This is a genomic window from Curtobacterium guangdongense (genome assembly GCF_049341845.1).
In the GTDB taxonomy this organism is placed as follows: domain Bacteria; phylum Actinomycetota; class Actinomycetes; order Actinomycetales; family Microbacteriaceae; genus Curtobacterium; species Curtobacterium guangdongense.
This window is the reverse complement of sequence record NZ_JBMPIT010000006.1, coordinates 283,811-337,780: the sequence shown is the minus strand read 5'-3', so window position 1 is coordinate 337,780 and position 53,970 is coordinate 283,811. Positions and strand designations below refer to the sequence as shown.

Genomic DNA, 53,970 nt, shown 5'->3' with positions numbered 1-53,970 from the left:
GCGCCGATCGTCAGGAGCGCGAACGAGCGGTGGTCGCGGCCCTCGCCGAACCAGTGCTCGGCGTGCGTGAGTGCCCGGACGTCGTTCTCGACGGAGCACGGCAGGCCGGTCGCCGCGCCGAGCAGCGAGCTGAGCGGGACGTCCTCCCAGCCGAGGAACGGTGCGCGCCGGACCTCGCGCCGGTCGATCGTCGCGCCGCCCAGGGCGACACAGACCCCGCGGACACGGTCGTCCTCGGCGGTGATCGCGGCGACGACCTCGGCGATCCGGGCGACCACGGCAGGCACGGCCGTGTCGGTCAGTGCTTCCTCGCGCTCCGTCAGCACCCGGCCACGATGGTCTGTCGAGACAGCGAACAGGCTGTCCCCGGTGAGCTTCACACCGATGAAGTGGTGCGCGTCCGCGTCGATGTCGAGCGGGATCGACGGGCGCCCGGTCGTGGTCTGCTGCACCCCGTCGCGCTCGACGAGGATCCCCGCCTCGAGCAGCGGTCTCGTGATGCGCGACAGGCTCGGGCCGGACAGGCCGAGGCGTTCGGCGAGTTCGGTGCGTGGGCGTGGGCCGGCCCGGAGCACCTCGAGGACGACGGACTGCGCGCTGCCGACGAGCGGCTCCCAGCCGTGCTCCGCTGTGCCTCGGGTCTCGGTCACGTCGTCAGCCTAGGGCGCGGGCGACGGGTGTCGGACGGCGGACACTCCGGTGATCCACAGTGGTCCTCCAGCGCCTTGGCACCGGTGGCACACGCGGGGCCGACAGGATCGGACGCATGCAGTGTCCCAACGACCAGTCCACCCTCGTGATGTCGGAGCGGTCCGGCATCGAGATCGACTACTGCCCGGAATGCCGTGGCGTGTGGCTCGACCGCGGCGAGCTCGACAAGATCATCGACCGGGCCGCGCCTGGGTCGTCAGCAGCTCCTGGACCGCAGGCGGTCCCCGGCGTGCCGGCCGCCCCCGCGTACGGTTCCGTCCCCGGGTACGCGCCGGGGATGGCGGTGCCGCGGAACGGGTACGCGTCGCCGGGTTCGCCTGGGTCGCCCGGGTCGTGGGACAAGGGCCGCCGAGGTGGCTACGGCCAGTACGGGCAGCCCGGGTACGGGCAGCAGCCGGGCTACGGGCAGCAGTACGGCAAGAAGCGCCGCGGGAACTGGCTCAGCGAGCTCTTCGACTGAGCGGTCACGGCTCGTAGCGGAGCCAGATCAGCACGATCGGCTCGTCGTCGGGCACGACCACGCCCTCGGTCCGCAACCAGAAGCGACGGTGCTGCGCCCGCCAGTCGTCGATGTCGGTGAAGCCCTCGCCCTCGGCGTCCGCGAACGCCCACGGCACCTCGGTGAAGGGCACGATCTCGACCGCCGTGACGACGACCGTCCCCGCCGGGCGGTCGTCGTCGTCGAGCAGGACCAGCCGCTCGCCGACGTGCTCGAGCTCCTCGCCCTCGTCGTCGTACTCGGAGAGCCGTCCGGCAGTGGCGGTCTTGGAGCCGTCGGCGACCAGTGACGTCAGCCGCTGGCGGAGTGGCCCGGGGTCGCCGAGCTCGAGGCCGCGGAGCTCGCCGTGGCCGGGGACGTCGATGCGGGGGAACACCCGGTCACCGTAGCGTGGCCGAGGGCCGGTCCGGGTGGCCGATAGGGTTTCCGACATGTCGCACACCGCCCACACGACACCCGCGTGGGTGATCAAACTCGTCGTCGTCACCGGGCTCGTCGGCGTCGCGGGCGGGATCGCCGGCATCGCGGTCTGGCTCGCCCTGCAGCTCATCCAGTTCGTCGCGTTCGGGTACCCGTTCGGCGGGCACCTCGAGGCTGCCGACGCTCCGTCTGGTCTGAACCGCTTCCTGGCGCTCGTCGCCGCCGGTGTGCTGACGGGCGTCGCCTGGTGGGCGATCCGGCGCTGGGGTCGACCGATCGTGTCGGTCCCCGCCGCGATCGGGGGCAAGCGGATGCCGACCCTCGCCACGATCGGGAACGCCGGGATCCAGATCCTCGCCGTCGGACTGGGTGCCTCCATCGGCAAGGAGGTGGCACCGCGCGAGATCGGCGCGTGGCTGTCCCAGCTCATCACCGCCAGGGCCGGCCTGACGAAGCGCGAGACGAAGATCCTCGTCGCCTGCGGAGCTGCGGCCGGTCTCGCCGCCGTCTACGACGTCCCACTCGGCGGTGCGCTCTTCGCGGTGGAGGTCCTGCTCGGTGAGCTGACCTTCGCCACCGCGCTGCCGGCCTTCGCGACGAGTGCCATCGCCGCCCTCGTCGCGCGCGTCGTGATCCCCGACGAGGTCCTGTACCACGTACCCGCGACCCACCTCACGCCGTCGCTGCTCGTGTGGGCCGTGATCGTCGGACCCGTGCTCGGGTTCGCCGGTGTCGGGTTCGTGAAGCTCACGAACCGACTGCAGGGCATCGCGCCGAAGGGCTGGCACCTCCTCGTGGTGCTGCCGCTCGTGTTCACGATGGTCGGGCTCATCGCCGTCCCGTTCCCGGAGATCCTCGGCAACGGTCGTGCGCTCGGCATCGTCGCCATGAACACGTCCATGAACAGCGGGACGATGCTCGGGATGGCCCCGATCGTCGGGCTCCTCGTACTCGGGTTCATCCGCACGATCACCACGTCGGCGACGATCGGCGCCGGTGCGGTCGGCGGCACCCTGACGCCGTCCATCGCGATCGGCTCCGCGTTCGGTGGCTTCCTCGGCGGCGCGTGGATGCTGATGTGGCCGGCGGACGGCCCGAACCTGGTGTCGTTCGCGTTCATCGGAGCCGCGGCGTTCCTCGCCACGACCATGCGGGCGCCCTTCACCGCGCTCGTGCTCGTCGTCGAGTTCACCCAGCAGGGCACCGACATCCTCATCCCGTCCCTGCTCGCAGTGTCGGGGTCGGTCGCCGTCGGCTACGTGCTCGCCCGTCGGCGCAGCGCCCAGATGACCTGACCGGTACCTCCCCGCGGACATCGGCCTACCATCGGCGGCAACACGCGGGGCGCACGGCCCCGCGCCGAACGTCAGGAGCAGACGATGGCCGGGTTCGACGACATCACGAAGAAGGCGCAGGACTTCCTCAAGGACAACAAGGTCCAGGACGCCCTGAAGAGCGAGCAAGCCGAAGGGATCAGCGACAAGGTCCTCGACGGTGTCGCCGATGCCGTCAAGAAGGCCACCGGCGGCAAGTACGACGACAAGATCGACGGCGCGCGCGACACCGCCGACAAGCACATCGGCAACGAGTAGCGCGAACGACGGTCGGACGGCCCTGCGGCGAACGGCCCGGGGCCGTCCGGCTGGACTCCTGGTGGAACAACGAGGACGATGGAGCGGTTGTCCCCGACGACAGCAGGAGGAACAAGCGCAGTGACGATCGTGGCACCGAACCAGCCGCTCACCGACGACCAGGTCGAGCGGATCAAGGCCGACTTCCCGATCCTGCAGCAGCAGGTGAACGGGCAGCCGCTGGCGTACCTCGACTCCGGGGCCACCGCGGAGCGGCCACGACAGGTGCTCGACGCCGAACGCCGGTTCCTCGAACACGACAACGCCGCCGTGCACCGCGGGGCGCACACCCTCGCGGCGCTGAGCACCGACGCGTACGAGGACGCCCGCGCGACCGTTGCCGGTTTCGTGGGCGCCGCGAGCCCGACTGAGATCGTCTGGACGTCGAACGCCACCGACGCGCTCAACCTCGTCGCCTACGGCATCGCGAACGCCAGCCGCGGACGCGGGGGAGCGGACGCCGAGCGCTTCCGGATCGGTCCCGGCGACGAGATCCTCGTGACCGAGGCCGAGCACCACGCGAACCTCGTCCCCTGGCAGGAGACCGCACTCGCGACCGGAGCGACCCTCCGCTGGGTGCCCGTGGACGACCAGGGATGCTGGACCGCTGCCGACGCGCTCGCGCTGATCACCGAGCACACGAAGGTCGTCGCGTTCGCGCACGTGTCGAACGTCACCGGCATGATCGCCCCCGTCGCCGAGGTCGTCGAGGCGGCACACGCCAACGGCGCACTCGTCGTCCTGGACGCCTGCCAGTCCGCGCCGCACCGTCCCCTCGACGTGCAGGCGCTCGACGTCGACTTCGCGGCCTTCTCCGGCCACAAGATGCTCGGCCCGAACGGCATCGGCGTGCTCTGGGGACGCAGCGACCTGCTGAACGCGCTGCCCCCGTTCCGCACCGGGGGCTCGATGATCACCACGGTGACGATGGAGCACACCGACTTCATGCCGGCACCCGAGCGCTTCGAGGCCGGCACCCAACCCGTGTCGCAGGCCGTCGCGCTCGCCGAGGCCGTCCGCTACCTGCAGGCGATCGGGATGGAGCAGGTCCGCGCCCACGAGGAGCACCTCGCCCAGCGCATGCTCGACGGCCTCGCCACCGTCCCCGGCATCTCGGTCGTCGGTCCCGCTGCCGGTGTGCCGCGCTCCGGGCTCGTGTCGTTCGACGTCGACGGCGTGCACGCTCACGACGTCGCGCAGTACCTCGACGCGCAGGGCATCGCCGTCCGCTCCGGGCACCACTGCGCACAGCCCCTGCACCGTCGCCTCGGGCTCACCGCGACGAGCCGCGCGAGCACGTACGTGTACACGACCGACGAGGACGTGGACCGCTTCGTCCAGGCCGTCAGCGAGATCCGTGGGTACTTCGGAGCAACGGAGGCGGACGCGTGAACACCCTCGACTCCCTGTACCAGCAGGTCATCCTCGACCACGCGAAGGCCCGGCACGGCGACGGCGAGCTGCCGGACGCCGATGCGTCGCACTTCGAGCGCAACCCCACGTGCGGCGATGAGATCACCGTCAGCGTTCGGCTCGAACCGGGATCCGACCGGGTCGCTGGACTCGGCTGGCAGGGCGACGGCTGCTCGATCTCGATGGCTTCGGCTTCGGTGCTCACGGACATGGCCGTCGGCCGGACCGTGCCGGAGTTCCTCGCGCTCACCGAGGAGTTCCGCACGATGATGCGCTCTCGTGGCGCCGGCGAGCCCGACGAGGACGTCCTCGAGGACCTGATCGCCTTCCACGGCGTCTCGAAGTTCGTCATGCGCGTGAAGTGCGCGATGCTCGCGTGGGTCGCGGCGGAAGCCGCCGCGCGCGAGGCGAGCGCGGCCCGGTAGTCATCCAACAGGCGGACGGGAGGCTCGTGGCGGACACGGCCACGAGCCTCCCGTCCGCCGGTTGGTAGCGTCACGGCAGGACGATCACCTTGCCGGCGATCCGGCCGGCCGCACCCTCGGCGTGGAGCGCCGGCAGCTCGGCGAGCGGGATGCGCCGTGTGACCTCGACGGCCAGCGCACCCTGGTCGACGAGGGCCACCAGCTCGGCCAGGCGCTCCCGGTTCGGCAGGACGAAGACGGTCGCGGCACGCACACCCCGCGACTCGTCACCCGGAGTGGTGATGAACGCCGTCGTGCTCACGACGGTGCCACCGTCCCGGACGGCTGCAACGTCGGCCGCGAACTGTTCCGGGTCGAGCGGCGCGAGGTTCAGCAGGACGTCGACCTGCCCGTCGAGTGCACCGAGCACGTCGGCCTCGGTGTGGTCGATGACCTGGTCGGCTCCTGCTGCCCGGACGTCGTCGGCGCTGCGGGGGCTCGCGGTCGCGATGACGTGGACGCCGGCGCGCTTCGCGAGCTGGATCGCGTACTTGCCGACCACGCCGCCGGCGCCGACGATCAGCAGCCGCTGCCCGGCGCGGAGCCCGCCGTCGTCGAAGAGCGCCTGCCACGCGGTGAGTGCCACGGACGGCAGCGCGGCCGCGTCGGCCAGGGGGATGCTCGTCGGTGCTGGCACCCATGACTCCGCCGGAGCGACGACGTACTCCGCTGCTCCGCCGTCGGCCTCCATCGGGAGGAAGCCGATGACCGCGTCGCCGACGGCCAGTCCGGTCACACCGTCGCCGAGTGCATCGACGATTCCGGAGACGTCGTACCCGGGGATGTGCGGGAGCTGGATCGGGATGGGGAGGAACCCGGCCCGCATGCCGTTGTCGGCCGCGTTGTACGCCGATGCCGCGACCCGCGCGCGCACCTGCCCGGCGGCGGGCGCGGGCTGCTCGACCTCGCCGTACCGGAGGACCTCGGGTCCGCCGACCTCGGAGAACTGGACTGCCTGCATGGTCTTGCCCTTTCGTCATGTGCTTCGAATTCGAAGTTGTTGGAACCGTACCACTGCTTCGAATTCGAATCAACAGGTAGGATCGGAGCATGCCGGAAACGCCTGCCGCCCTCACGCCGACGCAGCTCGGTGCCTACCTCGCCTTCACCGAGGTCGGAGCGCTGCTGCGGCCCGCAGTGGAGCGGCAGTTGAAGGACGTCGGGCAGCTCAGCTACGTGCAGTTCCAGCTGCTCGCCCGGCTCGGGGACGCACCGGACGGGCACCTGCGCATGACGGACCTGGCGGACGGCGTGGTCTACAGCCGGAGCGGGCTGACCTACCAGGCGCAGTTGCTCGAGCAGCGCGGGCTCGTCACCCGCGGACCGTCCCCGGATGACGAGCGCAGCACGGTCGTGACGCTCACGGCGGCCGGCCGCGATGTCCTTGCCGCGGTCTTCCCGGGGCACATCGCCACGGTGCACGGGCTGCTCTTCGCGCACCTCACGGATGACGACGCCGCCGAACTCGCACGGATCCTCGGACGGGTCAGTGCGGAGCTCCGGGCGGCGCCGCCGCGGTCGGCGGTTCGTCGTCGAGGTCGTTGACGCGCGGTCTGCACCCCTCATCCGGGGGACATGACTGGTCCTCGATTCGTCCGACTGTCTGAGCGGACGAACAGGTCTAGCTTCTGTTGCGTGCGGCAACGTCGCCGCACATCGACGAATCGAGCATCATGCAACGACGGATGAAGCAACTCGTCGCGATCGCCCTGAGCGCCGGTGTCGTGGGAGCACTGGCCCCCGCGATCTCGGCTCAGGCGGTGACCACGAGCGACACCCCCGACTTCGGGAGCAGTGTCAAGATCTACGACCCCTCCGTGCCGGCATCGACCATCCAGGCCGACGTCGACGCCGCGTTCAACGCCCAACTCCGCAACCCGAGCGCGCAGTTCGGATCGCAGCGGTACGCGTTCCTCTTCAAGCCGGGCAGCTATGGGCGTGTCTGGGCGAACCTCGGGTTCTACACCTCGGTCGCCGGGCTCGGGAAGAACCCCGACGACGTCACCATCAACGGCGCGGTCAACGTCGACTCCGGTTGGAACGCCGGCGACGAGAAGAACGCGACGCAGAACTTCTGGCGATCGGTCGAGAACGTGAAGATCGCACCGGAAGGCGGCACCGACCGGTGGGCGGTGTCCCAGGCCGCGCCGATGCGTCGCGTCCACATCGCGGGCAACCTGACCATGGGGCCGTCGAACCAGGACGGCGGACAGGGGTACTCCTCCGGCGGCTACATCGCCGACTCGAAGGTCGACGGCACCGTCACGAGCGGGTCGCAGCAGCAGTGGTACACCCGGAACTCCACGATCGGGTCGTGGCAGGGCGGCAACTGGAACATGACGTTCTCGGGCGTGAACGGCGCCCCGGCGAACGACTTCTCGAAGAGCTACACGACCCTCGCGACGACGCCGACCACGCGTGAGAAGCCGTACCTGTACGTGGACTCCTCGAACAAGTACCACGTGTTCGTGCCGTCGCTCCGACAGAACTCGTCCGGGGTGACCTGGCCGAACACCGCCGGCACCGACATCCCGATGCGGAACTTCTACGTCGCGCACCCCGGTGACTCGGCGTCGACGATCAACAGCGCGCTGTCCCAGGGACTCAACCTGTTCTTCACGCCGGGCACCTACCAGCTCGACGCGCCGATCACCGTGACCCGGGCGGACACCGTCGTGACGGGCATCGGGTTCCCGACGCTCGTGCCGACGAAGGGCAACGCCGTCCTGACCTCGACGGACGTCGCGGGAGTAAACGTCTCGAACCTCGTCGTCGACGCCGGGACGCAGAACAGTGCCCAGCTCGTCCGCCTCGGGACGAGCGGCTCGCACGTCGACCACGCCGGCGACCCGCAGAGCATCCAGGACGTGTTCTTCCGCGTCGGCTCGAGCATCCAGGGGAAGGCCTCGACCACCCTGCAGGTGAACGCGGACGACACCCTCGTCGACCACATCTGGGCGTGGCGGGCCGACCACGGCGGAGCGGCGACCGGATGGACGGTCAACACCGGCGCCACGGGCGTCGAGGTGAACGGGGACGACGTCCTCGCCACCGGGCTCTTCGTCGAGCACTACCAGCGGTACGAGGTGCAGTGGAACGGCAACAACGGGAAGACCATCTTCTTCCAGAACGAGATGCCGTACGACGTGCCGGACAACGCGTCGTGGCAGAGCCCGACCGGAGCCGGGTACGCCGCGTACAAGGTGGCGTCGACCGTCACGACGCACGAGATCTGGGGTGGCGGCGTCTACTGCTTCTTCAACACGAACCCGGCCGTGCACGCCGATCGTGCGTTCGAGGTCCCGCAGACGTCCGGCGTCCGTGCGCACGGGTTGGTGACGGTCTCCCTCGGGGACACAGGCACCATCTCGAGCGTGATCAACGGCGTCGGGGGAGCGGTCCCGACACCGGCGGGCAACACGGCGCCGAACCGACTGGCGTCGTACAACTGAGGAGGTCCGAGGACATGACACGCAACAGGAAGCGCCGCACGGTCGCACTCGTGCTCGCCGGGACGGCCGCGGTCGCCCTCGGCGTCGCACCGGCCGTCACCGCGAACGGCCCGGCGAGCGCCGCGAACGGTGACGTCATCTGGTCGCAGGACTTCGACGGCCCCGCCGGGAGCGCACCGGACCGTTCGGTCTGGACGAACGAGACGGGAGGCGGTGGTTGGGGCAACAACGAGCTGGAGAACTACACGGACTCGCGCGACAACTCGGCGCTCGACGGACAGGGCAACCTCGTCATCACGGCGAAGCGCGAGGCCGACGGGTCCTACACGAGCGCGCGGCTGTCGACGCAGGGGAAGTACACACCCCGGTACGGCCGGATCGAGGCGCGCATCCAGATCCCGCGGGGGCAGGGCATCTGGCCGGCGTTCTGGATGCTGGGCTCCGACCTGCCCCAGGTCGGGTGGCCGAACTCCGGTGAGATCGACGTGATGGAGAACGTCGGCTACGAACCGGCGACCGTGCACGGCACGATCCACGGGCCCGGGTACTCCGGGGGTCAGGGGATCACGTCGAGCTACCAACACCCGCAGGGGTGGTCGTTCGCGGACACGTTCCACACGTTCGCGGTCGACTGGAGGCCCGGATCGATCACCTGGTCCGTCGACGGTGTCGCGTACAAGACGGTCACGACGGCGGACACCGGCGGCAACCCATGGGTGTTCGACAAGCCGTTCTTCATCGTGCTGAACCTGGCGGTCGGCGGGAACTGGCCGGGCTACCCGGACGGGTCCACGCAGTTCCCGCAGCAGATGCGGGTCGACTTCGTCCGCGTGATCGACAACTCCTGATCGGCAGTCCGGCGGCGACCACCGGCCGTCGCCGGACCCGCTCCGGTGTCGTCAGGCGGCGTGTCGGCCCAGGGTGACCCGCTCCTCCGGCAGATCGTGCAGGTCACGACCGCGGAACCACCGGAGGAGCCAGTCGGCAGGGGAGCCGGCCAATTCGGCCGGCAGCGGTGAACGGTCCGCGAGGAAGGTGCTGAAACCCGGTTCGTCCCGGACGTCCGAGTCGGACGGCGCGGCGAACGCCATGGCCCAGCCGTCGAAGCGGCGCGAGGTGACGGCCTCACGCGAGAGGGTCTTGACCTCGCGGTGCCGGGGGTCGCGCTCGATCGCACGGAACCGGTCCTCGACACTCCACACCGGGCCCTCCAGGACCTGCAGGAACCGACCACCCTTCGCGAGCAGCAGACCGGAGACGCCGAGCGCGTCGTTCCGCAGGCGTGCTTCCCGGAGCATCGCGACCAGGTCGGCATCGGTCATCTCGTCGGCGGCGACGGACATGTACACGAGTGAGGTCAGTGCAGTCATCACCACGAGTCTGTGTCCGGCAGCGCGCTGGTGCAACAATCGGCCGGATCGCGCGTTCGGGCGCGGACCCGGCGTTCCGACGCGGCGCGCCCGTCAGTGCAGCGCCGTGAAGGACGCGTCCCGGACCAGGACGGACTCGGCCCCTGCGTCGACCTGCTGGTCCGGGTCACTCGAGAGGCCGAGGGACCACGTCCCGCCGCCCGGCTTCTCGGGCAGCCTGAACTCGACGGTCGTCTCCGAGGCGTTCAACAGCACCGCCACCGCGTCGTCCCCGTGCTCGAGCACGAGCATCACGGCCCGGTTGCCGGTGTCGGCCCAGTCGGCGTCCTCGAAGCCGGCGTCGTCCGCGCGCAGGACCGAGACGGTCGAACCGGACTCGCCGGGTGCCGTGCGGTACCACTCCGGGCGGAGCGCGACGTGCTGCTTGCGGAACGCGATCGCCGACCGGGTGAACGCCAGCAGGTCCTGGTCCGCCGCGGCCCAGTCGAACCACGAGATCTCGTCGTCGTGGCAGTACGCGTTGTTGTTGCCGCCCTGCGACCGGGCGATCTCGTCGCCGCCCAGGATCATCGGGACCCCGGCCGACAGCAGGAGCGTGCCGAGGAAGTTCCGACGCTGCCGGTCGCGGTAGTCGTTCACCGCGCCGTCGTCGGTCGGACCCTCGATGCCGCCGTTGAACGACGTGTTGTTGCTCTCGCCGTCGTTGTTGTCCTCGCCGTTGGCCTCGTTGTGCTTCTCGGCGTACATCGTCAGGTCGGCGAGGGTGAAGCCGTCGTGCGCGGTGATGAAGTCCACCGAGCAGACCGGCGCACGGCGAGACCCCTCGTAGACGTCCGGGCTGCCGAGGAACCGCTGGACGGCGTCGCCCAGGACGCCCTCGTCGCCGCGCCAGAACGCGCGCATGTCGTCGCGGTACTTGCCGTTCCACTCGGACCACTCGGCCGGGAACCCGCCGACCTGGTACCCAGCGGTGTCCCAGGGCTCGGCGATCATCTTGACCGTCCGCAGCACCGGGTCCTGGTGGATGATGTCGAGGAACGCGGAGCGGCGGCTCGCCTCGTTGTCCTGGCGGGTCAGCGTCGTCGCGAGGTCGAAGCGGAAGCCGTCGACGTGCATCTCCTCGACCCAGTAGCGGAGCGAGTCCGCGATCAGGCCGAGCGCCGCGGGGTGGGCGACGTTGAGGGAGTTGCCGGTGCCGGTGGTGTCGAAGTAGCTCGAACCGTCGTCCTCGACCAGGCGGTAGTACGACGGGTTGTCGATGCCCTTGAACGACAGCGTCGGGCCCATGTGGTTGCCCTCGGCGGTGTGGTTGTAGACGACGTCCATGATGACCTCGAGACCAGCGGCGTGCATGGCCTTGACCATCTGCTTGAACTCCGCGACCTGCTGTCCGGCCGTTCCCGAGGACGCGTACTCGTCGTGCGGCGCGAAGAAGCCGATCGAGTTGTAGCCCCAGTAGTTGCGCAGCCCCTTGTCGGCGAGCGTCGAGTCCTGCACGAACTGCTGCGTCGGCAGGAGCTCGACGGCCGTCACGCCCAGGTAGACCAGGTGCTGGATCGCCGCCGGGTGCGCCATGCCGGCGTAGGTGCCGCGGATGTCCTCCGGGACGTCGGGGTGCTGCTGCGTGAACCCCTTCACGTGCACCTCGTACACCACGGTGTCGGACAGGTGCGTGTCGGGACGGACGTCGTCGCCCCAGTCGAACGTGCGGTCGGCGACCACGGACTTCGGCATCGCGCTCGCCGAGTCGGTCTCGTCGATCCGGTCCGGGTGCTCCATGTCGTGGCCGAACAGCGCCTGGCCCCATTCGTACGTGCCGTCGATCGCCGTCGCGTACGGGTCGAGCAGGAGCTTCGCAGGGTTGTGCCGCAGACCGTTCGCCGGGTCCCAGGGGCCGTGCACGCGGAAGCCGTAGCGGGTGCCGACGGCCACGTCCGGCACGATGTCGTGGAACGTGTACCCGGTACGGTGGGTGAGCTCGGTGCGGTGCTCGGTCCCGTCGTCGTCGAACCGGCAGAACTCGATGCGGTCGGCGGTGGTCGAGAACAGGGCGACGTTGGCGCCGCCGTCGACGAGCGTGACGCCGAGCGGTGAGCGCGAGGAACTGGTCATGGTGGAAGTTGTACCGGTACCCCGCTGTGCCCTGCGCGGATCCACGTACCCCGAGCCGGTCACCCGGATCGATCCTGCACACACCGGACGGGAGGCTCGTGGCGGACACGGCCACGAGCCTCCCGTCCGGTGTCGGGTTCCGTCACCACGCGGCGGACGGCAGATCGTCCAGGGTGTCGGAGCGGGACGACGGGACGCCGTCTGCCCCGGACGTGACGGTGACGTCGATGGCGGAGCGACCATCGGCGACGGTCTCGAAGACGGTCAGTGCCGTCTCGGTCTCACCGCCGACGGCGGTGGCTGCGGCCGCGCCGCCGAACACGGCGACGGCTGCGGTAGTCGCGACGATGGCGGCCGCGGCGAGCTTCTTGTGGACGAGCATGGTGCCTCCTGGATCCGGTGGACCGTCCCGGTGACGGTCGCGGTACCCAGTGCAGCGCGCGCGGGGTTTCGTGAGCGTTTCCACGGGCGGGAGGTGGAGGGATCACGCGGCCACCGTCAGGCCCGACGGCTCAGGAGGAGCGTGCGGAAGAACGCGACCACCGATGCGATGAGGGAGAGGCCGGCGATGACCACGGCGACCCGCGCGATCGAGCGTGCAGCCGTCGCCGTGTCCCACTGGGTCTTCGTGGCGACGTAGGAGAAGTCTCCGTGATGGAGCCACGGGAAGGCCGGGGCCATCGGCCAGGCGATGTGATCCGCGACCACGGCGACCAGCACCGCGACGCCGGCCGCGAGGAGGAGCACGAGTGCTGGGGCCTGGGGTCGGAGGCGCGCGAGCATGGGGAGACGCTACCGTTCCTGCTCGGTGAGTCGGCGGAGCAGTCGGAGGAGCGTCGCTCGTTCGTCGGTGTCGAGCGGCGCGAACAGCTCGTCGAGGACCCCGGCGGCACGATCTCGTCCGCCCTCGAGCGCTGTCCGTCCTGCCTCGGTGAGCGAGTGCTCGATCCGGCGGCCACGGCCGGCGGTGCGTTCGATCAGCCCGCGTTCCACCATGCGCGCGGCGAGGGTGCCGAACGCCTGGTCGCTCTGGAACGTCTCCGTGGCGAGGTCGTGTCCCGACGCTCCCGGCAGCCGGTCGATCGCGCGCAGGGCATCCCACTGCACGAGGCTCACGCCGACGTCCCGCAGTGCGGCGTCCATGGTGCGGTGGTTGCGGTACTGCGCCCGTTTGACCGCCTGACCGAGCGCTTCCAGATCCGTCGTCACGGTGCTACCGTATCAACATCCGTAGATAAACATGTTGAGATAGGCATCCGATGACCACTGGACGAACCGAATCCATCGCACTCGTGCTCCACGGCGGTGGTGGTCCGCAGACGGTCGTCCCGATCGTCGACCACCTCGCCGCGACCATGCAGGTCCTCGCCCCGACCCACCCCGGTTGGAACGGCACCGTGCTCCCGGACGACGTGACCTCCGTCGCCGACCTGGCCGGCGTGTACCTGGAGCAGCTCGTCACCAGCGGCGCCCGCGGGGTCGTGGTGGTGGGGTCGTCGATCGGCGGGTGGCTCGCGCTCGAGATGGCGATCGCGGCGGCGGGCAGCGAACGGTACGCGGGGGTGATCGGCGCCGCGGTGGACATCGACGGCGTCGGAGCCGTCGTCGACGGTGAGCCGATCGCGGACTTCTTCGCGCTGGACGCCCGTGGGCTCGCCGAGGCGGCGTGGCACGACCCGGAGCGGGGGTACGTCGACCCCGCCGGTCTGACAGCGGAGCAGCGGGCCGTGCAGCAGTCGAACGGACGGACGATCGCGGTCCTCGCGGGCCGCGGGATGAGTGACCCGACGCTCCTGGACCGCGCTGCGACGATCACCGTGCCGACGCTCGTCGTCTTCGGCGAGAGCGACCGCATCGTCACGCCGCCGTACGGTCGCGCCGTCGCTCGCGCGATCCCCGGTGCCGAGTTCGCGGAGGTCCGCGCGGCCGGCCACCTCCCGCACCTCGAAGCCCCGGATGCCACCTGGGCGGTCATCGACCCTTTCGTGGAACGGGTGCGCTGACCCTGCTCGCTCCGGCGACCCCTGTCCTGCCCTCGCTCCGACGGACCGCTGTTCTGCCAAGGTGATCGCATGGCAGACCCCATCGGCACACGCCCGGGTGCGGACCGGCACGCGGTTCCGATCCGCTGGTACCGCGCGGTGCCTGACGTCGGGACGACCGGAGGGCCGACGCTGCTCTGGCTGCACGGCGGTGGATTCTTCCGGGGCGGTCTCGACCAACCCGAGGCACACGACGTCGCGCGGTCCCTGGCCGCGCAGGGCGTGACCGTCGCCACCGGCGACTACCGTCTGGCGCCGGTGCCGGGTACCGGGTGGGCGACGTCGCGACGGCACCGCTACCCGGTGCCCCTCGACGACGTGCTCGCCGCGTACCACGAGGTGCACGCCGCATCACCCGGCGGCGTGGTCCTCGGCGGAGCGAGCGCCGGTGCGTGCCTCGCGGCGGCCGCGACACTCCGCGCGACGGACGAGGGTGCGCCCCCGGTGGGCGCCGTCTTCGCGTACGGCTTCTTCCACGCCACGCATCCCAGGAGCCGAGACCCCCGCCTCCGGTCTCGTCGACATCGCCGGATCACCCACGCGCCGTGGGCACTGGACGTGGTGAACCGCAACTACGCGGGGTCGAGAGACGCGCTCGCCGAGCGTCTCGCGTTCCCCGGCGGACACGAGCTCGGAGGGTTCCCGCGGACACTCGTGGTCAACGCCGAACACGACAACATGCGGGCGTCCGGTGACCTGTTCGCGGCGGAGCTCGCCGCCGCGGGGACCGACGTCGAGCACCACGTCCTCGCCGGGACGCGCCACGCGTTCCTGAACCGTCCAGCGCTCGAGGCGTTCGGCACGACGATCGCGGTGACCGCCGCCTGGTGTCGGCGGGGAGCAGGCGAGTGAACCGGGTCACAACGTCATCGTTCGTCACCTTGCGTGACCGTCGGAGGAACCGCACGTAGCGTCGCCACCGTGACGGACTCGACGAACCCGACCAGGCAGATCCGCTTCAACGCGTTCGACATGAACTGCGTCGCGCACCAGTCCTCCGGGCTGTGGCGCCACCCGCGCGACCGCTCCCGGAACTACCGCGACCTGTCGTACTGGACCGACCTCGCCAAGACGCTCGAGGGTGGCGCGTTCGACGGCATCTTCATCGCCGACGTCCTCGGCACGTACGACGTGTACGGCGGCTCGAACGAGGCAGCGCTCCGGACGGGGTCGCAGGTCCCGGTGAACGACCCGATCCTCCTCGTGTCCGCCATGGCGTCGGTGACCGAGCACCTCGGGTTCGGGATCACCGCGGGGACCGCCTACGAGCACCCGTACCCGTTCGCCCGCCGCGTCTCGACGCTCGACCACCTGACGAAGGGCCGCGTCGGCTGGAACGTCGTCACCGGGTACCTGCCGAGCGCCGCGCGGAACATGGGGCAGACCGACCAGCTCGGTCACGACGACCGGTACGACGTCGCCGACGAGTACCTCGAGGTCCTCTACAAGCTGTGGGAGGGGTCGTGGGAGGACGACGCAGTGGTGGAGGACCGGGAGACCGGGGTCTTCACCGACCCGGCGAAGGTGCACCCGATCGAGCACCACGGCAAGCACTTCGACGTCCCGGGCATCCACCTGTCGGAGCCGTCGGTGCAGCGCACGCCGGTGATCTACCAGGCGGGGGCGTCGCCGCGCGGGATCCGGTTCGCCGCCGAGAACGCCGAGGCGGTCTTCGTCGGTGCCCCGACGGTCCCGCAGCTCGCCGCGACGGTGACGAAGATCCGCGACGCACTCGAAGCGGCCGGCCGCGACCGGTACGCGGCGAAGATCTACACGCTGCTGACGATCATCACCGACGAGACCGACGAGCTGGCGCAGGCGAAGTACGAGGACTACCTGTCCTACGCGTCCGAACTCGGTGCGCTGGTGCTCAACTCCGGCTGGATGGGCGTCGACCTGTCGCAGTGGGATCTCGACGAGCCGCTCGGTGACGTCGAGTCGAACGCGATCCAGTCGGCGGCGGCGAACATCTCCGCGGCGACGGGGTCCGACGGGTCGAAGTGGACGATCCGTGACCTCGCCCGACACACGGCGATCGGTGGACTCGGGCCGGTCGCGGTCGGTGGGGGAGCGACGATCGCGACGCAGCTGCAGGAGATCCAGCAGCAGACCGACGTCGACGGGTTCAACCTGGCGTACGCGGTGACGCCCGGCACGTGGGAGGACGTCATCGAGTTCGTCATCCCGGAGTTGCGTGCCCGTGGGGCCTACCCGGACGCCTACGAGTCCGGTTCGCTGCGGCACAAGCTGCACGGGCGCGGGGACCGGCTGCCCGGGGAACACCGTGGCGCCGGCTACCGGATCGGGAGTGACGCGGTCGTAGGCTGATCGGGTGGTCGAGTCGTCGGTGGTCCCGCGTCCTGCGACCGCGGACCAGGGCGCCGACTGCATCGACCTGTGGTGCGCCGCCGTCGCCGCGCGCGACGGCGTCGCGGAGGACCCGGCCGTGCGGGCGCGTGCCGGCACCAAGTTCCTGGTGGATCGGGTCGCGCTGCTGGTCGCGGGGTCGGACGACGGCGGACTCGACGGCTTCGTCCTGGTCACCGCGCCGGGGACCGGCCTGGCCGGCGACCCCGACGATGCGGCGTACCTGTCCCTGCTGGCGGTCCGACCGGATCTGCAGGCACGAGGGGTCGGGCGGGCACTGCTCGTCGCCGGGATCGACGCGGCACGGGCAGCCGGACACCCGTCCGTCGCACTGCACGCCCTCACCGGGAACACCAGGGCAGTCCGGCTCTACGAGGCGGTCGGCTTCCGCCCCACGGGGACGGAGTTCGCGCACGCGCTCAGCGGTGCACCGACGCGCACCTACGTCACCGGCTGACGAGACCCGCGGTCAGACCCGCCACTTCCGGCGCGGCGCGGTGATCTCGGCCTCCTGCAGCGTCGGGTAGGAGATGAGCTCGAGGGTCGAGCCCCACGGTGTCCCCACGTACACGAAGCGGTTGCCGAACCCGCTCTCGTTCCCGCCCAGGTCGCGCGGGTCGGCGTACCGGTGCCCGCCGGCGGTCTCCACGCCCGCGAGTGCGCAGTCGAGGTCGTCCACGTAGAACGCGACGTGCTGCCACCCGATGTCGCTCGGCCGTGCCGCCGCTCGCTGCCCCCGCCCGTGGTACTCGAAGAGCTCCAGCCCCGGGCCGTTCGGCAGGGCGAGCATCCGGAGCGCTCCCTGCGCCATCGTGTGCGGGATGCCCAGACGCTGCTGGACGTCCGGGGTCCTGCGCACCGGATCGCTCCTGAGGAACCGGTCGTAGAGGACGACGGCGCCGAGTCCGCTGACGAAGAAGTCGGAGGCCGCGTCGATGTCCGGCACGGTCAGGCCGATGTGGTCGATCCCGCGGACGGCGGGTGCGGCGACGGCTGCACCAGCAGTCGCTGTTGCGCTCGGTGCAAAGGTCGTCATGGCCGTCTCCCCTGACGTCGGCTGGCGTGGACCCGTCCAGTGGACCGTCAGGTCTGTCGACCGGCAACCACGCACGGGGCGGCGTGCGGGGAACCGCTGCGATCCTGCGTGATCACCACTCCCTGAGCGGGCGTTCAGTGGTCCGGGGTCCGGCGCACGGGCGTCCACGTCGGGAACGTCGCGGAGCGACCGTCGCCCGACGAGCGGCGGGTGACCCGTCGGCCGACCCAGGGCAGCACGTGGTCGCGGTAGTACCGGAGTTCCTCCGGCAGCCGAGCCCTGGCTGCCCGGGCGTCGACGGGCTCGGGCGCGGCCGGGGCATCGGCGATCGCGTGCAGCGCCAGGTCGGCGACGCGCTGGTGCCCGGTGGCGTTCATGTGCAGGCGGTCGTCGGACCAGAACTCCGCACGGCCCAGGTGGCGATCGCGGGAGACGTCGACGAACGGCAGGTCGCGGCGCTGGGCGAGATCCCCGAGCGCGCCGGCCCAGGCGTTGCCGCGGTTGTTGATGAGCGATCCGAGGGGGAGTCGAGCGCTCGGATCGGCGGGGCTGAGGAGCGCGAACCGGATGCCGCGCGCCAGGACCCGTTCGACCGCGGTCTCCAGGGGAGCGATGAGCGCGTCGGGGTCGAACGACGGGCGGAGCAGGTCGTTGCCGCCGGCGCAGAACGTGATGAGCGTCGGTGCCGGGTCGAGGGCGAGTGCCGCGTCGAGCTGCCCGTCGAGGACCCCGGCGAGCAGGCGCCCCCGGACGGCGAGGTTCGCGTAGGACACCGGCGTATCCGGGTACGCGGCGGCCAGGCCGGTCGCCAGGCGTCCGGCCCATCCGGGGAGGGGCGGGGTGCCGGTCGCGTCGCCGACGTCGCCGATGCCCTCGGAGAAGCTGTCGCCGATGGCGACGTAGCGGATGGGGTCAGACATGGGCCCATCTTCGTGCACACACATGTGCAAGTTGAGCGAGCCGACGTGGAACGTCCGCGGGCGGGTCAGTCCCGCTCGGGGACGCTCACGATGTGGTTCTGGTACGCCCAGACGACCGCCTGCAGTCGCGACTGGACCCCGAGCTTCGGCAGCATCCGCGCCAGGTGCGACTTCACGGTCGACACCTCGACGACGAGGGCCGCGGCGATGTCCTCGTTCGACATGCCCTGCGCGAGGAGCAGCAGCACGTCCCATTCACGGGCGGTGAGGACCTCGTCGGCGCGGTCACCGGTGACCGGCTGCAGACGACGCCGTGACACGAACTCGCGGAGCACCCGGCGGGTGAGGGCCTGGTCGAGCGTCCCGTTGCCGGCGGCGACCTGCCGGACGGCGTCGACGATGACGTCCGGTTCGGCGTCCTTGAGCAGGAAGCCGCTCGCACCCGCCTCCAGCGCGCCGAAGACGTAGTCGTCGAGGTCGAAGGTGGTGAGGACGAGCACCGGGATCGCCGGATCGGCATCGGGGCCGCAGAGCGCGCGGGTCACGGTGATGCCGTCGTGCACGGGCATCCGGATGTCGAGGCAGGCGACGTCCGGCACCGTGCTCCGCGCGAGCTCCAGCGCCTCGGCGCCGTCGGAAGCCACCGCGACGACCTCGATGTCGGGTTCGGCGTCGAGGAGCGCGGACACCCCGGCCCGCACGAGCGGTTGGTCGTCGGCGACGAGCACGCGGATCGGGTCGCTCACGATGCCTCCCGGTCGAGCACGAGCACGACGCGCCAGCCGCCGTCGTCCGTCGGCCCGGTCTCGAGCCGAGCGCCGACGAGCTCCGCACGCTCCCGCATGCCGCGCAGCCCGTTGCCGCCCACCCGCGAGTCGTCCATCTGAGCGGTGTCGGCCGGAACGGTCGGCGTTCCGTTCCGGACGGAGATCGTGAGCCGATCCGAGGGGCGGTCGTCGATCGTGACGGTGCACCGTGCCCCCGGTGCGTGCATGGCGGCGTTGGCCAGTGCCTCCTGGACGGTGCGGTACGCGGCGAGCTGTGCGAGCGGTCCGATCCCGCTGCCGAGGGTGGCGGCGGAGCCGGTGCGGAGCTCCAGTTCGGCAGCACCGCGCTGCCGGGCCCGCTCCACCAGGTCGACGATGCCGGGGACGGTCTCGACGAGCCGTTCGGCCGGCGCGTCCTCGCGGAGGAGCCCCACGAGCCGGCGGAGGTCGTCGAGGACCGCGGTGCTCTGCGCCCGCACCTGCCGGACGCCGTCGTGGGCACGATCCGGGTCGGTGTCGATCTGCCGGTCGATCGCGGCGGACATGAGCGCGATGCCGGAGAGGTGGTGGGCCGCGATGTCGTGCAGCTCCCGCGCCATGGCCGCACGCTCGCGGGCGATGGCGGCATCGACCTGGGCGTCCTGTTGCCGGTCGAGGGCGGTGGCCTCCGCGGACCGTGCGGCGCGGACGTCACGTCGTGCGCGGATCACGAGCACGACGAGCGCCGGGAGCCCGACGGCGCCGACGGCCTGCAGGACCCCCGTGCCCAGTCCGGTCGCCAATCCCGTGGCGACACTCGCACGACCGGCCCCCAGCACGGCGAACGCCAACACCGTCTGCGTCGCGACGATCGGGACGGCAGCGAGGAGGAGCGTCGGCCAGAGCTGCGTGAGGGGCACGCGGAGACCGGCGAGGACGACGGCCACGACGACCGGCAGCATCGCGAGCCCGGACAGGGTGCTCGGCGCGAGCACCACGGCGACGACGGGGACCAGCGCGGTGAGCAGCAGGGTGGTCCGGGGTCGGCGTCGCGCGCCGAGCAACAGCGCCGACTGCACGAGCATCGCGACCGCGAGGACGATCCACGGGACGCTCACGACGTCCGGGTAGCTGGACCCGGTGCCGTCCGGATCGGCGCGGTCGAGCGGCGGCAGTGCGAGCTGCAGACCGATCGCGAAGACGGCGGTCCCCAGGGCGACGAGGACGTCGGTCCGCCGCGCGCGGGGCTCAGCGGGTGCCATCGTTCGATCCTACGAGGGCGGCGGCCGGGGCGTCGGGAACGATCGGGGCGGCGAGGGGTCCACGGCGGTCGAACCCGAGTCGGCCCCTGGTGACGACGAGGAGCACCGCGGCGGCGATCGTCGACAGGATCGTCAACCCGAGCATCATCGTGCCGGCGGTCATGCCCGGGTACATGTCGGCCCACAGCGTCGAGATGGTGTTGTTCACGCCGACGTGGAGCAGCATGGCGAGCGGCAGGCTCTCCCCGGTGCGGTTGAAGACCCAGATCATCACGACGTTGAACGTGATCGTGAAGGCCGTGAACACGAGCGGCTCGGTCCAGTGCGCGTTCGGCCACCCGCCCCAGTCGCTCAGGTAGAGCGGCATGTGCCAGAGCGCCCAGATCGGCCCGAGGACCGCTGCGGCACCGAGCGCGCCGAACCGCGACTGGAGGCGGGGGAGCGCGAAGTCACGCCAGCCCGGCTCCTCGGAGAGACCGGTCGTGACGAGCTGGACGACGAGGCCGGGCACGAGCATCGCGACGGCGATCCACGACGGCGCCTGGACCTGACCGCCGGAGAACAGCAGCCCGGACGCGACGATGACCGCCGGGACCCCGACGAGCGCGACCGCGTACCAGTGCCACGCCACACGCCAGCGCCAGAGCCGTCCGACCCACCGCCGGAGACCGGGGCGACCGTCCGCGATGGCCGTCACGAGGAACGCGCTGCCGAGCGGGCCGAGCAGCGCGCCGGGCAGGACGCCGGTGAACTGCGCGGTGCCGAGGAACTCGGGGAAGTGGATGTCCCACACGCCGAGCCCGTGCGGCGACAGGATGTACGGCACCCAGGCGAGCCAGCTGAGCGCGAGTGCGAGCGTGAAGAAGGTGCGGAGGGGGTACCGCGTGACCAGCCCCCGGATCGTTGTCGTCATGCCGTCGACGCTAGAAACCAGCGGTCCGCGCGACGACCGGCCGAGGGACGCACCTCGGCGACTTGCATCGAAGGATGCAGGGGCCGGAACGAGCGTTTCAGAACGGGTGTCATGACACACGGTCGTTACACGGGGGAAACGGCGAGGGCGAACAGGGTCCGTAGCTTTCTGCACAAGCAAGCACCGCCCCCGCTTCCCACTCCCATCGGAGGACGTCTTGGCAACAGAGACCGCGGCACCCGTCGCAGCGCCCCACGCCCCCGTCACGTCGGATGCCCTCGCCGGCGCCGGCGTCGTCAAGCCCGGGTACGACCCGGCCCTCACCAACGAGGACCTCGCTCCGCTCCGCAAGCAGTCGTGGACGAGCTACAACATCTTCGCGTTCTGGATGTCCGACGTGCACTCCGTCGGCGGGTACGTCACCGCCGGCTCACTGTTCGCGCTCGGGATCGCCAGCTGGCAGGTGCTCATCGCCCTCGTCGTCGGCATCCTCGTGGTGCAGGTGTTCGCGAACCTGGTGGCGAAGCCGTCCCAGCGCACGGGCGTGCCGTACCCGGTGATCAACCGCGCGGTGTTCGGCGTCCTCGGGGCGAACGTCCCCGCGATCATCCGCGGTCTCATCGCGATGGCGTGGTACGGCGTGCAGACGTTCCTGGCGGCGCAGTCGCTCAACATCATCTTCCTGAAGTTCATCCCCGCGTCGGCCGGACTGCTGGAGCACTCGTTCCTCGGGCTCTCGGCGCTCGAGTGGATCTCGTACGCGATCCTCTGGGTGGCGCAGGCAGCGCTGTTCTCGATGGGCATGGAGGCGATCAAGAAGTTCATCGACTGGGCCGGGCCCGCGGTCTACGTGGTGATGATCGCGCTGGCGATCTACCTGGTGAGCCGTGCGGGCATCGGGAACATCTCGCTGAACCTGTCAGCAGGGGAGCCGCTGTCGTTCGGTGCGAGCATCCCGGTCATGCTGTCGGCGATCGCGATCGTGGTGAGCTACTTCTCCGGCCCGATGCTGAACTTCGGCGACTTCTCCCGGTACGGCAAGTCGTTCCGGGCCGTCAAGCGCGGCAACATGTGGGGGCTGCCGGTCAACTTCCTGTTCTTCTCGATCCTCACCGTGCTGTGCGCCAGCGCGACGGTCCCGGTGTTCGGCAAGCTCATCACCGACCCGATCGAGACCGTCCAGGCGATCGACGCCCCGTTCGCGATCCTGCTCGGCGGTCTGACGTTCGTCACGGCGACGGTCGGCATCAACATCGTCGCGAACTTCATCAGCCCCGCGTTCGACTTCTCGAACGTCGCCCCGCGGAAGATCAGCTGGCGGATGGGCGGCATGATCGCCGCCGTCGGCTCCGTGCTCCTCACCCCGTGGAACTGGTACGGCAACGACCAGGCGATCCTCTACACGCTCGGCGTGCTGGGTGCCCTGATCGGCCCGTTGTTCGGCATCCTCATCGCCGGCTACTACCTGGTGGCGAAGCAGCGCGTTGCCGTCGACGACATGTACACGAAGGACACCGGCGCACGGTACTGGTACAGCGGCGGCTTCAACCCGAACGCCATCTGGACGCTCGTGGGTACCGGCGTGGTCTCGGTCGCCTGCGCGGTGCTGCCCCCGGCCCTCGGGGTCGTGCCGTGGCTGAGCAACTACAGCTGGTTCATCGGCTGCGGCCTGGGACTCGTGGTCTTCTGGGCACTCGAACGTGCTCGGCCGAGCATGCCGGTCCTGGACGCCGACGACCCCACGGTCGACGACGGCGCCGCCGTCGGCCGAGCCTGAACCGCAGAACCGCAGAACCGCAGGACCGCAGAACCGCAGAGTCACCGCAACACCCGCTCCACTGCTCCACCGGAAGGACCCCGATGCGCATCCGCGTCGTCAACCCGAACACCACCACCGCGATGACCCGGACGGTCGGCGCTGCTGCGTCGGCCGTCGCGGGCCCCGGGACGATCGTCGAGGCGGTGAACCCGACGATGGGGCCGGCCTCGATCGAGAGCCACTACGAGGAGGCGCTCGCGGTCCCCGGCCTCCTCGAGCAGATCGCGGTCGGGGAGTCCGAGGGAGTGGACGCGTACGTCGTCGCCTGCTTCGGTGACCCGGGACTCGACGCGGCACGGGAGCTCGCCACGGGCCCGGTGATCGGCATCGCCGAGGCGGGCTTCCACACCGCCGCCATGCTCGGCCACCGGTTCGGGGTCGTGACGACGCTCGGGCGGACGGTCGGCCGGGCGCACGAGCTCGCGGACCGGTACGGGTTCGCCCCGCTCGTCACCGAGATCCGCGCGTGCGAGGTCCCCGTCCTCGAACTCGACGACCCCGCGTCCGGTGCCCGTGCGCTCGTCATCGAGGAGTGCCGCGCGGTCATCGCCGGTGGTGCCGACGCGGTCGTGCTCGGCTGCGCCGGGATGGCGGACTTCTGTGCCGAGGTGTCCCGCGCGATCGGTGCCCCGGTCGTCGACGGCGTCTCCGCCGCGACCGTCCTCGCCGAGTCGCTCGTGCGGCTCGGCCTGGCGACGGGCAAGCACGGCGAGTACGCCACGCCGCCCCGCAAGGCCTTCACCGGCCTGCTGCAGGACTTCGGAGCCGTCGCGTGACTGGCACCGTGTTCCGGGCGCAGCACGCGTGGATCGACGGCGCGTTCCGACCCGCGACGGTCGTCGTCGAGGACGGCCGGATCGCGGACGTCCTGCCCGGTGACGCCGCTACTCCCGCCGACGCGGACGTGCAGGTCGTCCCCGACGGGCACGTGCTGCTCCCCGGGCTCGTCGACACGCACGTCCACGTCAACGAGCCGGGGCGCACCGAGTGGGAGGGCTTCGCGTCCGCCACCCGTGCCGCAGCGCTCGGCGGCGTGACGACGATCATCGACATGCCCCTCAACTCCATCCCCGCGACGACCACGGTCGAGGCGCTCGCCACGAAGCGCGCGAGTGCCGAGGGCCGGGTCGCCGTCGACGTCGGGTTCTGGGGCGGTGCCGTCCCCGACAGCCTCGGGAGTCTCGACGCGATGCACCAGCGGGGCGTCTTCGGGTTCAAGTGCTTCACGGCGCCGTCCGGCGTCGACGAGTTCCCGCACCTCGAACCGGCACTGCTCCGTGCCGCGATCGAGGAGGTCGCCGCCGTCGACGCGCTCCTCATCGTGCACGCCGAGGACCCCGCACACCTCGTGCCGCACGAGGCACTCGGCGGGCACTACGAGGACTTCCTCGCGACCCGTCCGGCCGCGGCCGAGGAGTCCGCGATCGCGCAGGTGATCGACGGCGCACGGGCAACCGGGGCGCGGGTGCACGTCCTGCACCTGTCGGACGCCGGGGCGGTGCCGATGATCCGCGCCGCGAAGGACGACGGCGTGCGGATCACGGTCGAGACCTGCCCGCACTACCTGGCGTTCGAGGCGTCGACCATCCCCGACGGCGCGACCGAGTTCAAGTGCTGCCCGCCGATCCGCGACGACGCAAACCGCGACGCACTCTGGCAGGGGCTCCTGGACGGCACGATCGACATGGTGGTGTCCGACCACTCGCCGTCCACAGCCGACCTCAAGACCGAGGACTGGGGCCTCGCCTGGGGCGGGATCGCCGGTCTGCAGGTCGGGTTCCGCGCCGTCTGGACCGAGGCGCTCCGCCGTGGTCTGTCGCTCGAGACGATCCTGCCGTGGTTCACGACGGGACCGGCGGCGCTCGCTGGCTTCGCCGACCGCGGCCGCATCGCGCCGGGAGCGCTCGCCCACCTCGCCGTGTTCGACCCGTCTGCCACCGAGGTCATCGAGGTGGCCGGCTTGGCACACCGGAACCCGGTCTCCGCGTTCGCCGGACTGGAGGCTCGGGGCCGGGTGACCGAGACCTGGTTGCGCGGGCAGCGGGTCACCGCCACGTCCGTGGCCGGACAGCTGGTGACCCGTGGCTGAGGCGCGACTCGGGTCGACACCGGACGACGTCCTCTGGGGGCGGCTGCCGTCGCGCCTGGACGTCCCTGCGCTGACCGTCGCACCCGGGGCCGTGGTGACGGTCGACACCGTGTCGCACGAGGGGATCCTGCCCGACCAAGGTCAGGATCCGCTCGCGTACTTCGGTCGGTACGGGGTGGACGCCGGCGACGTGCTCGCGGACGCGGCGGACATCGCCAGGACCCTGACGCGCGACCCCGCCGACGGCCCGCACGTGGTCTCCCGGCCGATCGCGGTGGCCGGCGCGGAACCCGGTGACGTCGTCTCGGTGACGATCCTCGAGGCGACGCCGCGGGTGCCGTACGGGGTCATCTCGAACCGGCACGGCCGAGGAGCCCTGCCCGGGGAGCTGCCCCGTGCGGAGGAGTCCTTGTCCGTGTTCGCCGACGTCGTCCGGCGCGACGGCGTCGACCACGGCCGGCTGCCCGTCGTCGAGGGCGGTCCCCGGACCATCACGTTCCCGCTGCGCCCGTTCCCCGGCATCGTCGGGGTCACGCCGGACTCGGACGAGCGCGCGCACTCGGTGCCGCCAGGACCCCATGGCGGGAACGTCGACATCGCCCTGCTCACCGCCGGGTCGACGCTGCACCTGCCGGTGTTCGTGCCGGGAGCGGGCGTGTACGTCGGCGACCCGCACTTCGCGCAGGGGGACGGCGAGGTCGCACTCACCGCGATGGAGGCATCGCTCCGGCTCGTCCTCCGGCTCGACCTCGTGCAACGGGCGACGGCGCTCGACCGGTTCGGGGATCTCGTCGGCCCGATCGCCGAGACGACCGAGTACCTCGTGCCGACCGGCATGGACGAGGACCTCGACGAGGCCGTCCGTCGCTGCGTCCGCGCGGCGATCGCCCTGCTCCGGGCGCGCTGGGGGGTCGACGAGCACATCGCGTACGCGTATCTCAGCGCCGCGACCGACTTCCGGATCTCGCAGGTCGTGGACCTGGTGTGCGGCGCGCACGCCACCATCCGGAAGGCCGACTTCGCGGAGGTCGGCGCGTGATCGTGCACGGCGGGTGGCCCGACGGGCTCGAGCAGGCCTTCACCGCGTACGAGGAGGCCCTGATGCAGGACGACACCGCGGTGCTCGACGACCTGTTCGAAGCGGGCGAGCGGACGCTCCGCGGCGACGACTCGGGACTGCTGCGGGGACACGACGCGATCAGCGCCTTCCGGTCCGGCCGTGGTGGGGTGGCGCGTCGGACGATCGCCGCCGTGGACGTCCAGCAGCTCGCACCGGACACCGTCCTGGTCATGGGGGAGTCGCACTTCGTCGGCGGTGGTCGCGGGCTGCAGACCCAGCTCTGGTGCTGCACCGACGGCGTCTGGCGGATCCGGACCGCGCACGTGACCGGTCGACCGAGGGCCTTCGACCGATCGGTCTGGCGCGTCGTCGGCGACCCGCTCGTGCACGGCGCCGATGCCGGGCCGCTCGCCGGGGTGCGCGTCGCCGTGAAGGACCTCTTCGCCGTGCAGGGGCACGTCATCGGCGCGGGCAACCCGACGTGGGAACGCTCGGCCCGGGCGGAGACCGCGTCGGCGTCCGCAGTGCAGACGTTGCTCGACGCCGGCGCGGTCGTCACCGGGATCGCCAGGACGGACGAGTTCGCCTACGCCCTCGCCGGTCGGAACCCGCACTTCGGGTCGCCGCCGAACGGAGCCGACCCGACGCGGATCGGCGGCGGATCGACGTCGGGCTCCGCCTCGGCCGTCGCCCTCGGCACCGCGGACCTCGGGCTCGGGACGGACACGGCGGGCAGTCTCCGCGTGCCGTCGTCGTACCAGGGGCTCTGGGGACTCCGGACGACGCACGACCGCGTCCCGCGGGACGGTCTCCTGCCGCTCGCGGAGTCCTTCGACACCGTCGGGTGGGTCGCCCGTTCGGCATCGGTGCTGGCGGCCGCCGCCGGAGTGTCCGTGCCCGGTGCCTGCGTCGGGGTGGACGACGGCGAGCTCCTCGTCAGCGACGCACTGCTGGACGCCGCCGAGCCCGCGACGGCCGCCGCGTTCACGGCCTGGCTCGACCGGACCCGCCGTCCTGTCCGCCGGATCGAGCTGCCATCGCTCGACGACCTCGCCGAGACCCTCCGCGTGGTCCAGGCGGCGGAGGCGTGGCGGAACGACGGCGCCTGGATCGAGGCGCATCCCGGAGGACTCGGGGACGACGTCCGAGCGCGGTTCGCCGCAGCTGCCACGATCACGACGGAAGCCGAGACGGTCGCTCGTGGGCGGCTGGCGGAGCTGCGCACCCGCGTGCGTGAGGTGATCGGCGGAGGCGTGCTGTGCCTCCCGACCGTTCCCGGGCCGGCCCCGTTGCGGACCGCGACCGGCGACGCCGTGCTGCGGACCCGCGTGGCGACCCTGCGGATGACGGCCGTGGCCGGGATCGGTGGGCTGCCCGCCGTCAGCGCGCCGTTCCTGACCGTCGACGGTGCACCCGTCGGGGTCTGCTTCGTCGGTCCTGTCGGCTCGGATCGAGCCCTGGTCGCGCTCGCCGAAACACTGTTGTAACGATCGTTCCGATATGCTCGTGAACGGAACGGAGGTACCGATGCTGCCAGTGAACCCGCCCGCTCGACTCCTCATGGGGCCGGGGCCGATCAACGCCGACCCGCGTGTGCTGCGTGCGCTGTCCACCCCGCTCGTCGGGCAGTACGACCCGTGGATGACGTCCGCGATGAACGACACGCAGGCGCTGTACCGGCAGGTGTTCGGCACCGTCAACGACGCGACCGTACTCGTCGACGGCACCTCGCGCGCCGGCATCGAAGCCGCGCTCGTGTCCCTGCTCGCGCCGGGGGACCGCGTGCTCGTGCCGGTGTTCGGGCGCTTCGGACACCTGCTCGCGGAGATCGCCGGACGCGCGGGGGCAGACGTCCACACGATCGAGACCGAGTGGGGGCAGGTGTTCCCGACCTCGGTGATCGAGGACGCGATCGTGGCGACGAAGCCGAAGGTCCTCGCGATCGTGCAGGGTGACACCTCGACGACGATGAACCAGCCGCTCGACGAGCTCGGTGCGATCTGCGACCGGCACGGCGTGCTCTTCTACACCGACGCCACCGCCACCATCGGCGGCAACCCGCTCGAGGTCGACGCGTGGGGCATCGACGCCGTCAGTGCCGGGCTGCAGAAGTGCCTCGGCGGACCATCGGGCAGTGCACCGCTCACCCTGTCGCCGCGCGCCGTCTCGGTGCTCGACGGCCGGCGCAGTGTCGAAGCCGGCATCCGCGAACCCGGCGACGAGGTCTCCGACGAGCCGATCCGGTCGAACTACCTCGACCTCGCGATGATCCTCGACTACTGGGGGCCGCGACGCCTGAACCACCACACCGAAGCCGCGTCGATGCTCTACGCCGCGAACGAGTGCGCGCGCATCCTGCTCGAAGAAGGACGCGACGCCGTCATCGCGCGGCACGAGCTGGCCGGCCGCGCGATGCTCGCCGGGGTCGAAGCGCTCGGGCTGGAGGTGTTCGGCGACGTCGCGCACAAGATGCACAACGTCGTCGCGGTCTCGATCCCGTCGTCGGTGCAGGGCGACGCCGTGCGGGCGTCGCTGCTCGAGGACCACGGCATCGAGATCGGCACGTCGTTCGGGCCCCTGCACGGCAAGGTCTGGCGCATCGGGACGATGGGCTACAACGCCCGCAAGGACGCCGTCGTGACGACGCTCTCGGCGCTCGAGCAGTCGCTGCGTCGCGGCGGGTTCCCCGTACCGCAGGGCGGTGGCGTGGACGCGGCGCTCGACACCTACGCGGGAGCACGGCCGTGACCGTCGACGCCGCGACGATCGTCGCGTGGTGTGACGAGCTCGCCGCCGTCACCGCGACGCCGGGCCAGATCACCCGCGTCTACCTGTCGCCGGAGCACGCCAGGGTGAACACGATCGTCGCGCGCTGGATGCAGGACGCCGGGATGACCACGTGGCAGGACGACGCCGGCAACCTGCACGGCAGCGTCCCCGGTGCCACGGACGACGCCCCCGTGCTGCTCGTCGGTTCGCACCTCGACACCGTGGTGGACGCCGGCCGGTACGACGGCATCGTCGGGGTGCTCATGGGCATCGCGGCCGTCGCCCGCATCCGCGCCGAGCACGGCACGCTGCCGTTCGGCATCCAGGTGATCGCGTTCTCCGACGAAGAGGGGACGCGCTTCGGCAAGGCGCTGCTCGGGTCCTCGGCGGTCGCCGGGGTCTGGGACGACGCCTGGTGGGAGCTGACCGACGCCGAGGGGGTCTCCCTCCGGCAGGCGTTCACCGACTTCGGGCTCGACCCCTCGCGCGTCGGGGACGCCGCGGTGGACCCGTCGCGGCTCGTCGGGTACCTCGAGGCGCACATCGAGCAGGGGCCGTACCTCGAACAGGCCGACCAGGCACTCGGTGTCGTCACGAGCATCGCCAGTGCCCGCCGCTTCACGGTCGAGGCCGTCGGGGAGGCCCGGCACGCCGGCGGCACCCCGTACGAGCGCCGACACGATGCGCTCCTGGCCGCCGCCGAGGCCGCACTCGCCGTCGAGCGGATCTGCCGGGCGTCGCAGCACGTCGGGACGGTCGGCACGATGACGGTCGAACCGGGTGCCGTGAACGTCGTCCCGGGCCTCGCACACTTCTCGGTGGACCTGCGGGGCGAGTTCGACGACGGACGCGACCGGGTCTGGGACGAGATCACGAAGGCGTTCGCGCTGATCGGTGAGCGTCGCGGTGTCAGCGTCGAGCCGACCGAGGTGCACCGGGCTCCTGCCGTGTTCTGCGCGCCGCGGCTGATGGACGCCGTCCGGGCCGGGATCGTCGCCACGGGGTCGCCCGAGCCGATGGAGCTGTTCTCCCGCGCGGGGCACGACGCCATGTCGCTCGGGCTCGTCACCGACGTCGCGATGCTGTTCCTCCGGAACCCCGACGGCATCAGCCACCACCCGGACGAGTTCGTCTCCGAGGCCGACATCGCCCTCGGGCTCGACGCCCTCGTCACCGCGATCACGACCCTTGCAGCGGAGCCCTCGTGACCACCGCCCAGCCCGACGTGCGCGGGCGCATCGACGCGGTGTGGGAGCAGCTCTCACCCGCCGAACGCCGGGTCGCCGCGATGGTCCGCCACGACCCGGAGCTCCTGCTCGTCGGGACCTCGGCGCAGCTCGCCGCCGAGTCCGGTACCTCGAAGGCGACGGTCTCGCGCCTCGTCCGGTCCCTCGGGTTCCAGGACGCCGCCGAGGTCCGGCAGGAACTCATGTCGGCACGGGGCAGCGGGTTGCCCTGGGCCGCGGAGGACGCCGCGCACGTGGACCAGCGTGCCGTCGAGTCGCGAAACCTCGACGCCGCGTTCGCTTCCCTGGCCCGCGCCGAACGCCCCCGTCTCGCCCGGCGCATCATCCGGGCGCGCCGGGTCCTGGTGTTCGGGGAGCGTGGCGCGCACCCGATCGCGCTGCAGCTCCGCGCGCAGCTCGCGCAGGTCCGGCCGGATGTCCGGGTCGGTCCGGCACCCGGGCAGCGACTCGGGGAGGAGGTGGCGGACCTCGACCGCCGGGACCTCGTCATCGTGGTCACCGTCCGTCGGCACGCGGCGGGCATCGACCGACTCGTGCGGCACTGCGTGGCATCGGGTGCCGACGTCGTCGTGATCGGGGACCCGACGGCCGCCGTGATCGCTGCGCCGGCTGCGACGACGATCCTCTGCCCGGTGGACTCGCCGTCCGCGTTCGACTCGCTCGCGGCCTTGTTCGCCGTGGTCGCCGCGATCGCGAACGACGTCTACGAGGCCTCGGGCCCCGCCGGCCGCGCACACGTGGATGCCGTCGCTGCGGCGTACGACACCCTCGGGGAGCTCGCCGGCTCCTGACGGTGGCTTGAGCTCGGCGCCGGAACGACCCATCACGCCCGCAATGGGAAGCCGAATCGCGCGTAGGAGGCCGGAACGTCCGACCTCCTACGCGCGATTCCGCCTCCTACGCGCGATTCGGCCCCGCGGGCCCGCGGAGCTCGGCGGCCAGCGCCGCGTTGCGGGAGCGGATCAGCGCGGGGACGTACCGCGCCAGCACGGCCCGCTCGGCGATCACGCCCAGCGGGCCGAGCGGTGCCCGGAACGCGATCTCGTCGACCATCCGTGTGCCGCGACCCGACGGCTCGAACCGGTGCTCGTGCCGGAACCGGGCGAACGGACCGCGGACCTGTTCGTCGACGAACCGGTGTGGAGCCTCCAATGCGGTGATCCGACTGGTGAGCCGCCAGACGATCCCGAAGTGCCGCGCACGGAACGTGACGGTCTCGCCCAACGCGATCCGGCCGCTCGTCGTGCCGGCCACGGCACGCTCCCCGGTGCCGGCGAGTGAGCGTTCGTGCGCCCCGATGTCGAGCGAGAGCGCGAACGCGCGCTCGGCTGACGCATCGAGCTCGGTCACGATGCGGAACGACACGGTCATGCCCCGATCCTCCCGCAGTGCAGGATGGTCACGTGGCATCGACGACGGAAACCGCCAGGAGGCTCGCCCCCGGTCTCGCACTCGCGACCGGCATCGCCGTGGTCGCCACGGTCATCGGCCGGTTCCTCCCCGTCGTCGGGGCGCCGGTCAGCGGCGTGGTGCTCGGCGCGGTCATCGGGATGGTGCGTCGTCCGGCCGACTCGCTGAAGCCCGGGATCACGACGGCGTCGAAGTTCGTGCTGCAGCTGGCCGTCGTGCTCCTCGGTGCGCAGCTGTCGCTCGCCGAGGTCGCCCGCGTCGGCGTGGAGTCGCTGCCGGTGATGCTCGGCACGCTCGTCATCTGCCTGCTCGCGGCGTGGGGTGTCGGGCGGCTGCTCGGCGTCGTCGGCAACCTGCGGACGCTGATCGGCGTCGGGACGGGCATCTGCGGCGCATCGGCGATCGCCGCCGTGACGCCCGTGATCGGCGCGGTGTCGGTCGAGGTCGCGTACGCCGTCTCCACGATCTTCCTGTTCAACGTCGCCGCAGTGATCGTCTTCCCGATCGTCGGGCACGCGCTCGGGATGAGCCAGCACGCGTTCGGGCTCTTCGCCGGCACCGCCGTGAACGACACGTCGTCGGTCGTGGCGGCCGCGAGCACCTACGGCACCCAGGCGGCGAACTTCGCGGTCGTCGTGAAGCTCGTCCGGACGCTGATGATCATCCCGATCGTCCTCGGGCTCGCGTGGCTGGTGGGGAGGCGGTCGGCGGCAGCGGTCACGGTCGAGGGTGCGGCGCCGACTCGCTGGTCGCTCCGGCGGGTCTGGAAGCTCGTGCCGTGGTTCCTGACCGGCTTCGTGATCGCCGCCGCGGTGAACTCCACCGGGATCCTCCCAGGGCCCGTGCACCCCGCGATCTCGACCGTCGCCGCGTTCCTCATCACGGTGGCGCTCAGCGCGATCGGGCTCTCGACCGACATCGCCGGGTTCCGTCGGGCAGGGTTCCGACCGCTGGTGCTCGGGCTGGTGCTCTGGGTCGTCGTCACCGGATCGAGTCTCGGGCTGATGGCGCTGACCGGCTCGCTGTAGGCGCGCCGGCGACGCACGCCGGCGGGCTGGAGGCCGCGGTACCGTCGACTGCATGAGCTTCGCGTTCCCGGTGATCGACGGCCACAACGACCTGCCGTGGGAGCGGCGCGAGTCCCACGACTCCGGAGTCGAGGGCATCGACACCGAGGAGTCGTCGCTCCACACCGACATCCCGAAGCTCCGGGCCGGCGGTGTCGTCGGGCAGTTCTGGTCCGTGTTCGTCCCCGCCGACGACCCCGACCCGGTCCGCACGACGCTGCAGCAGATCGACTTGGCGCACCGGATCATCGCGCGGTACCCGGATGACCTCGCGCTCGCCCGCACCGCCGCCGAGGTCCGAGCCGCCGTCGAGTCGGGACGGATCGCGTCGTTGCTCGGCGCAGAGGGCGGGCACTCCATCGGGGACGACCTCGCCGTGCTCCGCGACTTCGCTCGACTCGGCGTGCGGTACATGACCCTGACGCACAACGACGACACCCCGTGGGCCGACTCGGCGACGGGCGCCCGCGCCCACGGCGGGCTGACCGACCGCGGCCGACAGGTCGTGGCGGAGATGGAGCGGATCGGCATGCTCGTCGACCTGTCCCACACCGCGCCGTCCACGATGCGGGACACCCTCGACGTCGCCACCCGGCCGGTCGTCTTCAGCCACTCCTCGACCATCGCCGTGAACGACCACCCGCGGAACGTCCCCGACGACGTCCTCGCGCGACTGTCCGACAACGGCGGCGTCGTGATGATCACCTTCGTGCCGAAGTTCGTGTCGCGGGCCTGGGCAGACTGGGAAGAGGCGGGCTCCGTCGGCGACGGCCCCCTCGTCACGGTGTCCGACATCGCCGACCACGTCGAGCACGCACGGGACGTCGCGGGAGCCGCGCACATCGGCATCGGCGGCGACTACGACGGCACCCCCGTCCTGCCGCCGGACGTCCGGGACGTCTCGCGCTACCCGGTCCTCGCCGCCGAGCTCGAACGCCGGGGCTGGAGCGCCGCGGAGCTCGAGGCGCTCGCCGGCGGCAACGTCCTCCGCGTGCTCGAGGCCACCGACGACCGGTTCAGCGGCTTCTCGGGGTGAACCCGCTCAGCCGTACGTCGGGAACTGCGGCCAGCCGTCGGGGCTGTCCTCCCAGTCCTGCTGCCGGCCGTACACCGTGCGGTCCATGACGTGCGCGACCGGCATGATCGCCTCCGTCCCGCGCGCGGTCGTCGAGTACGTCAGGTACGGCACGCCGTCCCGGAGCAGGTAGCAGGAGTACCCGGGGACCGGCCCCTCCGGTTGCGTCCAGCCCCAGTCGTCGTGGTAGCTCGTCCCGCCGGACGACACCCACGTGTGCGGCCAGCCCCGCGCCGCCTTCCACGCCTCGAGCTTCTCGATCGGCGCCTGCGCGATCATCGCGAACGCGATGCCCTCGTCCGCCAGCCGACCCATGTCGGCGGGCAGGTTGTCGGCGCCCCACGTGCACGCCGGGCAGGCCTCGTCCCACTCCGGGGCGTACATGACGTTCTGCACGAGCAGCAGGTACTTGTCGCCGAAGAGCTCGGTGAGTCGGACGGGGCCGTCCGGACCGGTGAACTCGTAGTCGTCGACCCGCACCATCGGGAGCCGCCGTCGTGCGGCTGCGACCCGGTCCCCGTGCCGGGTGAGTTCCTTCTCGTCCTCCACCTGCGCGTCGAGTGCCGCGTCGAACGTGGCACGGTCCACCACCGGTGGGGCGGCCTCGGGTTGTGCCTGCTGGAACATGCCGACCTCCTCGTCGTTGCCGCGCAAAGTACTCGGCTCGTCGACATCGCGTGTGGGTCGGTCCGCGAGTCTCGAGCTGAGCGACAGTTCTCGGGCTCCACAGCGCGTGATCTGTCGCTCAGTCCGAGACTCGTGCCCGGCCGGCAGGACGAGCCGGTCGGGTAGCGGACTGGAGGCGCGAGCCGACCTGGGTGGGTGGGGCACGTCATGGACAGGGCCGAGTCGGGTCCGGTGGCTAGGATCGCATCGCACACCGCGCCTCCAGGAAGGGTCGCGGACTCGACCCGAGTGAGGACGGACCGGATGAGCGGCACCATCTACGACAACATCTCCCAGGCCTTCGGCAACACCCCGCTGGTGAAGCTGAACCGGCTGCCGGCCGAAGGCGCGGCAGAGGTCCTCGCGAAGCTCGAGTTCTACAACCCCGGTGCCAGCGTCAAGGACCGCCTCGGCGTCGCGATCATCGACGCGGCCGAGGAATCCGGCGACCTGAAGCCGGGCGGCACGATCGTCGAGGGGTCGTCCGGCAACACGGGCATCGCACTCGCGCTCGTCGGGGCCGCTCGTGGGTACCGGGTCGTCATCACGATGCCCGAGACGATGAGCGTCGAACGTCGTGCCCTGATCCGCGCGTACGGTGCGGAGATCGTGCTGACCCCGGGACCGGAGGGCATGAAGGGTGCGGTGTCCAAGGCCGCGTCGATCGTCGAGGAGACCCCGGGTGCGATCCTCGCGCACCAGTTCGAGACCGCCGCGAACGCCGCGATCCACCGGAAGACCACCGCCGAGGAGATCCTCCGCGACACCGAGGGACACGTCGACGTGTTCGTCGCGGGCGTCGGTACCGGTGGCACGATCACGGGTGTCGGGCAGGTCCTCAAGGAGCGTGTGCCCGGCGTGCAGATCGTCGCGGTCGAGCCGAAGGACTCCCCGCTGCTGACGGAGGGCAAGGCCGGCCCGCACAAGATCCAGGGCATCGGTGCGAACTTCATCCCCGAGGTGCTCGACCAGTCCGTCATCGACGAGGTGTTCGACGTCGAGCTCGACGACGCGTTGCGGGTCGCCCGAGACCTCGGGACGCAGGAGGGCATCCTCGCCGGCATCTCGTCCGGCGCGATCATCCATGCTGCGCTCGTGATCGCCGCACGTCCGGAGAACGCGGGCAAGCGCATCGTCGCAATCGTGTGCGACACCGGCGAGCGCTACCTGTCGACCGTGCTGTTCGAAGGGCTCACTGCGTGACGCATCGCCGACGTGGCGTGCTGCGGACCGTCCGGGAGGACCTCGCCGCAGCACGCCGAGGGGATCCCGCTGCTCGCGGGGACCTCGAGAACGCCGTCGTCTACTCGGGGCTGCACGCGATCTGGGCGTTCCGGTTCGCGCACAAGCTCTGGATCGCGGAGGGGCTGCCCGGTTCCCGGTTCGCGGCACGGGTCGTCGCGCAGACCGCCCGTGCCCTGACCGGCATCGAGATCCACCCAGGGGCACGCATCGGACGACGGTTCTTCATCGACCACGGCATGGGTGTCGTCATCGGGGAGACCGCGGTCGTCGGTGACGACGTCCTGATGTTCCACGGCGTGACGCTCGGCGGTCGCGGGGGAGCCCACGGCCCCGGCGCGAAGCGGCACCCGACCGTGGGCGACCGCGTCGTGCTCGGAGCAGGGTCGTCCCTGATCGGGGACATCACGGTGGCGCACGACTCCGTCGTCGGCGCGAACACCGTCGTGACGAAGGACGTCCCGCCGCACTCGGTCGTCACCGGGGTCGCCGGCACCGCTCGCCCGCGGTCCGGTGGCGAGGGCGTCCCGACGCTGTAGGCCCGCGGGTCGGCTCAGCTCAGCTCAGCTCGCACGCGATGCCGTCGGCGTCAGCGTCGAGCTTCTTGTTGGCGTTGTAGAGCGCGTCGTCCTTCTTCACCGTGCCCTTGAACGCACGGTGGGTGACCTTGCCGCCCGACCGCACGGTGTTGTCCTTCGTTGCCTTCAGCGCGATGCCGCCGGAGTACGCCTTGTGGACGGCGTCGCAGTTCTTGTACGTCGTGGTGGCCGCCTGCGCCGAGGTCGCGCCGCCGAGCGCGACCGTCCCGGCGAGGACGGTGGTGGCCGCAGCGACGGCGATGGTACGGATGACGCGCATGGTTCCCCCTGGATCGAGATCGCCGCATCGAGCACGCGGCAGGAGCGATGGTAGGCAGCGTCGTGCCGCGACGTCGCGCCCCAGAACGGGGTGCTGTCGGCGGTGTGGGGCATGCTGGGGGGATGGACGGCACGGAGCTGCACGAGGTCGCTGCCCGCACCGCGCTGGCGCTCCCGGCAACCGAGGAGACCCAGCCCTTCGGCGAAGGCGCGTTCGTCTACAAGGTCGTCGGCAAGATGTTCGTGATGACCTCCGAGCTCCGCGGCGTGCCGATCGTGAACCTCAAGTGCGCGCCTCCGCACGGCGCCGCACTGGTCCGCGACCACGAGGAGATCACGCCGGGGTGGCACATGAACAAGCGGCACTGGATCACGCTCGCACCGGGGAACGGCATCGACGAGACCGTCGTCGAGGACCTCGTGGCGAACGCCTACGAGCTCGTGGTCGCGGGGTTGCCGGTGGCGAAGCGGCCGATCGACCCGGCACGCCGGCGCGCGTCGGACTGACGGTGCCGGGCGATCTGGCAGGCTGAGCTCATGCAATGGCGCAATGACCGGACCGTGCTCGAAGCCGCGACGGCGGTCGCCGAACGACTCGGCGGGGACGTCACCCACACCGTGGCGTCGGCCGCGATGGACCTGTCCGGCCGCGTGCACACCGCCGTCAACGTCTCGCACTTCACCGGCGGCCCGTGTGCGGAGCTCGCGGTCCTCGGCGCCGCAGTAGCGGTGTCCGACGACCCGATCATGACGATCGTCGCGGTCGCCGATGCCGGACGCGGGGTCATCCCGCCCTGCGGCCGGTGCCGCCAGGTGTTGCTCGACCTGCAGCCCCAGGTGCTGGTGCTGATGCCGGGGGACGGTGACGAGGACCCGGTGGGGACCCCAGTGCGCGATCTGCTCCCCGGCGCGTACGACTGGCCGGACGCCCGTGCCCAGCGGGTCGTGCGGTTCGCCGGGCGGTACCACGACGACGTGCTCGCTGGGCGGAAGACCGCGACGATCCGGTTCCGCGATCCGCAGGGCATCGGCCCGACGACGTTCGTGTTCGAGGACGAGCACGCCGACGGGTTCGTGACCGCCGACGCCGTGGTCGACTCCGTGACGGTGAAGCGCGTCCGCGAGATCGACGACGCCGATGCCCGGGACGAAGGAGTCGGCGACGTGGCGGCGCTGCGCGACGGGCTCTCCGGGCACTACCCACGGCTGCGCGACGACGACCTGGTCGAGGTCGTCCGCTTCCGGGTGGTCTAGACGGCGACCCTGGCGAGGACCTTCGCCACGTCGCGCTGCACCTTCGGCGCGAGCGGCCGTTCGCTCGACAGGACGGCCCGTGCCTGGTCCGGCGTCAGCCCCGCGAACATGTCGCCGATCGTGACGCCGTGGTCGGGGCGCTCGAGCACCGTGATCGGGTCGCCCGCCGCGACCGGCCCGGACTTGACCACCCGGAAGTAGGCGCCGGGTCGGCCCTCCTCGGTGAACCGCTTCACCCACTTGTCCACGCCGAGTCGGCGGGCGAAGGTGCCGCACGGGATCCGCGGGATCGTGACCTCGAGCAGCAGGGTGTCGCCGACGAGCCAGCGTTCGCCGGTCACGGCGCCGGTGACGTCGATCCCGGACGTCCTGAGGTTCTCGCCGAACAGCCCGGCGGGGATCGGACGGTCGAGCAGGTCGGCGAAGTGGGCGGCGTCCTCGTCGGCGTACGCGTAGACGGCCTGGTCCTCGCCGCCGTGGTGCTTCCGGTCCGCCTGCACGTCGGCGTACAGGCCGAGGGGTCGGACGCGGACCGGTCCCTCGACCGGGCGCTTGTCGATCGCGGTGATCCCGATCGTGCCGGAGTCGGGCAGCAGGCGGTCGACGCGGCAGACGGCGGTGACGAGCGACATGGGACCAGGATGCCCGAGATGTGTGACGAAGTGCAGTCTGGACGCGTCACATCCGTGAGCGCAGCCCGCTCGCAACTCCGACCAGTAGAAGGAAACCGTGCACCACCCACCACCCAGGACGGCTCTCGTCGACCTCGACGACGGTGTCCTCGCCGGACGGTCGGCCGACGGCGACGTCCGTGCCTTCGAGGTCCTCATCCGCCGACACACGCCGCTGCTCCGCGCCTACGCACGCCGGACCCTCGGTTCGACGGACGAGCTGGACGACGTCGTGCAGGAGACCTTCATCACGGCGTGGAACCGCCTCGACGCGCTCCAGGACAACGCGCACGTGAAGGCGTGGCTGATGCGGATCCTGAGCCGGAAGTGCATCGACCGCATCCGAGCGCGTCGGGATCACGACGACGTCACCGAGCTCGAGGTCGCGGCTCCGTCCGACGACGCCCCGGAACGCGTCGCCGAGGCACGTGACCGCGAGCACGCCGTCGAGGTCGCCCTCGCCGAGCTCCCGGAGGCGCAGCGGCGGTGCTGGTTGATGAAGGAAGTGCTCGGGTACCGCTACGAGGAGATCGCCGAGGAACTCGACGTGCCGCTCTCGACCGTCCGCGGGCTGTTGTCCCGCGCCAGGAAGAACATGATCCGTCTGATGGAGGGATGGCGATGACCGCCGCACCCGAACCGCTCGAGCCCGACCGCGTGGTGCTCGCCGCCCTCGAGCCGGAGGACCTCGACGGACACACGATCGACGAGCTCGCCGACTACCTCGACGCCGGCATGCAGCCTGCTGACCCGGACATCGACGACTCGCCCGCCTGCCAGAACGCGCTCGCAGCGATCATCCGACTGCGGCAGGTGTCGTTCGGCTCGCTCGAGGCGGCCGCCCTGGCAGAAGCACCCGCTGACGAGTCGTGGATCGGCGGTGTCCTCGCCAACATCTCGCTCGAGGCCCGTTCCGGCCGCGACGTCCCGCTGCGTGCCGAGGCGGCGACGGAGCACCCGGTCATGACCGAGGGAGCGATCCGCTCACTGGTTCGTCGAGCCGGTGACGCCGTTCCGGGCATCGTCGTGGCACGCTGTTCGATCGACGGCGACGTCACCGTCCTCGCCGCGCCGGTGCGCGTGACCGTCGAGGTCGCGATCGTCGCCGGCCCGTCCATCCCGACGACCGCCGATCTGGTCCGCGCCGCGGTGGACTCGGCGCTCGCCGAGCAGACGGACCTGGTGGTCGAGGCGATCGACGTGGTCGTCCGTGACCTGATCGAGACGACGTCGGAGGAGGAACGATGAGCGAGACGCGGGACGAGGACATGCAGTCCGAGACGACGGACACGGGGGCCTCCCTGGCCTCGATCGAGACGGCTGTGCTGGGGGTGGCCGGTGTCGCCGACCTGTTCCACGCGAAGCCGACGCTGGGCAGCACCGCCAGGTCCGTCCGTCACCTGACGACGCCGGTTTCGGCGCCGCGGGTCGTCGTGGACGGCGACGTCCTGCGTGTCGTCATCGGGACCGACGGTGTCGTCCCGGCACCGCAGGTCGCACGAGCGGTGCACGACGCGGCCCTCGCCGAGGCGGCGCGCAACGGTATGGTGCTGGCTCGGATCGACGTCCGAGTCGCGCGAGTCGGCTGACCCGCGCGCCCACCGGCACACCCGTCAGCGACGCGCCCTCGCGTCGGCGACCTCCAGCACCACGACGATCGCGGCCACGAGCAGCGCGGTCACGACGAGCGACACCTCCGGCACCGCGATGGTCGCGAGGACGGCGAGCGTCAACACGACGACCGCGGTGTTCCACCCGACGGACAGCGACGGCCGCAGGGCCAGCGCCCAGATCGCGAGGACGAACAGCGCGACGGGGACCGCGATCGTGGCGGCGACGGACGCGTGGGACAGGTCGGCCTCGCCCGCGTCGGCGCTGACCGCCACCTCGATCCCGGCGGGCAGCGCGGCAGCAGCGGCGAACACGAAGTAGTGGCCGTACCCGAACACGAGTGCGCTCGGCAGGCCGCGGATGTGGTCGTGCTGCTCGTGCGAGAAGTAGATCCACCAGAGGCCCGCGACGATGACCAGACCACCCGCGGCCAGGACGAGCAACGGCCCGAGGTGTTCAGCGTGCCTGAGCCCGTCGATCACGGCGCTCGCCGATGCGACGAGCCCCTCGCCGAGCACGATCAGCGTGAAGAGCGAGTACCGCTCCGCGATGTGGTGCGTGTGCCACGGGGTGGTCGCGGCCCGGGACTCGGACCAGACCGGCACGAGGACCTCGAGCAGGATGAGCACCGGCGCGACGAACCGTGGCCATCCCTCCGGCAGGAACAGCATGGCGACCCAGAGCACCTGGACGACGGTGATGCCGACGACGTAGTGGAGCGCGGTCGACCGGTACTCGGACGTCGATGCCGCGACGCGGATCCACTGCCCGACGAGTGCGAGCCGCATCACGACGTACCCGATGACGACGATCGTGAACGACCCGTCCTGCATCGCCGGGCCCACGCCGGCGGCGAGCACGAGGACCCCGGCCATCTGCACGAACGTCATCACGCGGTACAGCCAGTCGTCGGTGTCGAACGACGTCGCGAACCACGTGAAGTTCAACCACGCCCACCAGATCGAGAAGAACACGAGCGCGAACGACGTGATCGCCGAACTGATGTGCCCCTCGGCCTCGATCTCGTGCAGGTTCGTCGCGGTGAACCCGACGGCCACGACGAAGACCAGGTCGAAGAGCAGCTCGAGCGGGCTGGCGGCCCGGTGCCCCTCTGCGGGGTCGCGCGGCCGCATGCGGCGGAGTCCGATCGTCGTCACCGTGCATGCCTACACGACGGCGGGCACCGTCTGCGATGGCGACACGACCTGTGGTCTCACCGAGTGCTGTGGTCGCGCCCGGCGGCGGTCGGGAGGCACGGTGCGGCGCCGCCCCGGGCCTCCCGTCCGGCTCTGGTCGCGTCCCCGGTCAGCCGATCAGTAGAAGTTGGTCGCCTGCGAGTGGCTCCACGCCGCGCAGGGCGTGCCGTACGCGTCCTTGATGTACTGCAGGCCCCACGTGACCTGGGTGGTCGCGTTGTCGGCCCAGTCGGACGAGATGGTGGCCATCTTCGAGCCGGGGAGCGCCTGCGGGATGCCGGTCGCTCCCGACGGGTTGTACGCCTTGTAGTTCCAACCGGACTCCTTGGTCCAGAGGTTGTTCAGGCACTGGAACTGGTCGGAACCCCATCCGTACTTCGACGACGCGAGGGCGCTCGCGGTGGCCTTCGCCCCGGCGGGGGTGTTCGCCGCTGCCTGCGCTGCCGCGGCGGCCTGCGCTGCCGCTGCCGCATCGGCCGCTGCCTTGTCCGCGGCAGCCTTGTCCGCCGCCGCCTTCGCTGCTGCGGCCCTCGCGTCGGCGTCCCGCTTGTCCTGGTCGGCGCTTGCCTGGGCCACGTCCTGGGTCGTGTCGACCGTGGACGCGATCCGCTCGGACAGGGCACCGCCGGAGAGCTTCGTGGGGTTCGACAGCGACGAGATCTGCTGTTCGAGCTTCGAGGTGTCCGTCTTGTCGTTGGCGTTCTCCACGACGGTCTTCGCGGTCGCGACGGTCGCCGCTGCCTGGGCACGGTCGAGCGCGGTCCCGCTGAGCCCGGGGGTGGGGCTCGACGTCGGCATACCGACGGCTTCCGCGAGCGCCGGCTGCGTCGTGACCGTGAGTGCTCCGCCGGCGATCGCGAGGACCGCTGCGCCGCTGGCGATGAGCACGCCGCGCTTGCGGAGGGTTCGTCGGATCCGGCGGCTGGGGGAGTCCAGGGCTGCTCGGCGGGTGCCGGTCGTGGTGGTGGTCGGGAGGTCGGAGTTGTGTCCTGTCATCGATTCCGGTGGTTCGGGCGGTTCGTGTGTGCGCACTGCGTCATCGCGAGAGAGCACCGAGAGCCGGTGTGAGACCGGACGGTGGTGTGGGGCCCGTCCGTTCGCCGAGTGGGCAGCCGTGTGGGGCGGCAGCCGCGATGGCGAAGCGGCAACGATGACGGGTCACCCTGGACGGTCCGTCCGGGAACACTGGCAGAACCGTCCGTCCACCCGTCGGTAACGGTTCGGTAACGGCGCGATCAGGCCGTCGAGCTGTGGGTCTCCTGGGCGACCTGGCCCTGGGCGACGCGCTCGAGTGCTCCCAGGGCGCGGGCGATGTCGTCGACGTCCTCGGCGGGGAGCTCGGCGATCAGCGACGCGACGATCCCGGTCCGCTCCGAGCGGGCGAGCTCGACCGCTGCGATGCCCTCCGGAGTGGCGCTCACCATGAACGCGCGGCCGTCGGTCGGGTCGGCTTCCCGGGCGATGAACCCGCGCTGCTCGAGCTCCGTGAGGATGCGGGTCATCGTGGGCTTCGTGACCACCTCGAGCCGCGACAGGTCGCCTGGGCGCAGGGGTCCATCCCGCTGGATCGTCGCGAGGGCCGACACGATCCCGTACCCGAGCGCGGCCGAATCGGTGCGTGCTCGTCGGTTGATGCGGCCGACCGCTGCGGCGAGGCGCGCGGCGATCTCGGTGCGGTCCGTCTGCCCCGTGTGCGGTTCGGGCTGGCGCTGCGTCATCTGCTGCTCCGGGGTCGTCGTCGAGCGGTCCTGGCGATGCTACCGGCTGTCCGGATCCCGCTGCTGAGAGCCAGCCCGGGGCGTCCCACTCGGACCAGCCGGACGGACGAACCGCCCGCCCCGGGGTCCGGGACGGGCGGTTCCTGTACGGCTGCTCAGTGCAACACGGGATTGACGTGCACCACGAGATCGATGCAGCTCAGTGCTTCTCGCCGGGGAGCTGGTGGATCGCCTCGGTCGCGAGTTCGGCCTCGATGTTGTCGCCGTTCTCGGTCGCGGTGCGGAGGCGCTTGAAGTCCGCCGTCATGCGGTCCCAGTCGACGAGCTCGTCGAGGTTCGGCAGGCGCAGACGGAAGGCGAGCCCGTCCATCGTGTCGATGCAGACGCGCCGCAGGTTCTCGTTGCCGCACTCCTCGACGTAGAGGGCGAAGACCCCGAGGGCGTCGGTGTTGACGCCCTTGACGTCGTGCGACTCGAGCTCCTTGATCGTCTTGTCGAGCGCCGCGAGGATCTTCTTGCGCGTGGCGGTGCCCAGGCGCGGGACCGCGAGGCGGACGACGCCGCCGAAGAGCACGCCGAGGGTCTGCAGTGCTTCGACGACCTCGGACGGGTCGGGCGTCGTGACCCGGGTGTACCGGTTCGGCGCCATCTCGATGAGCCCGGCGCGGGCGAGCTGGCTGAGGGCTTCGCGGATGGGGGTGCGTGAGACGCCGAGCCATGCGATGAGCTCGTCGTCGTTGAGCCGCTCACCGGGCTCGAGCGTGCCGTCCATGATCGCTTCGTGGATCTTCTGACGGACGGTGTCGCGGAGCAGCTGGTGTTCGGTCGGGGCGCTGCTGGGGACCGGCATGTGGTGTCCTTCGGATCGGGGGTTCCGCACCCGTTCGGGATCGGTGCGGACGCATCGGTCACGATACCTGATATGCGAACGGCGTTCCGGTCGGTTCCGGGAGTGTCACGTACCCGTCGACGGGTTCGGTCCGAGCAGCTCCGTCGTCCGGCGGTCCTCGGCCCCGCTCCACCACCGCTCGAGCACCGATCGGAACGGCCGGGGATCCTCGGCGACGGCGGCGAAGAGCGTCATCGACGACCGGAGCTTCAGCGCGTCGACGCCGCCCACCAGCTCCTCGACGGAGCGCGCGGGGGCGGTGCGTGCTGCCTCGGCGGCGGCGAGCAGTCGCGCGCCGAGCACGGGATGGCCGAGGTAGGCGCGGGCCTCCTCGGCGCCCGAGATGCCGTAGCGCTCGGCGGTCGGGCTGTGTCCGAGGCCGCGCAGCTGCGGGAACACGAACCACATCCAGTGCGACGACTTCCGGCCTCGGGCGAGTTCCGCGAGCGCGGTGTCCTGGACGCCGTCCTGCGCGCGGACGAAGCGGTCGAGGCCGAACGGGTCGAGTGCGAACGTGTCACTCATCGGACGACGTCACCCCAGCCGTACCGGACGGTCGTCCCGTCGAGGACCAGGAGCGAATCCGGTGCCCGGTCGAAGAGCCCCGGCATGCCGACGGCGTCCGGCAGGTCGCCCTCCAGCCGTTCGAGCGTCGCCGAGCGGAGCAGGAGGGGCTGGTGCTCCCGCTGCCAGAAGACGGTCTGCGCGAGGTGTCTGGCGTGGATCCCGGCGCGCGTGGTGAGCTCGGCGGCGAGTGGTGAGGAGTCGGTGGCGCCGGCCACGACACGGACGAACGCGGCGTGGCGGGGGCGAGCCGGGCCTCCCGGCCGTGCGCGACGCAACCGGTCAGGGTGCCGCACCGAGCGGTACCGCAGCGCATCCCCTCGCCGCTTGCCCCTGGCGTGTGCGAACGCGTACGGGACCCCGAGCAACGCGTGCGCCGCGACGATGGCCGGGACGTTCGCCGTGTCGATCGTCCGGTAGGCGACCCCGTGCCGACCACGGTCGTCGACGGTGAGGATCTCGATCGTCACCTCGGTCATCGTGCCCAGACGACCCGACGGGGGGAACGGCGGCACGCGCGTCTCGCGGAACACGTACGCGCTGAGCCCGGCCCAAGCACTCCCGTCCACCACGTCCGGTCGGGTCCCGCGGGGGACGAGCCGGGCGAGCGACGCCGGGTCGTGCCGCCAGTGCGCGAAGACGACGTCCTCCCACGCGTGCACCGTGACCGGACGGTGCAGGAGCGGCTCCGCGGCCCGGCCGTCCGGCGAGGGGGTCATCGGCGTGGCGCGGACCGGCCGACGCGGAGCGCCCAGGACACGAGCGGTGCCTGTAGGGGCAGTCGCAGGACCGACACCATCCGCATGGTGCGGGTCGACCGCGGGCTGTCGAGCAGGTCCTTCGCCATCTTCACGTTCGCGGGGAAGACCGCGACGAAGAGGGCGGCGGCTGCGATCCCGGCTGCGCGGCGGGTGGCCGGGACGGCGAGTCCCGCCGCGATCCCGAGCTCGGCGATGCCGGAGGCCAGGGTCGTGGTCCGTGGTGGCAGGCCCTCCGGGACGATGCGGTCGTAGCCGCGCGGGCGGAGGAAGTGCGTGACGCCGGCGCTGCCGAGGATCACGGCGAGGATCGCCGCCGTCCGGTTGGCGCGTCTGGCGCGTGCTGAGCGTCGTCCCATGGCACCATCGTGGCCCGCGCGACCGTCGATGCTCTCAGAGCCGGCCCAGGATCCGACCAGGTCGGGCGGGCACGGGGGCGGGTTGCGTCAGGCCAGCGCGGTCGCGACGAGGTCGAGGACGACGGCTGCGACCTCCGCCTTCGTGCCGGAGGCGGCGCGCACCACCTCGCCGCCGGGGACGATCACCTCGATGGCGTTCTCCTCGCGCTCGAACCCCTCTGACCAGCCGACCCGGTTCATCACGAGCATGTCGGCCGGCTTCCTCGCGATCTTCGCGCGACCGAGCTCGATCCGGGCATCGCGGTCCGGCTCGGTCTCGGCGGCGAAGCCCACGACGATCTGCCCGGTGCGGCGGTTCGCCACGAGGTCCGCGAGCACGTCGGGGTTCCGCACGAGCTCGAGCGTCATCCGGTCGCCCTGCGCGTCCTTCTTGAGCTTCTCGGCGCGGACCTCGGCGGGTCGGTAGTCGGCGACGGCGGCGGTCATCACGACGACGTCCGCATCCGCCGCCGCGGCGTGCACGGCCTCGGCGAGTTCGAGCGCCGACCCGACCTGGACGACGAGCGCGTCGAGTCCCGCGGTCAGGCTGCCGTCCACGTTCGCGCTGACGAGGGTCACGTCGGCGCCACGGGCGGCGGCCGCGGTGGCGATCGCGATGCCCTGTCGGCCGCTCGAGCGGTTGCCGACGAAGCGGACGGGGTCGAACGGTTCGCGGGTGCCGCCGGCGCTGACGACGAGGCGGACGCCGGACAGGTCGCCCTGCTCGCCGCGGGCGGTCGTGCCTGTCGCTCCGGTCGTTCCGGTCGTTCCGGTCTGGAGGCTCAGGTCGCCCCCGCCGGCTCGTCCCGCGTCCGTCGTCTGCTCCAGCACCGCCAGGGCGGCCGCGACGATCGTGTCGGGTTCCGACATGCGCCCCATGCCGGAGTCGTCGCCGGTGAGGGCCCCGACCTCCGGGCCGACGACCTGCACGCCGCGCTCACGGAGGGTCGCGATGTTCGCCCGGGTCGCGGGGTGCTCCCACATCTGCGGGTGCATCGCCGGCGCGACGACGACGGGTGCCTCGGTCGCCAGCAGGGTCGTGCCGAGCAGGTCGGGGGCGAGGCCGGCGGCCATCCGCGCGAGCGAGTCGGCGGTCGCGGGTGCGACGACCACGAGGTCGGCCCGACGTCCGAGCGAGACGTGGCGGACCTCGGCGACCTCCTCGAAGACGCTCGTCGAGACGGGGTTCCGGCTGAGCGCCTCGAGCGTCGGGAGCCCCACGAAGCGCAGGGCGCCCTCGGTGGGGACCACGTGCACGTCGTGGCCGGCCTTCACGAACTCCCGGACGACCTGGACGGCCTTGTACGCCGCGATGCCCCCGGTGATCCCGACGACGATGGTCCTGCGCTGCTGCGGTGCGTTGGTCACGTCGGCCACGCTACCCGGCTGGGCGTGACCGTCACGGGCGTGCGCTCGGGTCCGGGCACGGGCGTGCGCTCGGGCGTGCATGGCAGGATCGGTTCCATGTGCACCGTCGTCGTCCGTGTCGAACCGGGCTCGGCGTGGCCCGTCACCGTCCTCGCCATGCGCGACGAGTCCCCGACCCGTCCCTGGGACCCGCCCGCGGCGTGGTGGCCCGACCGCGACCCCGGGCTGCGCGGTGTCCGCGACCGCGAGGCCGGCGGTGCCTGGCTGGCGGCCTCGGACGAGGGCGGGCTCGCGGTCGTGCTGAACCGCTGGGAGGACGTCCCCTCGGCCGACGGCACGTGGACCACGCGTGGGGTGCTGCCGGTCGACGCGGTGGCCGACGGCGTGCTGCCCGGCCACGACGACACGGTCCCGACCACCAGGGCGTTCAACCTCGTCCGTGCAACGTCGTCCGGGGCGTCGGTGATCTCATGGGACGGTTCACGGGTCCGGACGACCGTGCTCGAGCCCGGCGTGCACATGATCACGCACGGCGAACCCGACGATCCGGCAGCGCCACGGATCGGTCGCTGGCTCGAGCCCTTCCGCGCCGTCGACGCACCGGTCGGGCCGCCGGAGCTCGCCCCGTTCGACGAGCTCCGCGCCGCCGATGCCGGGACCGACGCCGGGGACGGGTGGAGTCCCTGGTTCGGGGTCCTCGCCGCCTCGGCCGCGCTGCCGTCGGACGACCCCGACGCGATCCTCCGCGACGCCCGCGAGCCCGAGGGACACTTCGCGACCCTGTCGATCGTGGCCGCGGCCGTCGGGCCCGGGCGCACCGTGTTGCAGCACGCGCGCCTGGCCGACCCGGGCGACATCGACGGCAGCGTCGAGCTCCACCACGCCTGACGCGGTCGCCGGCGCCACGCGCCGCCGCCCGCGCCGCCGGCGCGGGGTGCTCCCGCACAACCGAAAGCAGTCCGCACCACGCGTTGCCGTGGCGCGGACTGCTTTCCGTTGTGCGGGGGTCTCACCGGCCCCGCTGCCGGCTGAGCCGGCGGGGCGGACGTGCGCCGAGCCTCCCGGCCGGACCGCGCCGCGCCGCGCCGAGCCCGCGGCCCGCGCCCCGCGTCAGGCGGGGAGGTGCGTGCCGGTGAGGTCCTCGGCGACCGCCCACAGGCTGCGGGCGAGCTCCGGGCTCTGCGCCGAGCGGGGGATCGGGGCGTTCGTGGTCGGACCGACCATGCCGAACATCCCCGACGGTCCGTAGTACGCACCGCCGACGGCGTTCGGCCCGACCGCCGCGTACAACAGCGGCTCGCTGCCCTGCGCGACGTCCTGCGTGAACGGCCACGCCCGCTGCTTCGACGACACCGGCCGGGAACGACCGAGCGAGCGACCGGACGACTGCAGGTTCGTGCGGGTGTACCCGGGGTGCGCGGCGGTGCTCACGAGCGGCCAGTCGAGCTCGACCGACAGCGTGTGGAGGTGCAGTGACAGCAGCAGGTCGGCGAGCTTCGACTGCGCGTACGCCCGCCACGGGGAGTACCCGCGGAGCCACTGCAGGTCGTCGAACCGGATCCTCCCGGGGATCGCCGCGAGGCTCGACATCGTCGCGACCCGGGGCGACGACGCCCGGAGCAGCGCCGGCATCACGAGGTTCGTCAGCGCGAACGGCCCGAGGAAGTTCGTCCCGAACTGCAGCTCGAAGCCGTCGACGGTCTCGAAGCGCTTCGGCGGGATCATCACGCCGGCGTTGTTCACGAGCACGTCGAGCGGTCGGTCCTCGTCGACGATCCCCGCGGCGAACCGACGGACGCTCGACAGGTCGGCCAGGTCGAGCTCGCGCACCTCGACGTCGGCGCCCGGGTGTGCCTGTCGGATCGACGCGGCGGCGGCCTCGCCCTTCGACGGGGTCCGGACGGCGAGCACCACGGAGGCACCGGCCTCGGCGAGCCGGGTGGCGGTCTCCTTGCCCGTGCCGCTGTTCGCTCCGGTCACGACGATGCGACGGCCGGTCTGGTCGGGGATCTTGGGCATGCGCGAGACCGTACACGCGGACTGTCCGAGGACACGCAACTGTGCTAGATTCATGCAAACGCATTCACTTGGAGGGCGCGATGAGCAACGCATTCGGTACCGGTCGTCCGTCGGACGTCCCGCCGCCCGCACCCGACCGCGTCGGCCCCGTGCAGCTCGGCATCGACACGTTCGGCGACGTCACCGAACTCGCCGACGGCTCCCTGCAGTCCGACGCGCAGAGCATCCGCGACGTCGTGGACCAGGCCGTCCTCGCGGACCAGGTGGGCATCGACTTCATCGGCGTGGGCGAGCACCACCGCGAGGACTTCGTGGTCAGCGCGCCCGAGGTCGTCCTCGCAGCGATCGCCGCCCGCACGGAGCGCATCCGGATCGGGTCCGCCGTCACGGTGCTGTCGTCCGACGACCCCGTCCGCGTCTACGAGCGGTTCGCCACCGTCGACGCGATCTCGAACGGCCGCGCCGAGGTCATCCTCGGGCGCGGCTCCTTCACCGAGTCGTTCCCGCTCTTCGGCTACGAGCTCGCGGACTACGAGGTCCTGTTCGAGGAGAAGCTCCAGCTCTGGGCGGCACTGCGCGGCGGCGACCCCGTCACGTGGAGCGGCACCAAGCGCGCGAGCCTGACCGACCAGGACGTCTTCCCGAAGCTCGAGCACGGTCCCATCCCGACGTGGATCGGCGTCGGGGGATCCCCGCAGTCCGTGATCCGTGCGGCGTCCTACGGCATGCCGCTGTTCCTCGCGATCATCGGCGGGCAGCCCGCACAGTTCGCCCCGTTCTCGCGGCTCTACCGGCAGGCCCTGACACAGCTCGAACTCCCGCAGCAGCCGATCGCGATGCACTCGCCCGGGTTCGTCGCCGCCACCGACGAGGAGGCGGCCGAGCGCTACTGGCCGTACCACAAGGCCGTCACCGACCGCCTCGGACGCGAGCGCGGATGGCCGCCCCTCGACTCGGCGCAGTACGAGGCCGGGCTGTCGGCCGGCGGGTCGCTCTACGTCGGGTCCCCGGAGACCGTCGCGCGCAAGATCGCGCGGAACATGCGGATCCTCGGCGTGACGCGCTTCGACATGCGCTACGCCACCGGGCGCCTGCCGCACGCGGACATGATGCGCTCGATCGAGCTGTACGGCACCGCGGTCGCCCCGCGCGTGCGCGAGCTCCTGGCGGAGCCGGTCCCCGTCCCGTAGTGCCGTCGGCGCTCGCGCGCGCCCGCCGTGGCGTCGAGGGAACAGAAGACGTCGGGTCGGCATCCTGCACCCGACGTCTTCTGTTCCCTCGATGCCGTCCGGGGGTGCGTGGCGCGGGGGCGCGGGGGCGCTGACGGGAGGGCCGGTGCGGGTCCGACATGTCGGCTCACGGCAGCGCCGCGTACGGTCCAGGGCATGTCGTCACGCCCTGCCATCGTCGAACGCCGCTTCCGCGGACGCATCACGGGCGTCGGGACGAGCTCCGGCGTGCGGCTCGTCGTCGGGATGTGGGAGCGGTCCCCGTTCGGTGCGTTCACCGACGTCTTCGTGGAGCTCCCCGACGGGTCGAGCGTGCTGCTCGCCCCCGACGAGATCGTCGCCGCGTACGTCTCCGGCACGTACCGCTTCGACGCCGTCGAGGTTGTCGACGTCACCGCCCGGCGGACCGCCTCCGGCATCGAGCTCGACGCGGGTCCGCTCCGCGCCACGATCGACGTCGGCACGATCTCGCCGCTCGGTCGTGTGCTGCGGGTCGTCCCGAAGCCGATCGCCCGCGACCCGCGGTGGCTGCGCGCGATCGACCCGATCGCACGGCTCGTGGCACCGGGGGCAGGGACCGCCGGCACCGCGGGCGGCGGCCGACGCGAGTACTACGGCGTGACCGGAGCGCATGACGTCACGGGCGTCCGCGGGACGTGGGCGGACGAACCGCTCGGCTCCCTGGTGCCGCTCGACCCGCCGGTCCGGTTCGGGTTCGCGTCGATGCCGCGGATCCCGCAGGTCGTCGACGTCGAGACGACGATCCACGAGCCCGCCTGACCCGTTCGGACGCGGTCCAGGGATCGGGGGCAGACTGGATCGAACGGTACGGCCCCGCTCGCCAGGCCGCACGTCGGGCAGCGGGGCGCACGATGCGAAGGAGCACCATGACCGACAACCAGACGGACCAGCGCGCCGCCATCTCGGACATCGTCCACGGAGCCCGAACCGCCCTGCTGACCACGGTCAGCGAGGACGGCTCCCTGCACGCCAGGCCGCTCGCCGTGCAGGACAAGGCCTTCCACGGCACACTCCGCTTCCTGGTGCAGGACGGCAGCGAGAAGGTCGAGGACATCGCCAGGAACCCCCACGTGAACGTCGCGATCGAGTCGCAGGGCGGGTACCTCTCCATCGCCGGCACCGCGACCGTCACACAGGACGACTCGGTGATCGACGAGCTCTGGTCGCCGTTCGCCGAGGCGTGGTTCCCGGACGGCCGCGACGACCCCTCCATCCGGCTGCTCACCGTCGAGGGTGACTCCGTCGAGTACTGGACGCAGGACACCGGCGCGGTCGGCAGCCTCGTCCAGACGATGAAGGCCGCACTCGGCGGGCAGTCCCAACCGGACGTCGGCAGTCACGGCACCGTCGAGCTCTAGTGCCGGAGCGCTCGGTCCGTCCGGATGACGAGGACGGACCGAGCGGCCGTCACGGGGGGCCGAGCAACCAGAGCACGGCGACGAGCACCGGCTGCCCGACGAGCGCGCACGACACCAGGGTCCAGCGCATCCAGGGCCTCGCGACCAGCTCGGGCGAGCCCATCAGCGGTGCGAGCGGCATGAGCAGCCGCGGCGTCGAGGCCATCGGCAGCGACACCGCGAAGACGTAGAGCGCGTACCCGCCGGAGAACACCAGCGTCGTGAGCCCGAGCTTCCTCGTCGAGCGGCGGAGGAGCCAGATCGGGTACCCGACCATGAGCCCGATCACGATGGGGATCCCGCCGATGCCGACCCACTGGAGCGTCGTGAGGAACCACGGCGTCAGCGGCACGAAGTCCACGCGCCCGATGAAGTTGACCCACCACGACATCTCGGTCGCGAGGTACGCGTCGGGGCGCCCGGTCACGTGTGACGCGATCACCGGCCACGCCACCCCGGCCGCGACCATCACGAGCCCCGACACCACGACCGTGAGCTGCTCCCGCAGCGGGAACCGGTCGAGCACGCGGTCGCCGGCTCGACGGAGCCGGACCCAGCGCACCAAGGCGACGATGCCGAGCGTCAACGGGATCGCGAGCGCCCCCGGCCGGGTGAAGGCAGCGGCGACCCCGAGGGCCGTCAGGAGCCCGTACCGCCGGTGTTCGATCGCGAGCAGCGCACCGAAGGTCAGTGCGAGGAACATGCTCTCGGCGTAGCCGACCTGCAGGAGGAACGACAGCGGACCGCACGTGAAGAAGAAGACGGCCCACAGCGCGGCGGCATCCCCGGCGCGCTCCCGGACCAGTCGGTGCAGCAGGAACGAGGCGACGATGCCCGCCACGAGCGCGATCAGCGGTGCCGCGACCTCGAACGTCATCCCGGTCCACACGGTCACGAACCGGATCGTGAACGGGAACGCCGGCAGGAACGCCCACGGGTTCTGCGCCACGTGCCCGGCGGCATCGAGCGGCAGTGCGGCGGGGTAGCCGTGCAGCGAGATCTGCTCGTAGTACTGGCCGTCCCACGCGGTGAGGAACCGCAGGAACCCGTGGTCGTTCGTCCAGATCGCGTTGTCCGGCTGCGACCGTCCGATCAGCGGGTACGCGAGTGCGAGCCACAGCGTGGAGAGGACGCGCCCACCGACCCAGACGAGCACGACCGTCGCCCAGGTGGGCAGACTCGTGACCAGATCGACCGCGCGGCGACGGCCGGCAGCGATCGACGACGGGGCGGACGGCACGACACGACGATAGTCACGATGGCTGAGTGGTGCTCGCACTGGAGGCTCGTGGTGCGTTGTGCAGGCCGGAACCGGTCCCGCGGACGGCCGGGCACGCCCCCGTGGCGCGCTCTAGCCTGGAGGCCCCGTTCGACCCCCACCGTGAGGAGCCACCGTGACGAAGACCGCCATCGTGACCGACAACGCCCCCAAGCCCGCAGGACCCTACAGCCAGGGCATCGTCGCGGGCGGGTTCATCTACACCGCCGGCTTCGGCCCACAGGACCCCGCGACGGGGGAGCTCGCCGACGACGTCGCCGGTCAGACCGCCCAGGTCCTGGCGAACGTGGCCGCCGTCCTCGCCGAACACGGCGCGACGCTCGACGACGTCGTCAAGTCGACCGTGCACCTCGAGCAGTCGGACCGCGACTTCCCGGCCTTCAACGAGGAGTACGCGAAGCACTTCTCCGAGCCGTACCCGGTCCGGACCACCGTGCAGTCGCACCTCGCGAACATCCTCGTCGAGATCGACGTCGTCGCGGTCCTGCCGACGAAGACCCGCGTCACCGACGTCGAGGACGCCTGATCCCGCGCAGCTGAGTCCAGTCTCAGCGACCCCCGGTCAGCGAGTCCCGTCACCGACCCCGACGGATACCCTGACCGGGGGTCTCGTGCGTCAGCGCACCGTCGGCGAGCACCCGCACCCCGGCGACGAGGACGTCGTCGATGCCCTCGGCGACGCGCATCGGGTGGCCGTACGAGGACTGCGCCGAGACCGTCCCGGGATCGACCACGACGAGGTCCGCGACCGCCCCGACGGCGACCCGTCCGCGGTCGCCGAGCCGGTAGCGCCGGGCGGCGGTGGTCGACAGACTCCGCTGGACCTGTGGCCACGTCAGCCGACCGGCGACCGCGTACTCCTCGAGGTACCGCGCGAACGTGCCGTACGCGCGCGGGTGCGGGTGCGTGCCGACGAAGATGCCGTCGGAGCCCGCCGTG

62 protein-coding genes (2 of these 62 only partly in view) are annotated in these 53,970 nt (G+C 71.6%); 34 read left to right on the top strand and 28 right to left on the bottom strand.

Annotation, left to right across the window (positions count from 1 at the left end; all coding sequences use genetic code 11):
* Nucleotides 1-650 carry the 5' portion of an ROK family protein gene (locus tag ACO0E1_RS11915; protein ID WP_422874376.1) on the bottom strand. Its footprint begins 517 nt before the window's first position, so 650 of the gene's 1,167 nt are visible here — the first part of the coding sequence; its start codon is at nt 648-650; its stop codon lies off the left edge, out of view.
* A 116-nt stretch (nt 651-766) separates the two neighbouring features.
* On the opposite strand from ACO0E1_RS11915, the gene ACO0E1_RS11910 reads away from it, so the two are divergent.
* Complete coding sequence (locus ACO0E1_RS11910; RefSeq protein ID WP_422874375.1) at nt 767-1,171, top strand: TFIIB-type zinc ribbon-containing protein; 405 nt, start codon at nt 767-769, stop codon at nt 1,169-1,171.
* 4 nt (nt 1,172-1,175) lie between these two features.
* Here the strand turns inward: ACO0E1_RS11910 and ACO0E1_RS11905 are convergent, their stop codons facing one another.
* Entirely contained in the window at nt 1,176-1,586 is a 411-nt protein-coding gene (locus ACO0E1_RS11905; protein ID WP_422874374.1) for an ASCH domain-containing protein, read from the bottom strand.
* Nucleotides 1,587-1,641: 55 nt separating this feature from the next.
* Here ACO0E1_RS11905 and ACO0E1_RS11900 point away from each other — a divergent pair, with 55 nt between their 5' ends.
* From ACO0E1_RS11900 to sufU, 4 genes are all read left to right on the top strand, one after another.
* Nucleotides 1,642-2,925 carry a chloride channel protein gene (locus ACO0E1_RS11900; protein ID WP_422874373.1) on the top strand — a complete coding sequence of 428 codons (1,284 nt, stop codon included), beginning with the start codon at nt 1,642-1,644 and terminating at the stop codon, nt 2,923-2,925.
* 84 nt (nt 2,926-3,009) lie between these two features.
* A complete protein-coding gene (locus ACO0E1_RS11895; RefSeq protein ID WP_422874372.1) occupies nt 3,010-3,222 on the top strand; it encodes an antitoxin in 213 nt (70 codons plus the stop codon).
* A gap of 78 nt (nt 3,223-3,300) precedes the next feature.
* Nucleotides 3,301-4,653 carry an aminotransferase class V-fold PLP-dependent enzyme gene (locus tag ACO0E1_RS11890; protein WP_422874371.1) on the top strand — a complete coding sequence of 451 codons (1,353 nt, stop codon included), beginning with the start codon at nt 3,301-3,303 and terminating at the stop codon, nt 4,651-4,653.
* Nucleotides 4,650-5,099, top strand: a complete 450-nt coding sequence (gene sufU, locus ACO0E1_RS11885) for a Fe-S cluster assembly sulfur transfer protein SufU (RefSeq protein ID WP_422874370.1) — start codon at nt 4,650-4,652, stop codon at nt 5,097-5,099. Before ACO0E1_RS11890 ends, sufU begins: the two co-directional genes overlap by 4 nt.
* Nucleotides 5,100-5,169: 70 nt before the next feature.
* Here sufU and ACO0E1_RS11880 read toward each other — a convergent pair whose 3' ends face one another.
* Nucleotides 5,170-6,099 (bottom strand): NADP-dependent oxidoreductase, encoded by a 930-nt coding sequence (locus ACO0E1_RS11880; RefSeq protein WP_422874369.1) that lies wholly within the window; start codon nt 6,097-6,099, stop codon nt 5,170-5,172.
* 89 nt (nt 6,100-6,188) lie between these two features.
* On the opposite strand from ACO0E1_RS11880, the gene ACO0E1_RS11875 reads away from it, so the two are divergent.
* From ACO0E1_RS11875 to ACO0E1_RS11865, 3 genes are all read left to right on the top strand, one after another.
* Nucleotides 6,189-6,683, top strand: coding sequence for a MarR family winged helix-turn-helix transcriptional regulator (locus tag ACO0E1_RS11875; RefSeq protein ID WP_422874368.1), 495 nt, complete (start codon nt 6,189-6,191; stop codon nt 6,681-6,683).
* 140 nt (nt 6,684-6,823) lie between these two features.
* A complete protein-coding gene (locus tag ACO0E1_RS11870; protein ID WP_422874367.1) occupies nt 6,824-8,590 on the top strand; it encodes a hypothetical protein in 1,767 nt (588 codons plus the stop codon).
* 14 nt (nt 8,591-8,604) lie between these two features.
* Nucleotides 8,605-9,438 carry a glycoside hydrolase family 16 protein gene (locus tag ACO0E1_RS11865; protein WP_422874366.1) on the top strand — a complete coding sequence of 278 codons (834 nt, stop codon included), beginning with the start codon at nt 8,605-8,607 and terminating at the stop codon, nt 9,436-9,438.
* A gap of 51 nt (nt 9,439-9,489) precedes the next feature.
* On the opposite strand, the gene ACO0E1_RS11860 is transcribed toward ACO0E1_RS11865, so the two are convergent.
* From ACO0E1_RS11860 to ACO0E1_RS11840, 5 genes are all read right to left on the bottom strand, one after another.
* Nucleotides 9,490-9,960 (bottom strand): BLUF domain-containing protein, encoded by a 471-nt coding sequence (locus ACO0E1_RS11860; protein WP_422874365.1) that lies wholly within the window; start codon nt 9,958-9,960, stop codon nt 9,490-9,492.
* A 93-nt stretch (nt 9,961-10,053) separates the two neighbouring features.
* The gene (gene glgX, locus ACO0E1_RS11855) at nt 10,054-12,072 is read right to left on the bottom strand and encodes a glycogen debranching protein GlgX (RefSeq protein WP_422874364.1); all 2,019 of its coding nucleotides are present in this window, start codon (nt 12,070-12,072) and stop codon (nt 10,054-10,056) included.
* A 142-nt stretch (nt 12,073-12,214) separates the two neighbouring features.
* The gene (locus tag ACO0E1_RS11850; RefSeq protein WP_422874363.1) at nt 12,215-12,454 is read right to left on the bottom strand and encodes a hypothetical protein; all 240 of its coding nucleotides are present in this window, start codon (nt 12,452-12,454) and stop codon (nt 12,215-12,217) included.
* Nucleotides 12,455-12,570: 116 nt separating this feature from the next.
* The gene (locus ACO0E1_RS11845; protein WP_422874362.1) at nt 12,571-12,855 is read right to left on the bottom strand and encodes a hypothetical protein; all 285 of its coding nucleotides are present in this window, start codon (nt 12,853-12,855) and stop codon (nt 12,571-12,573) included.
* 9 nt (nt 12,856-12,864) lie between these two features.
* Entirely contained in the window at nt 12,865-13,281 is a 417-nt protein-coding gene (locus ACO0E1_RS11840) for a MarR family winged helix-turn-helix transcriptional regulator (protein WP_422874361.1), read from the bottom strand.
* A 50-nt stretch (nt 13,282-13,331) separates the two neighbouring features.
* Between ACO0E1_RS11840 and ACO0E1_RS11835 the strand changes: the two genes are divergently transcribed.
* The 4 genes from ACO0E1_RS11835 to ACO0E1_RS11820 all read left to right on the top strand — a co-directional run bounded on the left by ACO0E1_RS11835 (nt 13,332) and on the right by ACO0E1_RS11820 (nt 16,938).
* A complete protein-coding gene (locus ACO0E1_RS11835) occupies nt 13,332-14,075 on the top strand; it encodes an alpha/beta fold hydrolase (protein ID WP_422874360.1) in 744 nt (247 codons plus the stop codon).
* Nucleotides 14,076-14,144: 69 nt separating this feature from the next.
* Entirely contained in the window at nt 14,145-14,966 is an 822-nt protein-coding gene (locus ACO0E1_RS11830) for an alpha/beta hydrolase (protein WP_422874359.1), read from the top strand.
* Nucleotides 14,967-15,035: 69 nt separating this feature from the next.
* Nucleotides 15,036-16,442: an LLM class flavin-dependent oxidoreductase gene (locus tag ACO0E1_RS11825; RefSeq protein ID WP_422874358.1), complete on the top strand. Its 1,407-nt coding sequence runs from the start codon at nt 15,036-15,038 to the stop codon at nt 16,440-16,442.
* Between the two features lie 4 nt (nt 16,443-16,446).
* On the top strand, nt 16,447-16,938 hold the full coding sequence (locus tag ACO0E1_RS11820; protein ID WP_422874357.1) for a GNAT family N-acetyltransferase: 492 nt from the start codon (nt 16,447-16,449) through the stop codon (nt 16,936-16,938).
* Between the two features lie 12 nt (nt 16,939-16,950).
* Here the strand turns inward: ACO0E1_RS11820 and ACO0E1_RS11815 are convergent, their stop codons facing one another.
* The 5 genes from ACO0E1_RS11815 to ACO0E1_RS11795 form a co-directional block, all read right to left on the bottom strand.
* On the bottom strand, nt 16,951-17,517 hold the full coding sequence (locus ACO0E1_RS11815) for a VOC family protein (protein ID WP_422874356.1): 567 nt from the start codon (nt 17,515-17,517) through the stop codon (nt 16,951-16,953).
* 134 nt (nt 17,518-17,651) lie between these two features.
* Complete coding sequence (locus ACO0E1_RS11810) at nt 17,652-18,437, bottom strand: SGNH/GDSL hydrolase family protein (protein WP_422874355.1); 786 nt, start codon at nt 18,435-18,437, stop codon at nt 17,652-17,654.
* A gap of 65 nt (nt 18,438-18,502) precedes the next feature.
* Nucleotides 18,503-19,183 (bottom strand): response regulator, encoded by a 681-nt coding sequence (locus ACO0E1_RS11805; RefSeq protein ID WP_422874354.1) that lies wholly within the window; start codon nt 19,181-19,183, stop codon nt 18,503-18,505.
* Nucleotides 19,180-20,445, bottom strand: coding sequence for a sensor histidine kinase (locus tag ACO0E1_RS11800; protein WP_422874353.1), 1,266 nt, complete (start codon nt 20,443-20,445; stop codon nt 19,180-19,182). Before ACO0E1_RS11800 ends, ACO0E1_RS11805 begins: the two co-directional genes overlap by 4 nt.
* Complete coding sequence (locus tag ACO0E1_RS11795) at nt 20,432-21,358, bottom strand: CPBP family glutamic-type intramembrane protease (RefSeq protein WP_422874352.1); 927 nt, start codon at nt 21,356-21,358, stop codon at nt 20,432-20,434. The genes ACO0E1_RS11800 and ACO0E1_RS11795 overlap by 14 nt, the downstream gene beginning before the upstream one ends.
* Nucleotides 21,359-21,575: 217 nt before the next feature.
* Here ACO0E1_RS11795 and ACO0E1_RS11790 point away from each other — a divergent pair, with 217 nt between their 5' ends.
* The 8 genes from ACO0E1_RS11790 (at nt 21,576) to ACO0E1_RS11755 (ending at nt 31,133) form a co-directional block, all read left to right on the top strand.
* Nucleotides 21,576-23,135: an NCS1 family nucleobase:cation symporter-1 gene (locus ACO0E1_RS11790; protein WP_422874351.1), complete on the top strand. Its 1,560-nt coding sequence runs from the start codon at nt 21,576-21,578 to the stop codon at nt 23,133-23,135.
* Nucleotides 23,136-23,218: 83 nt separating this feature from the next.
* Nucleotides 23,219-23,953, top strand: coding sequence for an aspartate/glutamate racemase family protein (locus ACO0E1_RS11785; RefSeq protein WP_422874350.1), 735 nt, complete (start codon nt 23,219-23,221; stop codon nt 23,951-23,953).
* Entirely contained in the window at nt 23,950-25,266 is a 1,317-nt protein-coding gene (allB, locus tag ACO0E1_RS11780; RefSeq protein WP_422874349.1) for an allantoinase AllB, read from the top strand. The genes ACO0E1_RS11785 and allB overlap by 4 nt, the downstream gene beginning before the upstream one ends.
* Nucleotides 25,259-26,305: an acetamidase/formamidase family protein gene (locus ACO0E1_RS11775; protein WP_422874348.1), complete on the top strand. Its 1,047-nt coding sequence runs from the start codon at nt 25,259-25,261 to the stop codon at nt 26,303-26,305. The genes allB and ACO0E1_RS11775 overlap by 8 nt, the downstream gene beginning before the upstream one ends.
* Nucleotides 26,302-27,813 carry an AtzH-like domain-containing protein gene (locus tag ACO0E1_RS11770; protein WP_422874347.1) on the top strand — a complete coding sequence of 504 codons (1,512 nt, stop codon included), beginning with the start codon at nt 26,302-26,304 and terminating at the stop codon, nt 27,811-27,813. Before ACO0E1_RS11775 ends, ACO0E1_RS11770 begins: the two co-directional genes overlap by 4 nt.
* A 40-nt stretch (nt 27,814-27,853) precedes the next feature.
* Entirely contained in the window at nt 27,854-29,074 is a 1,221-nt protein-coding gene (locus ACO0E1_RS11765) for a pyridoxal-phosphate-dependent aminotransferase family protein (RefSeq protein WP_422874346.1), read from the top strand.
* The gene (locus ACO0E1_RS11760) at nt 29,071-30,303 is read left to right on the top strand and encodes an allantoate amidohydrolase (protein ID WP_422874345.1); all 1,233 of its coding nucleotides are present in this window, start codon (nt 29,071-29,073) and stop codon (nt 30,301-30,303) included. Before ACO0E1_RS11765 ends, ACO0E1_RS11760 begins: the two co-directional genes overlap by 4 nt.
* Complete coding sequence (locus tag ACO0E1_RS11755; RefSeq protein WP_422874344.1) at nt 30,300-31,133, top strand: MurR/RpiR family transcriptional regulator; 834 nt, start codon at nt 30,300-30,302, stop codon at nt 31,131-31,133. Before ACO0E1_RS11760 ends, ACO0E1_RS11755 begins: the two co-directional genes overlap by 4 nt.
* Nucleotides 31,134-31,239: 106 nt before the next feature.
* Here the strand turns inward: ACO0E1_RS11755 and ACO0E1_RS11750 are convergent, their stop codons facing one another.
* Nucleotides 31,240-31,713: an SRPBCC family protein gene (locus tag ACO0E1_RS11750; protein WP_422874343.1), complete on the bottom strand. Its 474-nt coding sequence runs from the start codon at nt 31,711-31,713 to the stop codon at nt 31,240-31,242.
* Nucleotides 31,714-31,745: 32 nt separating this feature from the next.
* Between ACO0E1_RS11750 and ACO0E1_RS11745 the strand changes: the two genes are divergently transcribed.
* Both ACO0E1_RS11745 and ACO0E1_RS11740 read left to right on the top strand, forming a co-directional pair.
* Nucleotides 31,746-32,780, top strand: coding sequence for a YeiH family protein (locus tag ACO0E1_RS11745; RefSeq protein ID WP_422874342.1), 1,035 nt, complete (start codon nt 31,746-31,748; stop codon nt 32,778-32,780).
* 52 nt (nt 32,781-32,832) lie between these two features.
* Entirely contained in the window at nt 32,833-33,855 is a 1,023-nt protein-coding gene (locus ACO0E1_RS11740) for a dipeptidase (RefSeq protein ID WP_422874341.1), read from the top strand.
* Nucleotides 33,856-33,861: 6 nt separating this feature from the next.
* Here ACO0E1_RS11740 and ACO0E1_RS11735 read toward each other — a convergent pair whose 3' ends face one another.
* Nucleotides 33,862-34,521 (bottom strand): DUF899 family protein, encoded by a 660-nt coding sequence (locus ACO0E1_RS11735; RefSeq protein ID WP_422874340.1) that lies wholly within the window; start codon nt 34,519-34,521, stop codon nt 33,862-33,864.
* A 303-nt stretch (nt 34,522-34,824) separates the two neighbouring features.
* Between ACO0E1_RS11735 and cysK the strand changes: the two genes are divergently transcribed.
* Entirely contained in the window at nt 34,825-35,763 is a 939-nt protein-coding gene (gene cysK, locus ACO0E1_RS11730) for a cysteine synthase A (RefSeq protein WP_422874339.1), read from the top strand.
* Nucleotides 35,760-36,341: a serine O-acetyltransferase EpsC gene (gene epsC / locus ACO0E1_RS11725; RefSeq protein ID WP_422874338.1), complete on the top strand. Its 582-nt coding sequence runs from the start codon at nt 35,760-35,762 to the stop codon at nt 36,339-36,341. Before cysK ends, epsC begins: the two co-directional genes overlap by 4 nt.
* A gap of 19 nt (nt 36,342-36,360) precedes the next feature.
* On the opposite strand, the gene ACO0E1_RS11720 is transcribed toward epsC, so the two are convergent.
* Nucleotides 36,361-36,660 (bottom strand): excalibur calcium-binding domain-containing protein, encoded by a 300-nt coding sequence (locus ACO0E1_RS11720; protein WP_281265247.1) that lies wholly within the window; start codon nt 36,658-36,660, stop codon nt 36,361-36,363.
* A gap of 122 nt (nt 36,661-36,782) precedes the next feature.
* On the opposite strand from ACO0E1_RS11720, the gene ACO0E1_RS11715 reads away from it, so the two are divergent.
* Both ACO0E1_RS11715 and ACO0E1_RS11710 read left to right on the top strand, forming a co-directional pair.
* Entirely contained in the window at nt 36,783-37,166 is a 384-nt protein-coding gene (locus ACO0E1_RS11715; protein ID WP_422874337.1) for an MmcQ/YjbR family DNA-binding protein, read from the top strand.
* Between the two features lie 30 nt (nt 37,167-37,196).
* A complete protein-coding gene (locus tag ACO0E1_RS11710) occupies nt 37,197-37,913 on the top strand; it encodes an ASCH domain-containing protein (RefSeq protein WP_422874336.1) in 717 nt (238 codons plus the stop codon).
* Here ACO0E1_RS11710 and ACO0E1_RS11705 read toward each other — a convergent pair.
* Nucleotides 37,910-38,545 carry an MOSC domain-containing protein gene (locus tag ACO0E1_RS11705; RefSeq protein ID WP_422874335.1) on the bottom strand — a complete coding sequence of 212 codons (636 nt, stop codon included), beginning with the start codon at nt 38,543-38,545 and terminating at the stop codon, nt 37,910-37,912. The genes ACO0E1_RS11710 and ACO0E1_RS11705 overlap by 4 nt on opposite strands.
* Before the next feature lie 97 nt (nt 38,546-38,642).
* On the opposite strand from ACO0E1_RS11705, the gene ACO0E1_RS11700 reads away from it, so the two are divergent.
* From ACO0E1_RS11700 to ACO0E1_RS11690, 3 genes are read left to right on the top strand one after another with little or no spacing between them, the layout of a single operon-like run.
* The gene (locus ACO0E1_RS11700; protein WP_422874334.1) at nt 38,643-39,209 is read left to right on the top strand and encodes an RNA polymerase sigma factor; all 567 of its coding nucleotides are present in this window, start codon (nt 38,643-38,645) and stop codon (nt 39,207-39,209) included.
* Nucleotides 39,206-39,832 (top strand): Asp23/Gls24 family envelope stress response protein, encoded by a 627-nt coding sequence (locus ACO0E1_RS11695; RefSeq protein ID WP_422874333.1) that lies wholly within the window; start codon nt 39,206-39,208, stop codon nt 39,830-39,832. The genes ACO0E1_RS11700 and ACO0E1_RS11695 overlap by 4 nt, the downstream gene beginning before the upstream one ends.
* Entirely contained in the window at nt 39,829-40,173 is a 345-nt protein-coding gene (locus ACO0E1_RS11690) for a hypothetical protein (RefSeq protein ID WP_422874332.1), read from the top strand. Before ACO0E1_RS11695 ends, ACO0E1_RS11690 begins: the two co-directional genes overlap by 4 nt.
* Nucleotides 40,174-40,197: 24 nt before the next feature.
* Here the strand turns inward: ACO0E1_RS11690 and ACO0E1_RS11685 are convergent, their stop codons facing one another.
* The 8 genes from ACO0E1_RS11685 to ACO0E1_RS11650 all read right to left on the bottom strand — a co-directional run bounded on the left by ACO0E1_RS11685 (nt 40,198) and on the right by ACO0E1_RS11650 (nt 47,086).
* A complete protein-coding gene (locus ACO0E1_RS11685) occupies nt 40,198-41,352 on the bottom strand; it encodes a low temperature requirement protein A (protein ID WP_422874331.1) in 1,155 nt (384 codons plus the stop codon).
* A gap of 156 nt (nt 41,353-41,508) precedes the next feature.
* Nucleotides 41,509-42,387, bottom strand: coding sequence for an aggregation-promoting factor C-terminal-like domain-containing protein (locus tag ACO0E1_RS11680; protein WP_422874330.1), 879 nt, complete (start codon nt 42,385-42,387; stop codon nt 41,509-41,511).
* A gap of 239 nt (nt 42,388-42,626) precedes the next feature.
* Complete coding sequence (locus ACO0E1_RS11675) at nt 42,627-43,109, bottom strand: MarR family winged helix-turn-helix transcriptional regulator (protein WP_422874329.1); 483 nt, start codon at nt 43,107-43,109, stop codon at nt 42,627-42,629.
* Nucleotides 43,110-43,308: 199 nt separating this feature from the next.
* On the bottom strand, nt 43,309-43,959 hold the full coding sequence (locus ACO0E1_RS11670; RefSeq protein WP_422874328.1) for a GntR family transcriptional regulator: 651 nt from the start codon (nt 43,957-43,959) through the stop codon (nt 43,309-43,311).
* A gap of 105 nt (nt 43,960-44,064) precedes the next feature.
* Nucleotides 44,065-44,523, bottom strand: a complete 459-nt coding sequence (locus ACO0E1_RS11665; RefSeq protein ID WP_422874327.1) for a DUF1810 domain-containing protein — start codon at nt 44,521-44,523, stop codon at nt 44,065-44,067.
* Nucleotides 44,520-45,281, bottom strand: coding sequence for a YqjF family protein (locus tag ACO0E1_RS11660; RefSeq protein WP_422874326.1), 762 nt, complete (start codon nt 45,279-45,281; stop codon nt 44,520-44,522). The genes ACO0E1_RS11665 and ACO0E1_RS11660 overlap by 4 nt, the downstream gene beginning before the upstream one ends.
* Entirely contained in the window at nt 45,278-45,679 is a 402-nt protein-coding gene (locus tag ACO0E1_RS11655) for a DoxX family protein (RefSeq protein WP_422874325.1), read from the bottom strand. Before ACO0E1_RS11655 ends, ACO0E1_RS11660 begins: the two co-directional genes overlap by 4 nt.
* 87 nt (nt 45,680-45,766) lie before the next feature.
* Nucleotides 45,767-47,086: a bifunctional phosphopantothenoylcysteine decarboxylase/phosphopantothenate synthase gene (locus tag ACO0E1_RS11650; protein WP_422874324.1), complete on the bottom strand. Its 1,320-nt coding sequence runs from the start codon at nt 47,084-47,086 to the stop codon at nt 45,767-45,769.
* 96 nt (nt 47,087-47,182) lie between these two features.
* On the opposite strand from ACO0E1_RS11650, the gene ACO0E1_RS11645 reads away from it, so the two are divergent.
* Nucleotides 47,183-47,974, top strand: a complete 792-nt coding sequence (locus ACO0E1_RS11645; protein WP_422874323.1) for an NRDE family protein — start codon at nt 47,183-47,185, stop codon at nt 47,972-47,974.
* Between the two features lie 222 nt (nt 47,975-48,196).
* Here the strand turns inward: ACO0E1_RS11645 and ACO0E1_RS11640 are convergent, their stop codons facing one another.
* Entirely contained in the window at nt 48,197-49,105 is a 909-nt protein-coding gene (locus ACO0E1_RS11640; RefSeq protein ID WP_422874322.1) for an SDR family oxidoreductase, read from the bottom strand.
* Between the two features lie 80 nt (nt 49,106-49,185).
* Here ACO0E1_RS11640 and ACO0E1_RS11635 point away from each other — a divergent pair, with 80 nt between their 5' ends.
* The 3 genes from ACO0E1_RS11635 to ACO0E1_RS11625 all read left to right on the top strand — a co-directional run bounded on the left by ACO0E1_RS11635 (nt 49,186) and on the right by ACO0E1_RS11625 (nt 51,713).
* Entirely contained in the window at nt 49,186-50,295 is a 1,110-nt protein-coding gene (locus tag ACO0E1_RS11635) for an LLM class flavin-dependent oxidoreductase (protein ID WP_422874321.1), read from the top strand.
* A 195-nt stretch (nt 50,296-50,490) separates the two neighbouring features.
* Nucleotides 50,491-51,114 (top strand): hypothetical protein, encoded by a 624-nt coding sequence (locus ACO0E1_RS11630; RefSeq protein ID WP_422874320.1) that lies wholly within the window; start codon nt 50,491-50,493, stop codon nt 51,112-51,114.
* A 107-nt stretch (nt 51,115-51,221) separates the two neighbouring features.
* A complete protein-coding gene (locus ACO0E1_RS11625; protein WP_422874319.1) occupies nt 51,222-51,713 on the top strand; it encodes a pyridoxamine 5'-phosphate oxidase family protein in 492 nt (163 codons plus the stop codon).
* 49 nt (nt 51,714-51,762) lie between these two features.
* On the opposite strand, the gene ACO0E1_RS11620 is transcribed toward ACO0E1_RS11625, so the two are convergent.
* On the bottom strand, nt 51,763-52,992 hold the full coding sequence (locus ACO0E1_RS11620; RefSeq protein ID WP_422874318.1) for a hypothetical protein: 1,230 nt from the start codon (nt 52,990-52,992) through the stop codon (nt 51,763-51,765).
* A gap of 154 nt (nt 52,993-53,146) precedes the next feature.
* Between ACO0E1_RS11620 and ACO0E1_RS11615 the strand changes: the two genes are divergently transcribed.
* The gene (locus tag ACO0E1_RS11615) at nt 53,147-53,557 is read left to right on the top strand and encodes a RidA family protein (RefSeq protein ID WP_422874317.1); all 411 of its coding nucleotides are present in this window, start codon (nt 53,147-53,149) and stop codon (nt 53,555-53,557) included.
* A 49-nt stretch (nt 53,558-53,606) separates the two neighbouring features.
* Here ACO0E1_RS11615 and ACO0E1_RS11610 read toward each other — a convergent pair whose 3' ends face one another.
* On the bottom strand, nt 53,607-53,970 hold the final stretch of the coding sequence (locus ACO0E1_RS11610) for an N-acyl-D-amino-acid deacylase family protein (protein WP_422874316.1). Its footprint extends 1,199 nt past the window's final position; 364 of the gene's 1,563 nt are visible here — the last part of the coding sequence; the start codon falls outside the window, past its right edge; its stop codon occupies nt 53,607-53,609.

What these genes read in the sequence shown, in the direction of transcription:
- ACO0E1_RS11720 (WP_281265247.1), bottom strand. Translation starts at nt 36,660, where the DNA reads ATGCGCGTCATCCGTACCATCGCCGTCGCTGCGGCCACCACCGTCCTC.
- ACO0E1_RS11865 (WP_422874366.1), top strand. Translation starts at nt 8,605, where the DNA reads ATGACACGCAACAGGAAGCGCCGCACGGTCGCACTCGTGCTCGCCGGG.
- ACO0E1_RS11715 (WP_422874337.1), top strand. Translation starts at nt 36,783, where the DNA reads ATGGACGGCACGGAGCTGCACGAGGTCGCTGCCCGCACCGCGCTGGCG.
- cysK (WP_422874339.1), top strand. Translation starts at nt 34,825, where the DNA reads ATGAGCGGCACCATCTACGACAACATCTCCCAGGCCTTCGGCAACACC.
- ACO0E1_RS11860 (WP_422874365.1), bottom strand. Translation starts at nt 9,960, where the DNA reads ATGACTGCACTGACCTCACTCGTGTACATGTCCGTCGCCGCCGACGAG.
- ACO0E1_RS11870 (WP_422874367.1), top strand. Translation starts at nt 6,824, where the DNA reads ATGAAGCAACTCGTCGCGATCGCCCTGAGCGCCGGTGTCGTGGGAGCA.
- ACO0E1_RS11740 (WP_422874341.1), top strand. Translation starts at nt 32,833, where the DNA reads ATGAGCTTCGCGTTCCCGGTGATCGACGGCCACAACGACCTGCCGTGG.
- ACO0E1_RS11695 (WP_422874333.1), top strand. Translation starts at nt 39,206, where the DNA reads ATGACCGCCGCACCCGAACCGCTCGAGCCCGACCGCGTGGTGCTCGCC.
- ACO0E1_RS11850 (WP_422874363.1), bottom strand. Translation starts at nt 12,454, where the DNA reads ATGCTCGTCCACAAGAAGCTCGCCGCGGCCGCCATCGTCGCGACTACC.
- ACO0E1_RS11830 (WP_422874359.1), top strand. Translation starts at nt 14,145, where the DNA reads ATGGCAGACCCCATCGGCACACGCCCGGGTGCGGACCGGCACGCGGTT.
- ACO0E1_RS11680 (WP_422874330.1), bottom strand. Translation starts at nt 42,387, where the DNA reads ATGACAGGACACAACTCCGACCTCCCGACCACCACCACGACCGGCACC.
- ACO0E1_RS11900 (WP_422874373.1), top strand. Translation starts at nt 1,642, where the DNA reads ATGTCGCACACCGCCCACACGACACCCGCGTGGGTGATCAAACTCGTC.
- ACO0E1_RS11815 (WP_422874356.1), bottom strand. Translation starts at nt 17,517, where the DNA reads ATGACGACCTTTGCACCGAGCGCAACAGCGACTGCTGGTGCAGCCGTC.
- ACO0E1_RS11785 (WP_422874350.1), top strand. Translation starts at nt 23,219, where the DNA reads ATGCGCATCCGCGTCGTCAACCCGAACACCACCACCGCGATGACCCGG.
- ACO0E1_RS11710 (WP_422874336.1), top strand. Translation starts at nt 37,197, where the DNA reads ATGCAATGGCGCAATGACCGGACCGTGCTCGAAGCCGCGACGGCGGTC.
- ACO0E1_RS11635 (WP_422874321.1), top strand. Translation starts at nt 49,186, where the DNA reads ATGAGCAACGCATTCGGTACCGGTCGTCCGTCGGACGTCCCGCCGCCC.
- ACO0E1_RS11750 (WP_422874343.1), bottom strand. Translation starts at nt 31,713, where the DNA reads ATGACCGTGTCGTTCCGCATCGTGACCGAGCTCGATGCGTCAGCCGAG.
- ACO0E1_RS11835 (WP_422874360.1), top strand. Translation starts at nt 13,332, where the DNA reads ATGACCACTGGACGAACCGAATCCATCGCACTCGTGCTCCACGGCGGT.
- ACO0E1_RS11645 (WP_422874323.1), top strand. Translation starts at nt 47,183, where the DNA reads ATGTGCACCGTCGTCGTCCGTGTCGAACCGGGCTCGGCGTGGCCCGTC.
- ACO0E1_RS11890 (WP_422874371.1), top strand. Translation starts at nt 3,301, where the DNA reads ATGGAGCGGTTGTCCCCGACGACAGCAGGAGGAACAAGCGCAGTGACG.
- ACO0E1_RS11690 (WP_422874332.1), top strand. Translation starts at nt 39,829, where the DNA reads ATGAGCGAGACGCGGGACGAGGACATGCAGTCCGAGACGACGGACACG.
- ACO0E1_RS11705 (WP_422874335.1), bottom strand. Translation starts at nt 38,545, where the DNA reads ATGTCGCTCGTCACCGCCGTCTGCCGCGTCGACCGCCTGCTGCCCGAC.
- ACO0E1_RS11670 (WP_422874328.1), bottom strand. Translation starts at nt 43,959, where the DNA reads ATGCCGGTCCCCAGCAGCGCCCCGACCGAACACCAGCTGCTCCGCGAC.
- ACO0E1_RS11660 (WP_422874326.1), bottom strand. Translation starts at nt 45,281, where the DNA reads ATGACCCCCTCGCCGGACGGCCGGGCCGCGGAGCCGCTCCTGCACCGT.
- ACO0E1_RS11765 (WP_422874346.1), top strand. Translation starts at nt 27,854, where the DNA reads ATGCTGCCAGTGAACCCGCCCGCTCGACTCCTCATGGGGCCGGGGCCG.
- ACO0E1_RS11630 (WP_422874320.1), top strand. Translation starts at nt 50,491, where the DNA reads ATGTCGTCACGCCCTGCCATCGTCGAACGCCGCTTCCGCGGACGCATC.
- ACO0E1_RS11625 (WP_422874319.1), top strand. Translation starts at nt 51,222, where the DNA reads ATGACCGACAACCAGACGGACCAGCGCGCCGCCATCTCGGACATCGTC.
- ACO0E1_RS11665 (WP_422874327.1), bottom strand. Translation starts at nt 44,523, where the DNA reads ATGAGTGACACGTTCGCACTCGACCCGTTCGGCCTCGACCGCTTCGTC.
- ACO0E1_RS11810 (WP_422874355.1), bottom strand. Translation starts at nt 18,437, where the DNA reads ATGTCTGACCCCATCCGCTACGTCGCCATCGGCGACAGCTTCTCCGAG.
- ACO0E1_RS11845 (WP_422874362.1), bottom strand. Translation starts at nt 12,855, where the DNA reads ATGCTCGCGCGCCTCCGACCCCAGGCCCCAGCACTCGTGCTCCTCCTC.
- ACO0E1_RS11875 (WP_422874368.1), top strand. Translation starts at nt 6,189, where the DNA reads ATGCCGGAAACGCCTGCCGCCCTCACGCCGACGCAGCTCGGTGCCTAC.
- glgX (WP_422874364.1), bottom strand. Translation starts at nt 12,072, where the DNA reads ATGACCAGTTCCTCGCGCTCACCGCTCGGCGTCACGCTCGTCGACGGC.
- ACO0E1_RS11795 (WP_422874352.1), bottom strand. Translation starts at nt 21,358, where the DNA reads ATGACGACAACGATCCGGGGGCTGGTCACGCGGTACCCCCTCCGCACC.
- ACO0E1_RS11735 (WP_422874340.1), bottom strand. Translation starts at nt 34,521, where the DNA reads ATGTTCCAGCAGGCACAACCCGAGGCCGCCCCACCGGTGGTGGACCGT.
- ACO0E1_RS11640 (WP_422874322.1), bottom strand. Translation starts at nt 49,105, where the DNA reads ATGCCCAAGATCCCCGACCAGACCGGCCGTCGCATCGTCGTGACCGGA.
- ACO0E1_RS11895 (WP_422874372.1), top strand. Translation starts at nt 3,010, where the DNA reads ATGGCCGGGTTCGACGACATCACGAAGAAGGCGCAGGACTTCCTCAAG.
- ACO0E1_RS11800 (WP_422874353.1), bottom strand. Translation starts at nt 20,445, where the DNA reads ATGGCACCCGCTGAGCCCCGCGCGCGGCGGACCGACGTCCTCGTCGCC.
- ACO0E1_RS11675 (WP_422874329.1), bottom strand. Translation starts at nt 43,109, where the DNA reads ATGACGCAGCGCCAGCCCGAACCGCACACGGGGCAGACGGACCGCACC.
- ACO0E1_RS11910 (WP_422874375.1), top strand. Translation starts at nt 767, where the DNA reads ATGCAGTGTCCCAACGACCAGTCCACCCTCGTGATGTCGGAGCGGTCC.
- ACO0E1_RS11655 (WP_422874325.1), bottom strand. Translation starts at nt 45,679, where the DNA reads ATGGGACGACGCTCAGCACGCGCCAGACGCGCCAACCGGACGGCGGCG.
- ACO0E1_RS11880 (WP_422874369.1), bottom strand. Translation starts at nt 6,099, where the DNA reads ATGCAGGCAGTCCAGTTCTCCGAGGTCGGCGGACCCGAGGTCCTCCGG.